Raw genomic sequence first — 46,264 nt, 5'->3', positions numbered from 1 at the left:
CGGCGGGCAGGCGCGCTTTCTGGCCGCTTCATGAAGTTGACTGCGAAGCCGCGCCTGGTGGTGCGATGAAGATCATCGAGGCTCGCCGCGATGAACTGCTCCCAGTCGTGCTGCGTCTGATCCTGCGCAACGTTGAAGATGCCGCTGGCGACCGCGTAGTCGGCCGTCCGGGGGCTGCTATGGCCGATGGCGAACGAGGTGTCGCCGCGGTTCCGCCAAAGCCGCCGCGCCCGCCGAACCATCGGCTCCGAGACGTCGATACCGAGATAGTCCACCGCGCAGCCGCCATGCCGGCGGCCGAGATAGGCGATCAGCGCGCCATAGCCGCAACCGAGATCGTTCAGCGAGAAGGGCGATGCGAAGTCGCACAATTTCAGGAGCTGGACGAAGCGCATCTCCTGCGTGGCCTGGCAGGTCCAGTCGACGCCGTTCGGCGTCGCGCCGAAGCGTGCGACCTTCGCCGAATAATAGGCGGCGATGCCGCTGTAAATCTGGCTCAGGTCTCCGGCGCGGGGAGAGGCAAGCTCGCTCGCGACAACGGCGGCGCGCATCAGCCCGCCTATTTCTTCGACTTCTTCTTGCCCTTGCCTCCAGGCGGGACCTTGGGCGCCATCGGCACCGAGATCGTGAGGTACGTTCGCTCGATGTAGAAGACCGGCTTGTCCTCGCGAACCACGACCCGCAGGCCGTAGCCGCCGGTATCGCGGGAATCATGGGCCTTCATGAAGCAAGGCAGCGGCGACTTGCGCGCAAAGTTCTTGATCAATGCGTTCACGATGCGCTGGTCGCCCGTTTCGCCGTCCTGGTCAGAGGGGACCTTGGCCAGCCAGGCCAGCACACTGTACCATCGGTTCTTTGCACGGTTGTTGTTGAGGCCGCCCAATCCGAGGAGCTTTGCGCTCTCGAGGAACGGCCGTCCTTCCTGGAAGATTTCGAATTCATCCTGCAGGGCCTTGATTTCGGACACGCCCCCGGCAGTCAGTTCGATATCTTTCTGCTCGGGACCAAATCTCAAATTGAACAGATCGAACAGCGGGCCGATATAGATATCGTCCTCGGCCATCAATGCGCCCATATCACTCTCCCTGCAATTACAGTTGGGTTATTGGATCGGGAAGCCAGCAATCGGGACATTGAACCTTGGTCCCGGACAAATTGCAAGGAAAGCGGGACGCTCGTGAGCCCACTTCTTCCGCTCAGTGCGCTTTCTGCCTCTCCAGTATCAACCCATCAACAGCGGCGCGCCACGCGGTCTGCATCAAGCGGCAGACCTCCTCGGGCGACCGCGGCGGGCGCAGGGCCGCAAACGTCTTGGGGTGGCGACGATCGCGGTGGTGACCGGAGCCATCTCGGCCATCTCGCCCACGCCGGCAGCTTCGGCAAGACCGAGCAGGTCCTCGCGGTCGGCGCGATCTGCGCGTTGATCGCGGTCGGCGTTCAGGCCGCAATTGGCCCCGGCACGACGACGCTCTGCATGGGTGCGGCGCGATACATTTGAAGACGAGCTACGTCGCCTGCTTCCGTGACGCCACGAACACGCCGGCCAGCACCAGCGCGAAGCCGATGCAGTGGAACGCCTGCGGGTGCTCGCCCAAAAACGCCATTGCCATGATCGAGCCGAACACCGGCACGACATGGAAGAACGGTGCGGCGCGGTTGGCGCCGATCAGCTGGACACCGCGATTGAAGCAGAGATAGGCGAGCGTCGAGGGGAACACCGCGACATAGAACAGGGTCAGGAGGTTCGGCCCGTCGAGCTTCATCACGGGACGCGCGGACAACTCCCAGATCTCCAGCGGAATGAGACAGGCAGCACCGCAGCCGAACGTGAAGGCGAGGAACGACAGGCCGTGCATCGGCGGCCGCTTCAAGGTCAGCACCGAATAGAGCGCGAAGATGATCAGCGCGACGACGAAGATGAGGTCGCCCTTGTTGAAATCGATGTTCGACAGCGTGGTGAGATCGCCATGCAGCAGGATGATCAGCACGCCGCACATCGACAGCAGCACGCCGAAGGCCTGCCCTGCGGTGAGGCGCACGCCGAGGATGGCGAGCGACCACAGCGCCACGACGAGCGGCGCGGCGGATTGCAACAGGAGAGTGTTGAGCGCCTGCGTATGCTCCAGCGCCCAATATTGCAGCGTGTTGAAGGCGCCGATGCCGGTGATCGAGAGCGTGACCATCAGGCCGAGCTTGCCGCGGATCGCGGGCCAGTCCTGCGCCAGGTGTTTCCAGGCGAACGGCAGCACCAGCAGGAAGGCGAAGAACCAGCGCAGGAACGACAGCGTCACCGGCGGGATGTGACCGGCGGCCAGCCGCCCGACGATGGCATTGCCGGCCCAGCACAGCGCGGTGATGCTGAGCAGCAGATAAGGCTGGTTGGCGATCCAGTTCTGGCCGGACCTGGCGGCGCCGGTGGTCTCGTCGGTGGCGGACATTGGATTGTTGTGGCCCCGCGTCATGCGCCAAGCCTCCAGCCCGGCGGCACCCGGGCCGGTTCGGACCCGGCCCGTTCAAAGACACGGAAATCGAGGTTGCATCAACGGGGGCCGGATGCATCGCGACCATGCAGCGGCGGAAGCAGCCTCTCACGCTTTGGCCGAAGCATTGCACCCGCCGCGAAGGTTTCTGGATTTTCAGGGGATATCAAAGGCTTGGAGTACGCTCGCGGCCTCGAAAAAGTCCCGTTCTTGCTTGCCTAGAGGGGCTGCATCCTTTATCCGGTTGGCTGCCTCGCGTTCGAGCGGCCCCGGCCGTGAATGGGCTGGGCGCATCTAACAGATTGCATAGGGATTACCCGCGAATGGCCAATGTTGTCGTCGTCGGCGCCCAGTGGGGCGACGAAGGAAAGGGCAAGATCGTCGACTGGTTGTCGGAGCAGGCGGACATCGTCGTCCGTTTCCAGGGCGGCCATAACGCCGGCCACACGCTGGTGATCAACAGCAAGACCTACAAGCTGGCGCTGCTGCCCTCGGGCGTGCTGCGCGAGCAGAAGCTGTCGGTGATCGGCAACGGCGTGGTGTTCGATCCCGCCGCCTTCCTCGACGAGGTCACCAAGCTGCGTGCACAGGGCGTCGCCATCAGCCCGGAAAACTTGCGGGTCGCCGAGAATGTCACGCTGATCCTGCCGCTGCATCGCGAACTCGACGCGCATCGCGAATCCGCCAATGCGGCAACCGCGATCGGCACCACGCGCCGCGGCATCGGCCCGGCCTACGAGGACAAGGTCGGCCGCCGCGCCATCCGCCTGATGGACCTTGCCGATCTCGATACGCTGCCGCACAAGATCGACCGGCTGCTGGCGCATCACAATGCATTGCGCCGCGGACTGGGCCTGCCGGAGTTCGACGGCAAGGAGATCCTGAAGGAATTGACCGCGCTGGCGCCGCAGCTCTTGCCCTATGCCGAGACGGTGTGGCGGCTGCTCGACATCAAGCGGCGCGAGGGCAAGCGCATGCTGTTCGAGGGCGCGCAAGGCGCGCTGCTCGACGTCGATCACGGCACGTACCCTTACGTCACCTCGTCCAACACGGTGGCGGCGCAGGCCGCGACCGGTTCGGGCCTCGGCCCCGCCGCGGTCGGCTATGTGCTCGGCCTCTGCAAAGCCTATACGACCCGCGTCGGCCAGGGCCCGTTCCCGACCGAGCAGGACAACGAGACCGGCCGCAAGATCGGCGAGCGCGGCCGCGAGTTTGGCACCAATACCGGACGGCCCCGCCGCTGCGGCTGGTTCGATGCGGTTCTGGTTCGCCAGGCGGTCCGGACCTGCGGCATCAACGGTCTGGCGCTGACCAAGCTCGACATTCTCGACGGCTTCGACACGATCGAGGTCTGCACCGGCTACAAGCTCGACGGCAAGGAGATCGATCATTTCCCGGCGGGCGAGGGCGCCCAGGCCCGGGTCGAGCCGATCTACGAGACCATCGAAGGCTGGAAGGAGCCGACCGCCAATGCGCGGTCCTGGGCCCAGCTGCCGGCCCAGGCGATCAAATATGTCCGCCGGATCGAGGAATTGGTGGGGTGCCCGGTCGCACTGCTTTCCACCAGCCCCGAACGCGAGGATACTATCCTGGTACAAAATCCGTTTGAGGCTTAACGATCTCTTACCGGGACGCGCGTATAATTGAGTAGAAATGGCTGATTACTATCCGCTGATCGCCCGCGCTATTGCCGCCCTGGACCCCAACGCTCCCGGCGAGAGCCGTCGCGCGCTCTACGAGCGGGCGCGCACGGCGCTGATCGCGCAGCTCCGCAGCGTGCAGCCGCCGCTCTCCGAATCCGAGATCACCCGCGAGCGGCTCTCGCTGGAAGAGGCCGTCCGCAAGGTCGAATCAGAGGCCGCCCAGCGTGCCCGCGAGGCCTCGCGCCCCGGTGGCGGCGCGCGCAGCAGCGGCAGCGGCGATGCCTTCCGCCGCGCCAGCACCCGCGCCACCGAGGGCAACGCGCCCGCGCCCCAAACTTCTGCCCCGCCACGCGCCCGTCCGGCTCCGCCGCCGCCGCGCGCCGACCGGCCCTCCTTCAACGTCGATGACCAGGGCGACGCCCCACGTGCGCCGCGGGCTCCGCGTTTCGACGCGCCGCGGCCGCAGGGTCCGTCGGCACCGCCGTCGATGCCGGAGCCGCCGCCGGCCGGACGTGATCGCGCCGGTGGGCGCCGCCCGCCGGACATGGGACCCCCGCCGCCGCTGCCGCCGGCACCGGGCGTGCGCGGCTTCCGCGACATCACGGCCGACGCCAACGATCTCGGCGGCGCCGCCGCGCAGGCCAACCGCGCCGCGCGCCGCACCTACGCCAACGTGCCTTCGCCCTCGCCGGAATTCGACCGACTCGAGCCGAGCCTGGAAAATCGCGCTGCCGGGACGGACGCGCCCTACTCCTACGACGAATCGATCGAGGAGGCCGAGCGCTACGCGCCGCAGTCGCAGCCGCCGTCGCAACGTCCGCACATCCCCGTTCTCGACCGTGACACGAAGAAGAAGCGCGCCCGCACCGGCCGCGCCTTTCCGTTCAAGAGCGCAATCGCCGTCGGCATCGTGCTGATCCTGGTCGGTGCCGGCATCCTCTGGGGCAAGCAGCTGGTTCAGACCGCGACCAACCTGTTGAAGTCTTCGCCGACGCAGGTGGTGGAGGCGCCCAGGGATTCGTCGCAGCCGCAGAGCAAGCCCAAGATTCCGGATCGCGTCGGCCAGCCCTCGGCCAGCGACCAGCCGGTCGCGCCGGTGGCGCAGAAGGTCGTGCTCTATGACGAGGATCCGTCCGATCCAAAGGGCAAGCAATATGTCGGCTCGGTGGTGTGGCGGCTCGAGCCGATCAAGGCGTCGGGCAACCAGAAGGCCGACGTCGCCGTGCGCGCCGACATCGAGATCCCCGACCGCAAGTTCAAGATGACGATGTCGTTCCGCCGCAACACCGACTCCTCGCTGCCGGCGAGCCACACCGCGGAGTTGACCTTCGTCCTGCCGGCGGACTTTTCGGGCGGCGGCGTCGCCAATGTGCCGGGCATCCTGATGAAGTCGAACGAGCAGGCACGCGGCACGCCGCTGGCAGGCCTCGCGGTCAAGGTCACCGACGGCTTCTTCCTGGTCGGCCTCTCCAACGTCGACGCCGACCGCAGCCGCAACGTCCAGCTCCTCAAGGAGCGCTCCTGGTTCGACGTGCCCCTGGTCTACGCCAACCAGCGCCGCGCCATCATCGCCATCGAGAAGGGCGCTCCCGGCGAGCGCGCCTTCAACGACGCCTTCGCGCAGTGGGGCGACTAGATCTCTGCTCCGTGAGACCTCGGCCTGCATGGTTCGAGACGCCCGCCTTGGCGGGCTCCTGACCATGAAGGTTTGATATCTCGCCGCGAAACGAGACCTCATCCTGAGGGCCCGCCCCTTGGGCGGGCGTCTCGAAGGATGGCCGCAGCTACGCTCTCTCTATTGCGCCGTCGCTTCCCGCTTGCGCGATGTCGCGGCGGCGTGCTCGCGGTCCATCACGGCGCGACAGCCCGGGCTGACCTGAGCTTTCTTCTGCACCATGCAGGCCCTGATCCTGGGGATGTCCGGGATCTCACTGGAGCACAGCCGCATGGCATCGCCGGAGCACATCTGCTGCGCTTCGGACGAGAAGGAAAGGCCGGGCGATGTCTGGAATGCGATGGCTGCGGTTGTGACGGCGAAGAGAGTTGCGATGGTCTGGTAGCGTGTCATGCGGAATGCGTCCCCGAGTTCCGTGGGTTGAGCCACTTGGTTTTGGGGCGCCGCACGCGGCTTGACCTGCCGCATGTCACAGCCTTCACGCCGGGACCTCAATCCCGCATGTGGTCGCTCGATCTCTCGTGATGTTCGAATCGAAAAGTGCTGCGCCGCCCGAATCAAGTATGCTCCATTGTCACGCGGCCGCAATGGCAGGCAAAAAGGAATTCGCAATTGTTGCGCGCACGTCACGCACAATGCGACTCGCGTGCGATCAGATCAACCGATCGGAGGTACGCTCGCTTGTTCCGCATCGCTTGCGCCAAGCGCCGCGTGCTCCTCGACCGCCGTAACGCCCTTTGCCGTGAGCTCGAACAGGTCGCCGTCCTTCATCACGTAACCGTCGGCGATCAGCTCGCCTATCTTGCCGTGCCGGTCGTCGGCAAAGGCGATGGATTGGCTGATGTCCCTCAGGATCGAGAGCTGTTCGTCGCGCAACATGGCTTCACTCTCCGTTCGCCGGGGATGGTTCCGGTCCTCACATGCCGTGGCTCTGAAACACCTTGCTGCAAGAGCGCGACAGCTTGGCCCTGTTGGCTTGCAAGCAGCCTTGCACCGCCATGTCGTTGCCGAGGTCCTTGCGGCAGAAGCGGGAGGCGTCCCGCGAACAGGCCTGCTGCTCCTGCGGCGAACCCATATGGCCTTGTGCGAGAGCGGGCCCGTTTGACAGGCCGCTCACGGCCATCAGCGCGATCGTCGCCAGGAAGAACAGTTTGCGGGACATCGGCGGCTCCAAATCTGACAGGTGAGTTTCAGGTCCTGTCTGAACTCGTCGCTATGCCGCTTGTTCCCAGCGCAGAGCCGCACCCCCCGCTATTCAAGGTTCCCGCGGCGCTGCTATAACGGGGCGAAGGATGAGGGTGCCTGATGAAACGCTATCTCGTGTTTGCGCTGGTCGGCCCGTTCGTGGGCGGGTTCCTGCTGCTGCTGACGACGACCTATCAGTCCGGCTATTGGACCCAGACCAGTCTCGCTGAGGTCGGCAAGCTGTTCGCGGTGTTCTTCAAATCCCTGCAATACAGTTATCTGTTCGGCTTCCTGCCCTCGCTGATGATCGGTGCAGTCGACGATATCCTGGTCCACATCCGCCGGATCGGCCCGGTGCTGCGGATGCTGCTGGTCGGCGTGTTCGCCTTCATCCTGGCCTCGCTGACCTACAGCTCGCGCGGTCCGGACTCGGGCGCAGTGCAGTTCATCCTGTACGGCCTCGTCGGGTTCGTGCCGGCGGTGATTTCATCCTGGCTCGTGCATAGATATGTCGCGGAGCCGCAGCCGGCGGCAGCACAGACTTGAGGGCGCGACCTTCGATCACGCTGCAGCAACCTCCGCCGCGCTGGCGCGTTCCCTACAGGCCATGACCATGTCCGATGACGATATTCTTGCTCCGCGTCGCTCCCGTTCGGGAAGCCGCCCGGGTGCGGCCTCTTCGGGCACCGACGGGCGTGGGCCGATCATCGATCAGGACGGTCACGAGATCCGGCCCGAAACGCTTGAGCAGGGCTTTCGCGAATTTCGTTTCGAATTCGGGAAGGACAGTCCCTTCGCCGGCAACCTGTTCGGCAATCTGACGCGCGAGCAGCGGATCGCGCGGATCGAGGCGATCGCAAAGCTGCTCGACGTCGCCTTCGTGCTGCCCGGAACGAATATCCGCTATGGCATCGACGGCTTGATCGGACTGATCCCCGTCGTCGGCGACATCATCACCACCGCGATCTCGCTCTGGCTGGTGCGAGAGGCGAGGGCGCTCGGGGCGCCCTGGTACATCACCGCGCGCATGCTCGGCAATGTCGCCCTCGACGGCGTCGTCGGCATCGTGCCGTTCGCGGGCGACGCCTTTGACGTGATGTTCCGTGCCAACATGCGCAACGTGCGCCTGCTCCGCCGCTGGCTCGACAAGCAGCCGCGCATCTGACACGCCCCAAAACGCAAAAAGCGCGACAGCCTTTCGGCCGTCGCGCTTTCAGCGCACATCGGAGCGCGTTACGAAAACTTACGCCGCGTCGGCAGCGTCGGTGCTGGCTTCCACCGGCTTGCGGTGACGGGGCAGCGGGAAGGCTTCGCTCTCATAGAGCGAGCGGATACCGTTCTGGTCGAAGCGCGCTTCCTCGACCTGGAGATAGGCGCCGTTCAGCGAATCCGTCGGCAACTGCTCCATCGCGAACTGCACGGCTTCGGCCGCGGTGCCGAACCGGCGATAGGTGAAGCCTGCACGCTTCTTCTTGCGGATCGCAGCGGGGAAGAGTTCGGCGGAAGTGTTGAAGTTGAACGGACGCAGTGGACGCATGGTCAAAGACCTCGTGATCTCTCTGGGGCTTTAAGCGCGTGGGGTTGGGACGGGCAGAGGCCACGATTGAGTGGGCGCCGCACATGTCATTTTCGTCCTCTAATATAGCCCGTTTTGACAAAATTGCGACCCCCGCGATGCGAGATGATGAATCCGCGCATGGCAGCTCCGCAGGGCCGAAAATGGCAACAATGTCAGTGGCTTGAATGGTTTACAGCTTGCCAAGGAGCAGCAGCACGAGCAGCACCACCAAGACAAGGCCGCCGATCCCCATGCCGGAATGACCCATTCCGTAGCCGTAGCCACCAACGCGGCCCGACAGGCCGCCGACGAGATAAATGATCACCAGGATGATCAGGATGGTCCCAAGCGTCATGGCATCCTCCCTGGCGGCCGCGGCAACGCCATGGCCGGCCGCACCACGAGGTAAGAAAAGCACATCGTGCCGCCGCCGGGTTCCATGACGGAACCCGGCGGCGCGCAAGGTTTATTTGGGTTCGAGCTTCAGCGCCGCGGAATTGATGCAGTAACGCAAGCCCGTCGGCCCCGGGCCGTCGGGGAAGACATGGCCGAGATGGCCGCTGCACTTGGCGCACAGCACCTCGGTACGGACCATGCCGTGGCTGACGTCCCGCTCCTCGTCGATATGGCCCTCGACGGCGGGCTGGGTGAAGCTCGGCCAGCCGCAGCCGGAATCGAACTTCGCGTCGGACTCGAACAGCACATTGCCGCAGCCGGCGCAGGTATAGGTGCCGGCGCGGTGGTCGTGCTCATATTCGCCGGAGAAGGGACGCTCGGTCGCCTTCTCGCGCAGCACTGCGTATTGCATCGGCGACAACTCGCTGCGCCATTGCTGTTCGCTCTTGATGACCTTGTCGTCCGTGGTTTTCGTCTTGGTGTCGGGCATGGGTCTCCCGCTTTTTCGATGATCTTGTTTTCGGTGATCTTGTTCAGTGATCTTGCGATCAGTTGGTGGCCTTGCTGGCGCTCACCAGCGTCGGCTTTTCGATATAGTTATCCGCGAACAGCTTTTTCAGGTTCTCGACCTTCGGAAGGTCGTTGTAGGCGATGTAGGGCTGGTTCGGGTGCAGCGTCAGATAATCCTGGTGATAGGCCTCCGCCGGATAGAACGCCTCCAGCGCGCCGACCTTGGTCGCGATCGGCTTATTGAAGACCTTGGCGCCGTTGAGCTGGGTGATATAGGCCTCGGCCACCTTCTTCTGCTCGTCGGAGGTGGTGAAGATCGCCGAGCGATATTGCGTGCCGGAGTCGGGGCCCTGCCGGTTGAGCTGGGTCGGGTCGTGCGCCACCGAGAAGTAGATCTGCAGGATCTTGCCGTAGGAGATCTTCTTCGGGTCGTATTTGATCTCGACCGATTCCGCGTGGCCGGTCCGGCCGCTCGAGACGGTCTGGTAGTCGGCCGTCGCCTTGGTGCCGCCGGCATAGCCGGAGACCGCGTTGACGACGCCTGCGGTGTGCTGGAACACGCCCTGCACGCCCCAGAAGCAGCCGCCGGCGATCACGGCGGTCTGGATCCCGCTTGCGGGCGCCGCGTCAACGGCGGGAGCGGGGATCACGACCGCATCCTCTGCGGCCCGGGTCGGCGCGGCAAAGGCCAGCGTCAGGGCGGTGGTTGCGGCGAGCAGGGACAGGATGGCAGGTCGGCGCATGGCGATCCTCTTTCGGAAGGTCTGACAGTCTAGGGCGGTTGGGGCCGGGCGAACAGCCTGCCCGGCATTTTCGGACATTCGAGATACGGGCCGGCCGGGCGATTGTTACGGCCGGACGGACACGAGTCTGTGAAACGCGCCGCCTGGAGCGGCCCGGCTTGGCGAGGACAGGAACTCCGCGCTAGATGAACCGGCGCGATCGGTGATCGACCTAAAGAATGATGGCTGGAGCTGACCTGACAACATGCTGCGCGTCGTATCCCTGACCCTCGTCGCCGTGCTCGCCATCCTGGCCGGCTGGAGCTTGATCGCGGCGGCCGAACCAAAACCCGGCGACGACCTCGCCATTTGCCGCGACCGCCAGGCGGATGCGCAGGCGAGGGCGCAGGCCTGCGACAATTTGCTCAACGCCGACCGGCTCAGCGGCAAGGACAAGGCCGTCGCGCTTTCCGTGCGCGGCAATACGCTGATCAACAAGCGCGACTACGTCCATGCCATCGAGACCTTGTCCATGGCCGTCGACCTCGATCCCGACAACGTCGTCACGCTCAATTTGCGCGGCCTCGCCTATGAGCGGACGGGCCAGGACGACCATGCGATGACGGACTACAACCTCGCGCTCCAGAAGCGCCCGACCTACGGTGTCCCCTACAACAACCGCGGCATCATCCAGTTGCGCCGGGGGGCGCTGCAAAGCGCGCTCGACGATTTTAACCTGTCGATCAAATACGCGCCAAAATTCCTGCTCGGCTACACCAACCGCGCCCGCGTGCGCACGCTGATGCAGGATTTTGACGGCGCGATCGCCGATTTCGCGGAGGCCGAGAAGATCGAACCGGGCGCGCAGCAGATCACCGCCAACCGCTGCATCACCTACGGCATGATGGGCGAGTACGGCCAGGCCTTCGCCGACTGCAACGGCCTGATCGAGAAGCAGCCGAAGAACGTGTACGCGATCAACAATCGCGCCGACGTCAACATGCTGAAAGGCGATCTCGACGCTGCGCTGAAGGACTACAACATTGCGATCCAGATCAACCCGAACAATGTCCGGGCACATTCGGGTCGCGGCCAGATCTACGAGCGCAAGAAGGACCTCGCCCAGGCCCGTGCCGACTATCGTGCGGCGGCTTATTCGCTGACGAAGTTCGACGAGCTCGACGTCGCGCGTGCCCGCGCGATCGCGCAGGAGCGATTGGCGGCGCTGACCCCGCAGACGCCGGCCGGATCAACGGGGCGCCGTGTGGCGCTTGTGATCGGGAACGGCGCTTACAAGAACGTCCACGCCTTGCCCAATCCGCCACGCGACTCGAAAATGATCGCAGCCGCGCTGCGCGATGTCGGCTTCCAGACCGTGATATCCGTCAGCGACCTCACCCGCGACAAGTTCTTCGAAGCGTTGCAGACGTTTGCGGCCGAGGCAGAGAAGGCCGATTGGGCGGTGGTCTATTACGCCGGCCACGGTTTCGAGATCGGCGGCGTCAATTATCTCGTTCCCGTCGATGCCAAGCTCGCCGCCGACAAGGACGCCGAGACCCAGGCGGTTGCGCTGGAGCAGGTGATCGCGGCGGTGGGCGCTGCGCGAAAAGTGCGTCTGGTCATGCTGGACGCCTGCCGCGACAATCCGTTCGCGCCGACCATGCAGCGCACGCTGTCGCTCAAGCTGGTGGACAAGGGCTTTTCCAACATCGAGCCCGGCGCCGGCTTCATGGTGGTCTACGCCGCCAAGCACGGCGAGACCGCGATGGACGGCGACGGCGGCGCCGACAGTCCGTTCGCCACTGCGCTCGCCCGCGAAATCAAGATGCCGCGCGTCGAGATCCGAAAACTGTTCGACATCGTCCGCGACGACGTCTGGCTTGTGACCAAGCACGTGCAGCAGCCGTTTTCCTACGGCTCGCCGCCGGGAAGAGAGGATTTTTATTTCGTCGCGGGGAAGTGAAGGCTGCTTATGGGGCGCACCTTCGTCCCCTCACATTAGGTGTCGTCCCGGCAGAGGCCGGGATCCATAGCCACAGGGCGTGGTTTGGCGAAGACTGACAGTGATCGAACCTTCCTCGGTACCAAGACCGCCGAATACGGATAGATGACGGGGTATGGGTCCCGGCCTTCGCCGGGACGACGGCTAAACCACAATGCTCAGCCGCTTCGCCGCCCGCGTGATGCCCGTGTACAGCCACCGCGCGCGGCTCTCCTGAAACGCAAAGCTCTCGTCGAACAGCACGACGTCGTCCCATTGCGAGCCCTGCGACTTGTGCACGGTCAGCACGTAGCCGTAGTCGAACTCGTCATAGGGCTTGCGCTGCTCCCAGGCGATCGACTCGACGCCGCCCTCGAAGCAATCGGCGCGCACCGAGACCTTCGTCACCTTGTGGCCGAGATCCTCGTCCGGCGACAGCCTCATGCTGAGAATGCGGGATTTCGAGCGCGAGGTGTTGCGCGACTTCACGCGCCACAGCCCGCCGTTGAACAGGCCCTTCTTGCGATTGTTGCGCAGGCAGACCAGCTTGTCGCCGGCGACGGGGAAGACGTCCTCGATGTTCTGGCGCTGACGCACCCGCATATTGTACGCGCGCCGCGTGTTGTTGCGTCCGACCAGGACCTGGTCGGCGGCCATGACGCGATCAGGATCGAGCTCCTTGCGCGACACCACCTCGCTCTCGCCGTAGCGGCCTATGTCGAGCTCGCGTCCCTCGCGGACGTCCATCGACATCCGCACGATCGGATCGTCCTGGGCCTGGCGGTGCACCTCGGTCAGCATCGCGTCCGGCTCGGTATTGGTGAAGAAGCCGCCGCCCTGGATCGGCGGCAACTGCGCGGGATCGCCCAGCACCAGCAGCGGGCAGTCGAACGACATCAGGTCGCGGCCCAATTCGGCATCGACCATCGAGCATTCGTCGATCACGATCAGCTTGGCTTTGGACGCCGGGGCGTCGTCCCACAGCTCGAAGCTCGGCTGCTCCTCGCCGGATTCGCGGGTGCGGTAGATCAGCGAATGGATGGTGGAGGCTTCGTCGCAGCCCTTGTTGCGCATGACCAGCGCCGCCTTGCCGGTGAAGGCGGCGAACTTCACCTCGCCGTCGACGCCGTCGGCGATGTGCCGCGCCAGCGTGGTCTTGCCGGTGCCGGCATAGCCGAACAGGCGGAACACCGGCGGCGTGCCGTTGCGGCCGGGCTTGGCCTTGAGCCAATCGCCAACGGCCTTGAGCGCGGCATCCTGATGCGGGGTGAATGTGGCCATGTCTGTCTTGAGGAGGGGGCGAAACGGAGCGATTCGCCAGCCCCAAAACTAACCATTCGCACCGCCGGTTCAAGCCGGGCGGGGCGCCCTATTGCCAGCCGGGAACGCCGCGCATGTCGGGCAGATGGTGAGCGATGCCCTTGTGGCAGTCGATGCAGGTCTTTTCCTTGGTGAAGAGGAAGCGCTGGTGCGCGACCGAGGCCCGCGGCGACTGCTTGGTGATGTCCATGGAATCGGCGCTGTGGCAGTTGCGGCATTCCAGCGAATCGTTGGACTTGAAGCGTGCCCATTCATGCGCCGCCAGCTCGAGCCGGTGATCCTGGAATTTCTCGCGGGTGTCGATCGTGCCGAAGATCTTGCCCCAGACCTCCTTGGAGGCCTGCATCTTGCGGGCGATCTTGTCGGTCCAGTTGTGCGGCACGTGGCAGTCCGGACAGGTCGCGCGCACGCCGGAGCGATTGGCGAAGTGGATGGTCGACTTCAGCTCGGCATAGACGTTGTCCTTCATCTCGTGGCAGCCGGTGCAAAATTTTTCGGTGTTGGTCAATTCCAGCGCGGTGTTGAAGCCGCCCCAGAAGATCACGCCGGCCATGAAGCCCGCCAGCACCAGCACGCCGAGCCCGAACACCGAGCTCGGACGGATCAGCACCTGCCAGAGCTCGCGCGCAAAGTCCAAGCTTCGCGCGACGAAGCCGTGTTTGGCCTTCATTCCCTCGTCGGGCTCATCAGCGGTCGTCGTCATCGGCGGCCACCGGGGCTTGCGCGCGACAGCAGCGTGTCGATGTCGGTGAAGTCGTTGCTGACGGGCGGATTGGCGGTGTTCTGCGGCACGTGGCATTCCGTGCAGAAGAAGCGGCGCGGCGAGATCGAAGCCAGGAACTGGCCGTCGCGATCCATGAAGTGGGTGATCGAGACCATCGGCGCCTGCGATTCCGCGATGCGCGCCCGCGCATGGCAGGACAGGCACTTGTTGCCGTTGAGATCGACCTGATAGCCGTCGATCGCATGCGGGATCACCGGCGGCTGCTCCGGATAGTTGCGCACTTCCCTTTCGGAGGTGTTGCGGTTCGGCAGCATCGGCGGCGCCGGACCTTCGTCGTTGAGCGGGGTCGGGCCGCGCAGGCCTGACGTCACCGTCTGCGCGGTCAGCGAGCTCGCGCCAGCCGCGATCACGACCGCGAGCAGCGCTACTCCAAATCGTTTCATCATGACACGTTCACCCGCTCGATGCGCACGGCGCACTTCTTGTAATCGGTTTGCAGCGAGATCGGATCGGTGGCGTCCAGCGTCACCTTGTTGATCAGCTTGGATTCGTCGAACCACGGCACGAATACGAGGCCACGCGGCGGCCGATCGCGGCCGCGGGTCTCGACGCGGACACGGATGAAGCCGCGGCGGGAGACCACTTTCACTTCGTCGCCGCGGCGGATCTTCGCCTCCTGCGCGTCGTCAGGATGCATGAAGCACACGGCCTCGGGGAAGGCCTTGTAGAGCTCGGGGACCCGGCGCGTCATGGTGCCGGAATGCCAGTGCTCCAGCACGCGGCCGGTGGAGAGCCAGTAGGGATATTCGTTGTCGGGCGATTCCGCCGGCGGCTCGTAAGGAAGGGCGAAGATGCGCGCCTTGCCGTCCGGATAGCCGTAGAACTGCACGTCGGTGCCCTGCTTGACATAGGGGTCGCTGCCCTCGCGGAAACGCCATTTCGTCTCCTGGCCGTTGACAACGGGCCAGCGCAGGCCGCGCTCGCGGTGATAGGCGTCGAACGGCGCGAGGTCGTGGCCGTGGCCGCGGCCGAACGCGGCGTATTCCTCGAACAGGCCCTTCTGCACGTAGAAGCCGAACGCCTTGGACTCCTCGTTGGCGTAGCCTTCCTCGATCTCCGACGTCGGGAATTTATCGACCTGGCCGTTCTTGTAGAGCACGTCAAACAGCGTCTTGCCGCGAACGTCCGGCTTCTTGGCGATCAGCTCCTCCGGCCAGACCTCTTCGATCTTGAAGCGCTTGGAGAACTCCATGAGCTGCCAGAGGTCGGACTTGGACTCGCCGGGTGCAGGGACGAGCTGGTGCCAGAACTGCGTGCGCCGCTCGGCGTTGCCGTAGGCGCCTTCCTTCTCCACCCACATCGCGGTCGGCAGGATCAAATCGGCGGCGAGCGCCGTCACCGATGGATAGGCGTCCGAGACTACGATGAAATTGTCGGGGTTGCGGAAGCCCGGATAGGTCTCCTCGTTGGCGTTGGGACCAGCCTGGAGGTTGTTGTTGACCTGCACCCAATAGGCGTTGATCAGGCCGTCCTTCAGCATCCGGCTTTGCAGCACGGCGTGCGCGCCGGGCTTGTCGGGAATGGTGCCCTCGGGCAGCAGCCAGATGTGCTCGGCCTTGGTGCGGTGCTCCTTGTTGGTGACGACCATGTCGGCCGGCAGGCGGTGCGAGAAGGTGCCGACCTCGCGCGCGGTGCCGCAGGCCGAGGGCTGGCCGGTCAGCGAGAACGGGCTGTTGCCGGGCGAGGAAATCTTTCCGGTCAACAGATGGATGTTGTAGACGAGGTTGTTGCACCAGACGCCGCGAGTGTGCTGGTTGAAGCCCATGGTCCAGAACGAGACCACCTTGGTCTTGGGGTCGGCATAGAGCTCGGCCAGCGCCTCCAGCCGGTTGAGCGGCACGCCCGACATCTCGGCCGCCTTCTCCAGCGTGTACTCCGAGACGAACTTGACGTACTCGTCATAGCTCATCTCGGTGGAATCATTGGCCTTCGCCGCGCCCGTCGCCTTCTTCTGCAGCGGATGCTCGGGCCGCAAGCCATAACCAATGTCGGTCTGGCCGCGCCTGAAGATGGTATGCGCGGCAACGAAGTCCTTGTTGACCCGGCCCGTCTTGATGATGTGGTTGGCGATGGCGTTGAGGATGTAGAGGTCGGTCTGCGGCTTGAACACCATGCCGATGTCGGCGAGGTCGAACGAGCGGTGCTCGAAGGTCGAGAGCACGGCGACGCGAACATGCGGCGCGGAGAGCCGGCGGTCGGCAAGGCGCGTCCACAGGATCGGATGCATCTCCGCCATGTTGGAGCCCCACAGCACGAAAGCATCGGTGGCCTCGATGTCGTCATAGCAGCCGGCCGGCTCGTCGATGCCGAAGGTGCGCATCATGCCGGCCACGGCGGAGGCCATGCAGTGGCGCGCATTGGGATCGATGTTGTTGGTGCGGAAGCCGGCCTTGAACAGCTTCACGGCCGCATAGCCCTCCCAGACCGTCCACTGGCCGGAGCCGAACATGGCGACGCCGTTGGGCCCGCGCTTCTTGATCGCCTCCTTCCACTTCACCTCCATGATGTCGAAGGCTTCGGTCCAGGAGATGGGCGTGAATTCGCCGTTCTTGTCGTATTTGCCGGCCGTCTTGCGCAGCATCGGCTGGGTCAGGCGGTCGTGGCCGTACATGATCTTGGAGAGGAAGTAGCCCTTGACGCAGTTGAGGCCGCGGTTGACCTCGGCCTTGATGTCGCCGTGGGTGGCGACGACGCGATTGTTCTTGGTCGCAACCATCACGGAGCAGCCGGTACCGCAGAAGCGGCAGGCGGCCTTGTCCCATTTCAGTTCGGCGACGTCGCGCTCGGCGACGAGATTCGCGGCGAGCGCCGGTGCCGGCATGCCCGCAGCGGCGGCCGCGATGGCGGCGGCCTCGAGCTTCAGCATCTGGCGGCGGTCGAGCTTTGGCGATGTCATGACGACTCTCCCGGCCCTAAGCCGTTTCGATGGCGTGAAAGACCAGCGCCGCGGAATAGACGTCGGGCAGCGACTGGATGGTGTTGAGCAGGGTGCCGAGGCTGCCGGAATCAGGCGCCTCGGTCACGACGATGAGCTTGCCGCGCGGGTCGCGGCCGTGAATCTCGCAGCCGGCAAGGGCGGTGATCGCGGCCTCGAGTGCGGCGAGCCGCTCGGGGCGCGCCTGCACGATGATGCTGGCGATTTCGCAACCGGGCGGCGAGATGACGCGCTCGGCGCTGAGTACCCGGCCGGTGATCAGTGCGCGGCGGTTGAGTTTGGATTCGGCCATGATGCCTGTCTTTCGCTTTTCGGGGGATCAATGCGGGGAGGGCGGCGGGCCGGGAGGGCCGGCGAACATCTGGTAGATCCAGACGCCGAGCCCGTAGGAGCCGACCGTTCCGACCGCGAGGACGGGCATCACGATCGCGGTCAGGAACAGGAAAGCGAAAATCTCCATGCGCTTACGGCGCACGCGCGAAGTCGCGTCGTCAGGGGCCGACATATTCGGTCTCGTCTGAAATGTGGGGATTGGGACGGCATCCGGGCCGTTGCCTTGCCGCACTTTAGATGCATCAGGGCTGCTGACGCCTTGATCTGTATCAATCCGTCCAGTCGCGATGCTGACTGCCGCCAGACCCACAAGCACAAGTTTGGGTTGTACCCGTGCGAAGGCGATGCGACAATTTGGCATCGAACGGGGATACGAGCTGTGACTGCGACAGGGCTGTCGGCGATCGATCTCGGACTTCGCGGCGCAGCGAGCGGCGTGTTCCTGTTGATCGTTCTCGTGGCCTTGCTGCGTCGTGCGATCGGCCAACAGGCTTTGCTGGGCATCGCGATGTGCGCAGGCGGCATGTTCTATGCGATCGCGACGGCGCCCAACCTCCCCAAAACGGCTTGGTGGTGGGTATTACCGATCCTGTCCGCGCAGCCTGCGGTCTTCTGGCTGTGGGCGCGCGCGGCGTTCGACGACGATTTCGTGCTGAGGCGTTGGCACGGCGCCCTGTGGCTGAGCATCGTGGCTTTCGGGTTTGCGATCACGCTGGGCTGGGCGAACTGGCCCGCTTTAGCCGGCGCAGGCGGGCGAGTCCTGGCTTTGGCCACCCTGGTGTTGGCCCTCGCTGCCGCGGTTCAGACGGTCAAGACCTGGCGCGCCGATCTGGTCGCGCGGCGACGCCGACTGCGGCTGGCGATGCTTGCGATCAATGTCGTGCTCATCGCGACCGTCGGCGTCGCCGGCTTCGCCGCAATTCCCGTCGCGGTTCCCGGTGCGCCCGGCAGTCTCCCGACCGCGCTCGGGCTGTTCGTGGTGGCCATGCTTGCCGGCCTCGGCCTGTTCAGCGCGCCGGCGATGGCCGTCGATGACGCCACGGCCGCGATCGCATCCGGCGAGGCGGGGAGGCAAGCCCCGGCCGCCGACCGCGCCGCCGCGGGGCGGGTCGTCGTCGACCCGATCCTGCTGCGGCGCCTCGACCATCTGATGACGGTGGAGCGAAGCTACCGCCAGGAAGGCCTCGCGATCGGAGCGCTTGCGGCGCGGCTCGATGTTCCCGAGCATCGGCTGCGCCAGGCGATCAACGAAGGGCTGGGCCATCGCAACTTCAATGCGTTCCTCAACCGCTACCGTATCGAGGACGCCAGGCTGGCGCTGTCCGACGTGACGCAGCGGGATGTCCCGGTGCTGACCATCGCCATGGATGCGGGCTTCCAGTCGATCGGACCTTTCAATCGCGCGTTCAAGGCCGAAACCGGCATGACCCCGACCGAATTCCGGCGCGAGGCGCTGAGCCGGCCCGAGAGCGCTGAACTCAGCCAACCGCGCCGCGAAATCGGCTAGCCGATTTTTGGATCAGGCGAGAACACCCTGCGCCGATTGGTTAGACGGTCCAAGCATAAACTCCCATCCAGCGGAATGAGCCTGTCCATGTCCCACTCGACCGCCGCCGCCCCTGTGTCGGAGAGGCTCCATGCTCTGGACGCAGTCAGGGGTGGCGCGCTGCTGCTCGGCATCGTCCTGCACGCGACATTGTCGTTTGTGCCGGCCTCGCCCCGGTTCTGGATCATTCAGGATACCCATCCAAGCGTTACTCTGGGTCTGCTGTCCTTTACCATCCACGTCTTCCGGATGACGACCTTCTTCCTGATGGCCGGCTTCTTTGCCCGCATGAGCTTTCACCGCCGGGGGAGCTGGGGCTTCGTCAGGGACAGGCTGCAGCGGATCGGCCTGCCGTTGGTGATCGGCTGGCCGCTCGTGTTCATGCCGATAGCTCTGATCGTGATCTGGGCATCTCACTTTCCAAATGGCGGTCCGATCCACCCCACGTCCGGCTGGCTGCCGGCATTGCCTAAGTTCCCCCTGACCCACCTCTGGTTTCTGTATGTGCTGCTGGAGCTCTATGTCGCGACGCTGCTGCTGCGCAGTGCAATGGTCTGGCTTGATGTATCAGGGACGCTGCGCATGGTGTTTGACCGTGTCTTCGCGCGGATCATGCGAAATCCGCTGGCTCCCCTGGTTCTGGCAATACCGATCGGCATCGCCTTCTGCCTCGATCCACGATGGATCAACGTGATGGGCGTGAGGACGCCGGATCAATCGCTCGTCACCAACGCGCAGGCCTGGATCGGCTTCGGCACCGCATTCGGCATCGGCTGGCTCCTGCATCGGCAGGTCGATCTGCTGCGGCTCATCGAGCGACGCTGGCTGACGCATGTCCTGCTCGCGCTCTTCCTGATCCTGGTCAGCTTCGCGGTGTCAGGCGTGATGCTGTCGTTGCCTGTCGCGCCGAAACTGCCGGTCAGCTTCGCCACGCTCAGGCTGATCTCCGCCATCCTCTATGCATCGGCGATTTGGGTTTCCACATTCGCGGTCCTCGGCCTCGCCCTCCGCTTCATGTCAGGCTTCAGTCGGACGTGGCGCTACCTCGCCGATGCATCCTACTGGCTCTATCTGATCCACCTGCCGATCGTGATGGCGCTGCAGGTCGCGCTGTCGCAGCTCGACTGGCCCGGGCTGACCAAGTTCGCGATCATTCTCCTTGTCGCGCTTCCTCCGATGCTTGCGAGCTATCATCTGCTGGTGCGCTTCACCTTTATCGGTGTGGTCCTGAATGGCCGCCGCGCCGAAAAGCGGCTTCTCCCGCAAGGCGGAATTGCGACTGCGTAGACAGCGCCGCCCCACCCATTAAGATGCCCGCAACAAAAATATGAGCGGCAAGAATACTCAAGAAAACTTGGGAGAGGCGTCATGAAGTTCGGCATCTTCTATGAGCTGCAACTGCCACGTCCGTGGGTCGCCGGCGACGAGCTCAGCCTCTACCAGAACGCGCTCTCGCAGATGGAACTGGCCGACCAGCTCGGCTACGACCACGCCTGGGTCGTCGAGCATCACTTCCTCGAAGAGTACTCGCACTCGCCCTCGCCGGAATCGTTTCTCGCAGCCGCAAGCCAGCGCACCAGGAACATCCGGCTCGGCCACGGCATCCTCCAGCTCACCACCAACCATCCGGCGCGGGTCGCCGAGCGCGTCGCGGTGCTCGACCTGCTCTCGAACGGGCGCTGCGAATTCGGCATGGGCGAGAGCGCATCCATCACCGAGCTCACACCGTTCGGCCGCGACATGGAGACCAAGAAAGAGGTGTTCGAGGAGGCCGTCGCCGCGATCTTCCCGATGTTCAAGGACGCGGGCAGCGAGCATCACGGCAAGTATTTCGACATCCCCTTGCGCAACGTCGTGCCGAAACCGGTGCAGAAGCCGCATCCGCCATTGTGGATGGCCTGCTCGCAACTACAGACCATCGAGCGCGCCGGCCGCCACGGCTTTGGCGCGCTCGGCTTCCAGTTCGTCAGCGCGGATGCCGCGCATGCCTGGGTGCACGCCTATTACAACGCCATGACCAAGCGTCTCGCCAAGCTCGCCGACTACGAGATCAACCCGAACATGGCGCTGGTGTCGTTCTTCATGTGCGCGAAGACGGACGAGGAGGCCCGCGCCCGCGCCGACGGCGCCACCTTCTTCCAGTTCGCGTTGCGCTTCTACGGCGCCTCACAGAACCGCCAGCGTCCGGCGCCCTACACCGTCAACATGTGGGACGAGTACAACAAGTGGAAACGCGACAACCCGGAGGCGCAGGAGGCGGCGCTGCGCGGCGGCCTGATCGGCTCGCCCGAGACCATCCGCAAGAAGCTGAAGCGTTTCCAGGGCTCGCATATCGACCAGGTCATTTTGCTCAACCAAGCGGGCAAGAACAGCCACGAGCACATCTGCGAATCGCTGGAGCTGTTCGGCCGCGAGGTGATGCCGGAATTCCAGAATGATCCGGCGCAGGCGGCCTGGAAGCAGGGCGTCATGAGCGGCGAGATCAAGCTCGAGGAAATCGACACCGAGGCCTTCACCGACCGCTACGGCAAGCTCGCGGTCAGCGTGGGGCCGGCGAAGGCGGCGGCGGGGTAGGGCAGCGTGTTGCGGCACCGCGGTAGGGACGACCACGAAGTCGAGTGCGCCTCCGCACCATCAACCTGCCGGCGCACGAGCTTTCGGCGGCGATTTTCTCAAGACGCTGTCCGCATCCTTCTACAGCCATGGTGTCTTAAACATAAAGCCGTGTTGGTGTTCGCCTAATCGTCGATCACCATCTCAACCAGCTTCGCTATTTTGTCCCGCGTCCGATCACCCGAGTTTGAAATGTAGGGCTCGACATCCGGCGCATACACAAAGGGGACACCCTTCTTAGTTCCGCTGCCGCCGATGCGAGTCACAACGATGTTGCCAAATGCAGTTGAGATGCTCGTTGGAGCACCATTGCCCACGGTAAAAGTAACTCCGACGGGACGGTGATCATGCCGCTCGATCTGAGGAGAAAAGGAGAATTGGTCTTCGCCGAAATGATGCTTCAGCTCCTCCAGGAAAGGTATTACCTCGCGCTCCATCGCCTGCTTGCAGTACTCGATGTCGGCGGTTCGCTTGTCCTTGTTCTCCGCGGCGATAGTCGTCTGCCTCTCCTTTTCGACGACGGCTGCGGATAATTTCTGTCGGAACTTCTCGGCGAGCTGCTCGGCGTCCATTTTCGTTCCAATCAAACCTGGCCCCAATGATGTTGGAGCTCATAAGACATTGTTAAGGCTTATCGTCAGCCTTTTGTTTCAATGGATTCATCAGAGCGAATGGCGATGCTTCTTTCACTGCGGGTTGGCAACGTGTGCCACCAAACACTCCCGCGTATTCTGTGAGCGGAAAGCGAAGCTTTGAGACGGCTTGCGCGCGGTTGACACGGCCGCTGGGGGGTTCCTTCCAAAGCCTCGAAACCGCCATCGAGTCATTTCGAGCTGATTGCTCCGGGGGAACAAAGAACCGCTTGCGGCGTTGTAGGAATTGGTCGGCGCTTCTTCAAGCCACCGCGTATCGCCGCGCTTCTGCGAAAGACGCAATCCAGAATTGGCGGTTTAATGCCCTCCGAACCGAGGCTGGTTTCAGGAATGGCCTCCGATGCCTCCCTCGATCGCCAGGATGAGCTTCCATACCGTCGCCGCCAACAGGCTCTCCTCAGGGAGTTCGGTACGGCTGCACTGCAAACCCGTGACTTCAGGCAAATTCTTCAGCATGCGGCAGAACTCAGTGCTCGCGGTCTGGGATGCTCATACGCCAAGGTTCTGGAATATCTTCCCGACGAGAAGCGTTTGATCGTGCGTGCCGGGATCGGCTGGCCCGCGAGGACAGTAGATCACGTAACGCTCGGTGCTGATATCGAATCGCCCGCGGGCTTTGCCTACCAGACCGGCCAATCGGTCATCTCCAATCACTTGCAGGAAGAGACACGTTTCCGGACGCCGGCGCTTCTGGCCAAGCATGGCATCAAACGTGCGATCAACGTGCTTATCAGGCGAGGTGGCGAGGGCGACGTGCCGTTCGGTGTTCTCGAGGCCGATAGTCACGATCCCGGACAATTCGACGACGCTGATGCGGATTTCCTGGCTGGTTTCGCAGGCCTGCTCGGCATCGCGATTGAGCGCCAACACGCCGACGCCAAGCTTCAGGAAGCTCTTGAGCACGAAGCATTGCTCACGCGTGAGATGAGTCATCGCGTCAAGAACAGCCTCACCTCAGTCGTTGGCCTGCTACGTGTGCAAGCACGTGGGTCGGATTCCGTCGATGTGAAGCACGCATTGGAAAACGCCGCCATGCGCGTCGCTTCGATCGCGGAAGTGCATGATCATCTCTGGCGCGGCAGCAAGGTCGGATTCGTCGATCTTGCCGATTTCGTCGAGCATCTTTGCAGAAATCTTCAGAGTTCGGCGCCGGAACACAGGCTTCAATATCGTTCGGATCCCATCGTCATATCCGCGGACAAGGCCATTCCTCTGGGCTTGCTGGTGAACGAGCTCGTCACAAACGCGATTAAATATGCCTATGTCGATGGGCCGGGTGTCATCGCTGTAGACGCCCGCGAGATCGACGGACATCTGCTGGTCGAAATCTCCGATCAGGGCGCAGGGCTACCCGACGGGTTTGACATCAACCAGCCGCGGAAGAGTCTCGGATTCCGGGTCGTCAGCGGCCTGGTCAGGCAGTTGATGGGCGAGCTTACGATCTCAACAAATATACCGAGGGGAGCGCTATTCACAATCCGGCTCCCTCTTGACCTGCCCGAACAATCGCTCAATGCGAGCTGAATCCTATCCTGGGTTTCGGCATTTGAAGTCTTGAGAGTTATTTACATGGCGTTGGCTACTTCAACCATCCGAGTCCTTGTTGTCGAAGATGAAACATTCATTCGTATGGACGTAGTTGACGTGCTCCGCGCGGCCGGATTTGAAGTGCTAGAGGCACCCGGCGCCGACGAGGCCATTCAGATGCTCGAACGCAACTCTGATGTCCGCCTTGTATTCACGGACATCGATATGCCGGGTTCAATGAACGGTTTGAAATTGGCGGCGGCTGTCAGGGACCGCTGGCCGCCAGTCAGGATCGTTGCAACCTCGGGCCACGTCAAAATACGAGCCGGTGATCTTCCGGCGGACGCCCGGTTTATCCCCAAGCCCTACCAGCCGGTGCAAATCATCGACGCGATCCGCGAGCTGACCAGCGCGGCGTAATGAACTACCCCAGTTGCCAAGAAGGTAAGTTGCAATGAAGACCATGCGGACCTTGTTCATGGCTGCGCTGATCGTTGCCGGGGGTGTCACCCAGGCGCTGGCTGAGTGCCAAATTGCTGACGCAAGGCTGGAGGAGGCCATTCAGCAAAATCCCCGGTTTCGAGGACCAGCCAACAGTCAGGCCGTGCGCGACCTTCGGAGTCTAAGAGATGCCGCTTTCACGCTTCGATCTTATGGACGGCATGACGACTGTGAGCGTCTCCTCGCCAACATTCGCGAACTCATCGCGGGGCCGCCGATGGGGTCGTTGGGAGACAACGATGAGGAAGAGGCCGATAAGCAAATTGCTGCTCGTGAACCGAAAATCAGACGCGGAGCGACTTTAGGCAGCCGTGACAAGAAAGACGCCAAACCGTTGATAAGGATCGACCAACTTACGCCCGGTTTGAGGACCGACGAGATGATTGGGGCGGAGGTCCGCAGTTCCGATGACAAGATCGTCGGCGAGGTGCGTAACATCGTCTTTGGCACAAAAGATGGAAGGGACTACGCGATCGTCGCCTCGGGCGGATTTTTCACCACTGGAAAGGATAGCATCGTGGTGCCGATCCGATCTCTGAAGGTTACGCAGGATCGATCAAGCTTCTTTCTTCCCATTGGGAAGGAAGTCATGAAAACGGTGCCTGTGATGCCTGACCAGGAATACAAGTGGCTCTCCGACCCGGCTTGGCGCGCCAATAACGATGCCTTGTTTGAAAAGCCGTAGCCGACCGGCGGCGCGTTTTTACGCAACGGCGCATCACTAGCTAGCCCAGAGCTTCGTTCACTTCCACATGCAGAGCGTTGCGTCGGTGAGGGCGAAAGCGGACAGGTTGAGACCACCGCCCGTCCCGTAGAGAACCATGTGACCTGAACTGGCGGCGTCGACAGCGATCGTGGCACGGGGAAGTTTTGCAGCATTTTCGTTCCACGGACTTTCCAGTCAGAGCTTCTACAGGCAAACTCCATCGATGGCAGGTCTCTGTCGGCCACCGTCGGCGGATGTGGTGGCGAAGGATTACGGTATAGTCTCAAGCCTCTACGTTCCTGATGAGCGATGCCCTGGAGCGGTCATGGCAAAACATCGGATCTATACGACGAGCTTCGCAAGCGTTTACCCGCTCTACGTTGCGAAGGCGGAGAAGAAAGGACGCACCAAAGCAGAGGTCGATCAGGTCATCTCCTGGTTGACTGGCTATGGTCAGAAGGAGCTGGAAGCTCAACTGGAACAGCGGACGGACTTTGAGACCTTCTTTGCGAAGGCCCCCACACTCAATCCTTCGCGAGCCCTGATCAAGGGCGTGGTTTGCGGCGTCCGGGTCGAGGATGTCAAAGAGCCGACGATGCGAGAGATCCGCTACCTGGACAAGCTGATCGATGAGCTGGCCAAGGGAAAAGCGATGGACAAGATTTTGCGCAAAAGTGCTGACTAAGGGGGCATCCTTCGTCCGCCTGGCTTGGCGACGTTACGGCAGATATCCGGCGACACCCGCCTTTCGCTGCGCGGCCATTGCTGATAAATTTCGTCAAAAGGCGATGGGGAGAAAACGATGCGCCCTCGCGGGACGCCCGCAAATCCGGCAGTTGGGGATGTCACGCCCGCGGTGCTTGCCATCGGTCGTCCGGATTTCCCTGATATCCTGATCGATACACTGCGCCGGCAGGCCGGGGTCGGGCATTGCATGGTGTTCGCGCTGAGCCGCGCGGGCGCCGCACACTGCCTGCTCGATGCCGGCAACATCCCGATCGGCGGCGATCTCGGCGCCGCCTATGCCGGGCAGTTCCACCAATCCGATCCCAACCGCGATGCGTTGTTCGAAGGCGAGGCCCGCGCGACGCTCGTGCTGCCCGCCTTCGCGCCGCGCATGTACGGCGCCCGCTACCGCAAAATGTTCTTTGTGGATTCCGGCATCGTCGACAAATGCGCGACCGCGATCTGGGTCGACGACACCTGCTTCTACGTCAACTTCTATCGCATCGCTGTCCAGGGCCGCTTCAGCGACGCCCAGCGTTCGCGGCTTGAGGCCGTCGCACCCGCCATCAGTGCGAGCGTGGCGCGCCATTTCCAGCACGGCTCGGCGGCGACGACCGAGCAGTCTCTCGCCGCGCTATTCGCGACGCGCGCGCCGCTCGCCAGCCTCACCCCGCGCGAGCAGGACGTTTGCCGGCGCATCCTCTCCGGCTTCAGCTCCGAGGCGATCTCGCAGGCGCTCGGCATCAGCCTGCATTCGACCCTGACCTATCGCAAACGCGCCTATGAGCGGCTCGGCATCTCGTCACAGAGCGAGCTGTTTGCGATCGTGCTGCGCCTGCTCGCCGGCCCGCGCGGCCTGAACTGAAGCTGTCCCAATCGCTGGGGACAGACGGCGCCTCCTGAAGCCGCTAACCTTGGCGGCGAACAGCAATGGAGCGAAGCTTGAGTACCGCGCCGCGCATCGACATCGACCCGGTCGCGTTCTGGGCCGACCCGTACCCGATGCTCGCGACAATGCGCAAGGAGGCGCCAATCGCCTTCGTGCCGCAGCTCGGCTCGACGCTGCTGACGAGCCGCGACGATATCTCGATCTCCGAGAAGCAGATCGACGTGTTCTCCTCGCACCAGCCCGCGGGCCTGATGAACCGGCTGATGGGCCACAACATGATGCGCAAGGACGGCGAGGCGCATCAGGTCGAGCGCCGCGCGATGTTTCCGACGGTGTCGCCGAAGACGGTGAAGGCGCACTGGGCCGCGCTGTTCCAGGCCCATGCCGATCGCATCATCGACGCGATCGAACCCGGGCGGATCGATTTCATGCGCGACTTCGCGTTGCCGTTCTCCGGCGAATGCCTGAAGTCGATTACCGGCCTCACCAATATCGGCTTTGCGGATATGGACGCCTGGTCACAGGGCATGATCGAGGGCATCGCCAATTACAGCGGCGACGCAGCCGTCGAGGCGCGTTGCCATGCGGCGACGTCGGGCATCGATGCCGCCATCGACGACATCCTGCCTGTGATGCGCAAGCATCCCGACCAGAGCATCCTCGGCGTGCTGCTCGCGTCGGGCATGGCGATGGAGAGCGTGCGCGCCAACGTCAAACTCGCGATCTCGGGCGGTCAGAACGAGCCGCGCAAGGCGATCGCCGGCACGGTATGGGCGCTGCTGAGCCATCCAGACCAGCTCGATCTCGTGCGCAAGGGCGAGGTGACGTGGCTCCAGGCCTTCGAGGAATATGCCCGCTGGATCTCGCCGATCGGCATGTCGCCGCGGCGCATCGCAAAGCCGTGGACGATCCGCGACGTCGCGTTCGAAACCGATGAACGCGTATTCCTCATGTTCGGCTCCGCCAACCGCGACGAGAAGCATTTTGAGCGCGCCGACCAGTTCGACGTGCGGCGTGATACGGCCAAGAGCGTCGCGTTCGGCGCCGGTCCGCATTTCTGCGCCGGTGCCTGGGCCTCGCGCGCCATGATTGCCGACGTCGCACTGCCGACCTTGTTCGCCCGTGCCGGCCGGCTCGAGATCGCCGTCGACGAACCGGTGCGGATCGGCGGCTGGGCCTTTCGCGGGCTGCAAAATCTGCCCGTGAGATGGCTGCATTAGTCCGGCAGGGACCGGTCCATCCGCAACGCCGCCATGATGCCATCCTGCTCCTGTTTTGCCCGACGAGTCAAAGCAATTTCGGATAAGGCGTAAGTCATTGTTTTCGCACGCCCCGGCTACTGTGCATGGGGTTGTTTTCGCGATTTTTTGAATCTTGGCCGGGCGCGTGCGTTTTTCACATTCGCGTGCGGAAAAATATCCCCTGCATTCGCTCCGCCGATTGAAAGATTAATCATGCGCTCCGCCATGCGCGCAGTGCTTGCATCGCTATTTTTCCGCGCGTCTCGACACCTTCGATCAGCCGCACCATCATTCCCGAGCACGAATGAAGGACGGCCGCACGCGGCCGGGAGTGTCGGATGCAACGTCGGGACTTTCTCAAACTATCCGTTGGAACTGCGGCAGCCGCCGCATTCGCTTCGAGTGCCAAAGCACAAGGAACGTCACAAGGCGCGGTAAAGGAAATTCGTGTCGGCTACCAGAAGACCGGCGTGCTGGTTATCACGCGTCAGCAGGCCGCCCTGGAAAAATATTTCGCGCCCTTGGGCGTCGACGTGAAATGGGTCGAGTTCTCGTCGGGGCCTCCGATGATGGAGGCGATGAATGTCGGCAGCGTCGATTTCGGCGCGGTCGGCGATTCCCCGCCGGTGTTCGCCCAGGCGGCGGGCGCCGCGATCGTCTATGCCGCCGGCCAGCCCATCACCAACGGGCAGGGCATCCTGGTGCCGAAGGACTCGCCGATCCGCGGCATCGCCGACCTGAAGGGCAAGCGCGTCGGCTTCACCAAGGGCTCCAGCGCCCACAACATCGTGGTGCAGACGCTGGAGAAAGCCGGCCTCACCTATGCCGACATCACGCCGGTCTATCTGACGCCGCCGGATGCCGGGCCCGCCTTTGCCAATGGCAGCATCGATGCCTGGGCGATATGGGACCCGTATTTTGCGATCGGCGAGACCAAGCAGGGCGGCCGCATCCTGGTCAATGCGCGCGACGTCACCAAGACCAATTCCTTCTTCATCGCCAATCGCGATTTCGCCAGGAATCACGGCGCCGTCCTGCAACAGATCATCGATGTGACGACCGCGGCCGGTCAATGGGCCGAGCAGCACCGCGACGAGGTCGCCAAATCGCTCGCCGCGATCACCGGCGTCCCGCTGGACATCCAGACCCTCGCCGCCAATCGCGCGAATTTCGTGGTCGGGCCGGTCACCGACGACATCGTCACGACGCAGCAGGGCGTCGCGGACCGCTTCCACAAGCTCGGCCTGATCCCGAAGCCGATCGTGATCCGCGACATCGTCTGGCGCAACCCGGCAGCCTGATCGTGCCCACCAATCTCCCCACCTCCAAGGGTTTGAACATGAGGCGTATCATCCAGCGTCTGATCGCGGCCATCGTGCTGTCGATCGGCATCGTCGCCGCCGCGGTCGGCACCTCCTACGGACAGGACAAGGTGGTCCGCATCGGCTACCAGAAATACGGCAAGCTGGTGCTGCTCAAGAGCAAGGGCACGCTGGAGCCGAAGTTAGCTGCCGACGGCTACAAGGTGGTGTGGACCGAATTCCCCTCCGGCCCGCCGCTGCTGGAGGCGCTCAATGTCGGCGCGATCGATTTCGGCAACACCGGCGAAGCCCCGCCGATCTTCGCGCAAGCCGCCGGCGCGCCGATCCAGTATGTCGCCTACGAGCCGCCGGCGCCGAAGGGCGAGGCGATCCTGGTGCCGAAGGAGAGCCCGCTGAAATCGGTCGCCGACCTCAAAGGCAAGAAGGTCGCGCTCAACAAGGGTTCCAATGTCCATTACCTCCTGGTCAAGGCGCTGGAGAAAGCCGGCGTCAAATATTCCGAGATCGAGCCGGTGTTTCTCGCGCCAGCCGATGCGCGCGCCGCCTTCGAGCGCGGCGCGGTCGATGCCTGGGTGATCTGGGATCCGTTCCAGGCCGCTGCGGAAGCGGCGACCGGCGCCCGCACGCTCGCTGACGGCACGAACATTGTCGCGAACTACCAGTTCTATTTCTCCTCGAAGAAATTCCTCGAAGCCCATCCTGAGATCGTCGACGCCGTGCTGGCCGAGCTGAGCGCGGTCGACGATTGGGCCAAGGGTGATATCCACGCGGTTGCCGAGCAGCTGGCGCCGTCGATCGGCCTGTCAGTGCCGGTGGTCGAGGTCGCGCTGAAGCGGCAATCCTACGGCATCAAGCCGCTGACCGATGCCGTCATCGCCGATCAGCAGCAGGTTGCGGACGCGTTCTTCGCGCTCAACCTGATCCCCAAATCCATCAAGATTTCCGACGTGGCGCGGAGGCCAGGATCATGAGCACGCACAGCAAGCAAGCGAACGCCAACATCCTCTGGTTCCTGCCGACCCACGGCGACGGCCGCTATCTCGGCACCGGCATCGGCGGCCGCGAGGTCAATTTCAACTATCTGCGCCAGATCGCGCAGGCTGCCGACCAGCTCGGCTATTTCGGCGTGCTGCTGCCGACCGGGCGGTCTTGCGAAGATTCATGGATCGTCGCCTCCTCGGTCGCGCCGTTCACCGAGCGGCTGCGGTATCTCGTGGCGGTCAGGCCCGGCCTGCAATCGCCGAGCGTGGCCGCGCGCATGACCGCGACGCTCGACCGCATCACCAACGGCCGGCTCCTGGTCAACGTCGTCACCGGCGGCGATCCCGTCGAGAACAAGGGCGACGGCATCTTCCTCGCCCATGACGAGCGCTACGAGGTCACCCGCGAGTTCCTCAGCGTCTATAGCGAGCTGCTCGCCGGCAAGACCGTCAATGTCGAGGGCAAGCACATCCACGTCGAAGGGGGCAAGCTGCTGTTTCCTCCGGTGCAGTCGCCGCGTCCGCCGCTCTATTTCGGCGGCTCGTCGGATGCCGGCATCGACGTCGCCGTCGATACCGTCGACAAATATCTGACCTGGGGCGAGCCGCCGGCCTTGGTCGCGGAGAAGATCGCGAAGGTGAGGGAGGTCGCAGCGGCTCGCGGTCGAAAACTATCCTTCGGCATCCGGCTCCACGTGATTGTCCGCGAGACCAGCGACGCGGCTTGGCGTGCGGCGAATGAGCTGATCAAGCATGTCAGCGACGAGACCATCGCGACCGCGCAGAAGAACTTTGAGCGGATGGATTCGGTCGGCCAGCAGCGCATGGCGCAGCTCCATGGCGGCAAGCGCGACAAGCTCGAGATCGCTCCGAATCTGTGGGCCGGTGTCGGTCTCGTGCGCGGCGGCGCCGGCACGGCGCTGGTCGGCGACGCCCAGACCGTCGCGGCCCGTATCAAGGAGTATCAGGACATCGGCATCGACACCTTCATCATGTCGGGCTACCCGCATCTGGAGGAAGCCTATCGTTTCGCCGAGCTGGTGTTCCCGCTGCTCTCGATGGAGCAGCCCAGCAACGTGACCAGGCTTCACTTCAACGGTGGCCCCTTCGGCGAAACGGTCGGAAGCGATTATCGTCCGCAGCAGCAGGTGTCGCAATCATGAGCCTGATCGACAGCGTTTCGCTTCCCCGCGGCTTGCGCCTGCCGCGCGCGGACGGCCTGATCCAGTGGATCGTGCCGCTCGCCATCATCGCGATCTGGCAGGTCGCCAGCGTCACCGGCTTCGTGCCGACGCGGGTGCTGCCGGCGCCGAGCGACGTGTTGCTTGCGGGCTGGAAGCTGCTGCTCTCCGGCGAGCTCGTTCGCAACATCTGGGTCTCGTTCTGGCGCGCCTCGATCGGCTTCCTGATCGGCGGCAGCATCGGTTTTGCCTTCGGCCTCGCCAACGGCCTGTCGCAACTGTCGTCAAAGCTCACCGATACCACGCTGCAGATGGTGCGCAACGTGCCGCATCTGGCGCTGATCCCGCTTGTCATTTTGTGGTTCGGCATCGACGAGAGCGCGAAGCTGTTTTTGGTCGCGCTCGGCGTGTTCTTCCCGATCTACCTCAACACGCTGCACGGCATCCGCACCGTCGACCCGCAGCTGATCGAGATGGGCCGCATTTACGGCATGACCGACGGCGAGCTGTTCCGCCGGGTGATCTTTCCGGGCGCGCTGCCCTCGATCTTCGTCGGCATCCGTTTTGCGCTCGGCATCATGTGGCTGACCTTGATCGTCGCCGAGACCATCGCGGCGTCCTCGGGCCTCGGTTACATGGCGATGCAGGCGCGCGAGTTCATGCTGATCGACGTCGTGGTGCTCTCGATCCTGATCTACGCGCTGCTCGGCAAGCTCGCCGACAGCGCCTCCCGCGTGCTGGAGCGCCTGACGCTCTCCTGGCACCCCGCTTATTGGAAACGCTGAGCAGACATACTGGGAATCACATGCAGACAGCCCTTCGTACCTCCCTTCCGGATACCGAACTCGCCAGCCGCGCCCATTTCGCGCCTCACGCCCGCGTCGTGCGCGAGGAGCGCCCGGTGCAGACATCTGGCCTGCCGCTCAGCATCCGCGGCTTGCGCAAATCCTACGGCGACAACGAGGTGCTGCGCGGCATCGACCTGCACATCCCCGCCGGCCAGTTCGTCGCGATTGTGGGCAAGAGCGGCTGCGGCAAGAGCACGCTGCTGCGCCTCATCGCGGGCCTGGAGAAGTTCGACGCCGGTAGCATCTCGCTCGGCGACGCCGTGAAGCCCGAGGATATCCGCGTGATGTTCCAGGAGCCGCGGCTGTTGCCTTGGGCCCGCGTTCTCTCCAATGTCGAGGTCGGCCTCGGTCGCGATCGTTCATCCAGTGATGCGCATACACGCGCCGATAAGGCGTTGACCGAAGTCGGACTGACCGACAAGCGCGACCAGTGGCCCTCGGTACTGTCGGGCGGCCAGAAGCAGCGCGTAGCTCTTGCCCGCGCGCTGGTCTCGCGTCCCCGTGTGCTCGCCTTCGACGAGCCGCTTGGCGCGCTGGACGCGTTGACCCGCATCTCGATGCAGCGGTTGCTGGAGCGCGTCTGGCGCGACCAGGGCTTTACCGCGATCCTGGTAACCCACGATGTCGCCGAGGCGGTCGCGCTGGCCGACCGGGTGCTGGTGATCGAGGAAGGGCGGATCGCCCATGACGTCGTGGTTAACACGGCCCGGCCCCGCCAACGCGGCTCGGCCGAGCTCGCGGGTCTCGAAGGCTCGATCCTGAGCCACCTTTTGTCGGCGGACGATCGTACCTAAATAGAGGGAACCCCAGTTCGGGGAGTATGCCATGAATGTAGTGCCCCGCGATCTCATGACTGAAATCCCCGTCTCCTCCGCCGATTTCCGCGGCGCCATGCGCCATCTCACCGGCGGCGTCAGCGTCATCACCGCCGGACGGGGCAAGGACATCACCGGCATGACCGTCACCTCGGTCAGCTCGTTCTCGGTCGATCCGCCGACGCTGATCGTCAGCATCAACCGCGACGCCTCCTCCTTCCCGCTGATCCGTCGCCACGGCGCTTTCGGCGTGAACATCCTCGCGGCCGATCAGCTCGACATCGCCGAGCGCTTTGCCGGCAAGGGCGGGATCAAGGGTGCCGATCGTTTCGCGGGCGCCAGATGGGTGACGGCGGTCTCGGGTGTTCCGCTGCTGGTCGGCGCATTGTCCGCCGTCGATTGCGAAGTCGAGGAGATCTTCGAGCGCCATTCGCACGGCATCGTCATCGGGCGGGTGCGAGACGTCAGGAATTCGACCCGCAATGCTGCGCTGGCCTATTGGCACGGCCAGTACGTGGCGGTGGATCAGGACGAAGACGCACTCCGGCTTGCGGACGTCAGCGTTCCCACCCAGGTCCGGCGCGGCGTTTGATCGCCGCGGCCACAGGCCGTGCAGGCTGGCCTTTTCCCCGTCATCGCTCTAGAAGCGCTGCCTGAGCCTCCCGCCGGGACAGCAATGGAGCGCAATGATGAAACGCGTCGCGACCTGGTCTTTCTATGCGGTCGGCGCGCTCGCGATCGCCTATCTCGCGCTCTATGCCTATGCGATGTTCAGCGGCCATCCGATCGTGCCGGGCGACCCCATCCAGATATTCCGCAGGCCGGATGCGCCGAGCTATTCGTGAGGTTTTCGCGGGCGGGCGCGGCACCTGTTTTCACCCCCGCAGGATCGCCAGCGCCAGCGCCTGCGCGCGCGGCACGATGCTGTCGAGCTCGAGATATTCCTCCGGCGTGTGCGCGAGCCCGCCGACCGGGCCTAGTCCGCAGATGGTCGGCGTTCCGACCGCGGCGGTGAAGCCGGAATCGGCGCAGCCGCCGGAGAACTCGCCTTCGAGCGTGGTGAGGCCGGCCTGCTTTGCGGCGGCCTGATAGTTCTCGAACAACGCCTTTGAATCGGCGCTCTGCACCACCGGCACGAACTCGCCCTTGACCGTCAGCGTCGCGCTGGTGCCGGGCACGTAAGGTGTCGCGATGATGGTCTCGATCGCGGCCATCACCCTCGCGCGGTCCGCCGGATCGACGTAGCGCAGGTCGATCTGCCCTTCAGCGTAAGGCGCGGTCGTGTTGACGGATTGCCCGCCCGAGACAAGGCCGACATTGAGCGTGATGCCCTTGTCGAGATCAGTCAGCGCGTGGATATGCACGATCTTGTGCGCGAGCTCGCCGATTGCGCTGACGCCGGCGGCGAAATTGGCGCCGGAATGCGCGGCTTTGCCGATGATGGCGAAATGCATGAAGATGCCGCCCTTGCGGCCGGTGACGATATTGCCGGTCGGACGGCCCGGCTCGGAATTGAACACGGCGCGCGCGGCGCGTCCTTCGCGCTCGATCACCGGCCGTGAGGAGGGCGAGCCGATCTCCTCGTCCGAGGTGATCAGCAGCTTGATCGGGTGCGGATTGCCGCCGAATTTGTGGAAGGCAGTTGCCACGAATATGTTCATGACGACGCCGGACTTCATGTCCGCAACACCAGGACCATAGGCGCGCTTGTCTTGAATCGTGAACGGACGCCGCGCGGCCTCGCCTTTGCCGAACACGGTGTCGCGATGTCCCATCAACAGCACCGGCTTCTCGTTGCTGCCGGGCTTTGCCACCTCGGCGTGGATCGCATCGCCGAAAGTGCCGTGGCTTTCGCGCCGGAACGGAATGCCATGCTCGGCAAAATGCCGCTCGAACCGCGCCCCGACCGCATCGACGCCTTCCTTGTCATAGGATCCGGAATCGATGTTCACGACATCGCGCAGCAGGTCGATCATCGCCTGCCGCTGCGTCGCCAGCCAGTCCGTGATTTGATCTTGAGACATGTTGATCCTCGCGTGGTTCTCACGCGGGTTTATAGGGCCTTGCGGGGGCCTGACCTAGTCGCCGGATGCGGTGCGGCCATGCTGCGGTTCAAGGCGGGATATCTCTCCACCTTCGCCGGGACGACACTGGGGCGTGGCGCGCGGTGACGTTCTATCTCAAACAAAAATGCCCGGGACTGGGCCCGGGCATTCGCATTCTCTCAATCGGCGTGGATCTTACGCCCCCACCATCGGCATGCGCGGATACTCGCCCGGGGTGCCGGCTGGCGTGATCGGAATGCCGCCGTCGGAATATTCGTTGAGCTTGTTGCGCAGCGTCCGGATCGAGATGCCCAGGATATTGGCGGCATGGGTCCGGTTGCCGAGGCAGTGCTTCAGCGTCTCCAGGATCAGGTCGCGCTCCACATCGGCGACGGTGCGGCCGACCAGAGCCCGCGTCACCTGCTCGGCGGCCATGGTGGCATGCGCCACGGCCGGCACGGTCTTGGCGAGGTCGAGGCGGTCGCCGTCGGGCGTGAGGATCGCATCGGCGCCGATCTCGTCGCCCTGCGCCATCAGGACCGAGCGGTGCATGGTGTTTTCGAGCTCGCGGACGTTGCCCTGCCAGCGGTTGGTGGAGAGCACGCGGCGCGCTTCCGCCGAGATCGGGCGCATCGGCACGCCGTTCGCTTCGGCGTATTTCTTCACGAAGTGCTGGGCGAGCTCGAGAATGTCGAGGGGACGCTCGCGCAGCGGCGGGATCTTCAGATTCACGACGTTGAGCCGGAACAAGAGGTCCTCGCGGAACGTGCCCTCGCGCACGGCCTCGACCAGGTTGCGGTTCGAGGTCGCGATGATGCGGATGTCCACCGGGACCGGCTTGGTGCCGCCGACGCGGTCGATCACGCGCTCCTGGATGGCGCGGAGCAGTTTCGATTGCAGGCGGACGTCCATCTCCGAGATTTCGTCGAGCAGCAGCGTGCCGCCGGTCGCCTCCTCGAACTTGCCGATGCGGCGGGCGATCGCCCCGGTGAAGGCGCCCTTCTCGTGGCCGAACAGCTCGGACTCCAGCAGATGCTCGGGGATCGCGGCGCAGTTGATCGAGATGAACGGGCGCTTGGCGCGTCCCGAGCGGGTGTGGACGTAGCGAGCCAGCACTTCCTTGCCTGTCCCGGATTCGCCGGTGATCATCACCGAGGCGTCCGAGCCCGCGATCTGCTGCGCGAGCTTGATCACCTTGGCCATTGCCTCGTCGCGATAGACCAGCTCGCGGGAATCGTTGGCGACGGCAGCCAGCACCGCTGCGATTAGTTCCGGGTCCGGCGGCAGCGGGATGTATTCCTTGGCGCCGGCATGGATCGCGGCAACCGCGGCGCGGGCGTCGTTGGTGATGCCGCAGGCGACGATCGGGGCGTGGATGTGCTCGGCCTCCAGACGCATCACGAGGTCGCGGATGTCGAGGGCGACGTCCACCAGCAGCAGGTCGGCGCCCTTGCCGCCGCGCAGCACGCGCATCGCCTGTTCGTTATCCTCGGCGTGGGTCACGGTGGCGCCGTTCGCCATCGCGATCTTGGTGGCGGTGGTGAGCTGGCCCTTCAATGTGCCAACGATGAGAAGCCGCATGTCAGTCTCCTGTCCGTCGTCGCTTTAGGCGCGTTCAGTCTTGATGATTTCAGTCATGGTCACGCCGAGCTTGTCCTCCACCAGGACGACTTCGCCGCGGGCGACCAGCTTGTTGTTGACGTAGATGTCGATGGCCTCGCCGACGCGCCGGTCGAGCTCGAGCACGGTCCCCGGTCCGAGCTTCAACAGCTCGCTGACGTCCATCTTGGAGCGGCCGAGCACGGCCGAGACCTGCACCGGCACGTCGAATACGGCCTCGAGGTCGGCGGCGGCGCGCGTCGCGTATTCGTCTTCGTTGTAGCCGACGTCGGTGCCGGTAGGCGGCATCGGGCCGTTGAGATCGGGCAGCGGGACCTGTCCGTCAGTGTCGCTCATGATTTAACTCCCCCTGCGGGACGCAACGTAGCGCCCCACCATTTCGTCGATCTTGGCCGCGATGGCGGCGCGCTCCAGCACGACGCCGCCATCGGCCCATTCGATCCGGCAGTCGCCGGTGGCAATCTCGGGCTCGGCCAGAATCACCAGCCGGCCTTCAAAGCCGTTCTGCTTGGCCAGCCGCTCGATGTTCTCGCGCGCGGCGTCGTAGAGTGCGTCGTTGATGCGGACGACGAGATGCGGCGTCGCGACCAGATGCGAGAAGCAGTCCTTGACCAGCGCGACGATCTCGCCGAGCGGCTCGGCGGCGACCAGATCGGCGCACAGCTTGCGCGCCACCGCGACCGCGACGTCGACCGCCTCGGTCTCCATCTTGGATTCGATGTTGCCGATGCCCGAGGCGATGCCCCGGATGGCGATGTTGATCTCTTCCATGGCAAGCGCGACACGGCGGTCGCTCTCGGCTTTGGCCTCGTGCTGGCCAGCGGCGAAGCCGTCCTGATAGGCGCGCGCCTCGGCTTCCGCGACCTTCTGGGCGATCTCGGCCGCGGTTGCGGCCTTCTCGCGCGTCCGGTCGGGCGCTGCGAAGTCGTTGTCGAACAGGAATTTTGCCGGAGCGGCCATCAGTACACCAGCTCGTCGTCGGCGCGGTTCTTGGTCAGCATGATCTCGCCCTTGGCGGCGAGGTCCTTGGCGAGGTTGACCAGCAACGCCTGGGCCTCGTCGACGTCGCGCAGGCGGACCGGACCCATCGCCGCCATGTCGTCCTGGAGCATTTTGGCCGCACGAGAAGACATGTTGCCGAAGAAGAAGTTGCGGACGTCCTCGTTGGCGCTCTTGAGCGCGACGCCGAGCTTGTCCTTGTCGACGTTGCGCATGAGGGTCTGGGCGGAGCCGGAATCCAGCTTCACGAGGTCGTCGAAGGTGAACATCAGCGCCTTGATGCGCTCGGCCGATTCGCGGTTGTCTTCTTCCAGCGAGGTGATGAAGCGGGTTTCGGTCTGGCGGTCGAAATTGTTGAAGATTTCCGCCATCACCTCGTGCGCGTCGCGTCGGCGGGTCTGGGACAGATTGGACATGAATTCGGTCCGCAGCGTCTTCTCCACGCTCTCGATCACCTCCTTCTGCACCGCCTCCATCTTCAGCATGCGGTTGACGACGTCGAGCGCCAGATCCTCGGGGAAGATGCCGAGCACGCGGGCGGCGTGTTCCGGCTTCAGCTTCGACAGCACCACCGCGATGGTCTGCGGATATTCGTTCTTGAGATAGTTGGCGAGCACCTCTTCCTGCACGTTGGAGAGCTTCTCCCACATGTTACGGCCGGCGGGGCCGCGGATTTCGTCCATGATGCCGTTGACGCGCTCGGGGGCCAGGTATTGCTGGAGCAGCCGCTCGGTGGCATCGAAATTGCCCATCAGCGCGCCGGAGGCCGACATCCGCGAGACGAACTCGAGCAGCATGTCCTCCACCGTGTCGACCTCGACGGTGCCGAGCGTCGACATCTCCAGGGAGAGCTGGCGCACCTCGTCGTCGTCGAGCAAGCCCCAGATCTTGCCGCCATATTGCTCGCCGAGCGCCAGCATCAGGATCGCGGCGCGCTTCGGCCCCGGTACTGCTTCGGTCTTGGCACCCGCGCGGCCGACGGCACGCTGACCGAGCGTGGAGATCACGCTGGTGATGTCGTTGGAATTGGCGTTTTGCAGGGCAGCGGCCATGTCAGATCACTTCTCGATTATTTCGCGGGTTCGGTCAGCCATTGGCGGATGATGGCGACCGTCTCGTTGGGATTGCGCTCGGCGAGTTCGCCGACGCGATGGACGGATTGGGCATGGACCTGGCCCTGGACGGTGGCGACGTCGATCGCGCTCGCAGCGCCGCTCGGCAGGAGCGGCTGGTTGGCGGGGGCGGCCTCGTCGCTCGCCGGACCGGTGAGGACGCCGGAGATGGCGGCTGCGACTTCGTCCGATGCCAGGATGCGCTTGACCAGCGGCCGGATCACCAGGAACAGCACGACCAGGCCGAGCAGCATCATCACGCCAAGCTCGACGAAGTACATGACGTCGTCCTTGGTAAACTGGAGCATGCCGAGCAAGCCGCTCGGCTCCGCGATCGGGGTGGTGGAGGGGGCGTCGGCAAAGCGCAGATTGACGACCTCGACCTGGTCGCCGCGCTTCTGGTCGAAGCCGATCGCCGAGCGCACCAGCGTGGCGATGCGGTCGAGCTGCTCCTTGGTGCGATCCTGGTAGGCCAGATCGCCCTTGTCGTTCTTGGAGTAGATGCCGTCGACCAGCACCGCGACCGAGATGCGGTTGACCCGGCCGGCCTCGGTCACCTCGGTCTTGGTGGTGCGGGAGATCTCGTAATTGTTGGTCTCTTCGCTCTTCTTGCTCTGGTCCTTGGCCGCGACGCCGCCGTTCTGCTGGTTGCCGGGCAACTCGTTGTTGACGGTGACCTGGCCGTTGTTGTCGGCGGTCATGCTCTGCTCTTCGCGGGTCTGGCTCGAGCGCAGCACGCGGCCTTCGGGGTCGTACTTGTCCGAGGTCTGGGTGATCTTGTTGAAGTCGAAATCGGCGGAGAGCTGGACCCGGGCGCGTCCCGTCCCCACCACGGAGGAGACGATGTCCTCGACCTGCTTGCGCATCCGCTTCTCGAAGGCGGTGCGGCGCTCGTCGCCAATCTGCTGGTCCGGATCGGTCTGGGCGCCGTCGGCGAGCAGCTGCCCGGTCTCGTCGACGATCGAGACCCGCTGCGGCTTCAGCCCGTTCACGGCCGAGGCCACGAGGTGGCGGATGGCGCGGATCTGCTGGGCTTCCAGCGCACCGCGGACCCGAACCACGATCGAGGCCGACGGCTCCGGCGCCTCGCGCGAGAACAGCGGGCGCTCGGGCAGCACCAAATGGACGCGGGCGGCCTGGATGCGGTCGATGGCGCGGATGGTGCGGGCGAGCTCGCCTTCCAGCGCGCGGAGATGGTTGATGTTCTGGACGAAGGAGGTGGTGCCGAGCGCATCCGACTTGTCGAAGACCTCGTAGCCGACGCCGCCGCCCTTGGGCAGGCCGCCCTCGGCGAGCTTCATCCGCAGGCGGGTGACCTTGTCCTTGGGCACCATGATGATGGTGCCCTCGTTGCGCAGCTCGAACTGGATACCCTGGCGCTCCAGGTCCTTGATGATGCCCGAGGAGTCCTCGACGCTGAGGTCGGTGAACAGCGTCGTCATCTGCGGCGTGGTGACGCGCATGATGACGAACGCAAAGAAGCCGACGAGCGCGGCGGTGACCGCGATCATCGCCCCGAACCGGGCGGCTCCAATACCCTTCAGAAAGTCCGCAAGACCTTGCAAGCAACCGCCCCGACAGATTCGGCTGCTTTCACAGGAAAGGCCGACTGGGCAATTATTGCCTAGGTGATGGTTTCGATATGGTTAACGAAGGTTAAGAGCTGCGACAAAAGTCGCGCCAAAACGCAACATGAAAAAAATCGGCCTCGCAACGCGAGGCCGATTTTCGTCAAAAGCCGCAGATTTCCGGATTGCCTACTGGCGATATTGTTGGATACGGGTGGTGCGAAGTCCCGCCAGACCATGCTGGTCGATCGAAAACTGCCAGGAGAGGAATTCGTCAACCGTCAGGGTATAACGGCTGCAGGCCTCCTCAAGGGAGAGAAGACCGCCACGGACTGCGGCGACGACCTCGGCCTTGCGGCGGATGACCCAGCGTTTGGTGCCGGGTGCAGGCAGATCCGCAATCGTCAACGGACTACCGTCCGGCCCGATGACGTATTTTACCCTCGGGCGATGGGGTTCTGTCATGGCGTACTCACAAACTCTCAACCACTGAACTCACTCAGGAACCCTACGCGCGCCGGCTTAAAAATCCGCTAAGCCTAAGGCTTCAATACAATTCTCGTTGAAAATGGCTGGAACGCAGCCGTCTCGACCGACGGGACGGTGCGTCCAGGCGGGCCGAGGGGGGTGTTCGTAAATACTTTACTAACGAACGAGGCCTGCGCGCGACGCTGCAAGGCCCCAATTGTCGTCCTGGCGAACGCCAGGACCCATTACCCCAGGGAGGAGTTGCTACGACGACTCGAGGTCAGGTCCTCGCGTCAAAACGACTTGCGGTGGTTATGGGTCCTGGCTTTCGCCGGACGACACCGAATATTCAGTCGCGACATTCCGCCTTTAATTGCTGGCCGTCGCGATGATGCTCTTGACCTGGCTCAGGGTGTAGCTGGAGCCGTCGATGGTCAGCAGCGGCGGCGACTGGGTCAGGTCGACGGACGACACCGTGCCCTGCACCTGCGCGGCGATGCCGACATTGTTGTTGGCGACATCCTTGCCCGTGGCCGAGATCGTGTACTTGCCGTCGGGCCATTGCGTGCCGTCATTGCCCATTCCGTTCCAGGTGAACGGAACGTCGGTGCCCGCGCCGGCGGTGTATTTGCCGGTGAACACGGTCTGGCCGCTGGCATTGGCGATGGTGATGTCGACGGTGGCGTCGCTCGGCACGTTGAGATGCCAGGTCGCTGACGAATTCGTCATGGTCCCGGTGGTGCCGTCGACCAGGGCGGTCTTGCCGACGAAGCCGAGCGCCTGGGTCGCCTGCGTGGTCTGTTGCAGGGTGACGAGCTGGGACAGCGAGTCGTTGGTCTTGAGCTGCTGCTCGACGCCGGCGAACTGCACCAGCTGCTGGGTGAACTGGTTGGTGTCGAGTGGATCGAGCGGGTTCTGGTTCTGCAGCTGCGTCGTCAGCAGCGTCAGGAAGGTCTGGAAGTTGCCAGCGAGCGTCGCGCCGGTGGTCGAGCCCAGGCCGGGGTTCGACGAGGATTTCGGCAGGTCCGTCGTGCCCGAGACGACGGATGGGGCAGTGGCGGCATTCGTGGTGGTCATGATCGAATACTCCTCACACTCTGATGTCGACGCCGCTGCTCGATCCGAGCATGCGGCCGTAGCTGCGCCCGACCGGGGCCGCGGGAACTGCGTCCTCGTCGCTGACGATCAGCCGGCGGGCATTGCCGCCATTGTCGTTGTTCTGGCCGGAGTGCTGGCCCGATGAATTCTGGTCGCGCAGGCTGAAGGACAGCCCGTTGCTGCCGGTCTTGAGGCCGGCATCGTCGAGCGCGCGCTGCAATTGCGGCGCGTCCTGCCGCAGCATCTGCAGCGTCTCCGGCTTCTCGACGGTGAGATGCGAGGTGACCTGGCCGTTGCGGTCGACATTGATGCGGACGTCGATGCGGCCGAGGTCGAGCGGATCGAGGCTGATGTCGAACCGGGTCTTGCCCGCGCGTGCGGCGGCGGCAATTTCGATCGGCACGCCGCTGATCGGTATGGCATTGGCATTCGCCGCGGTCGCCGTGAGCGTCGCGGTCGAAGCGGTCGCGGCCGAAGTGGTATTGGTCAGCGGCGCTTGGATGGCGGAGGCCGCCTGCGCGCTGGCGTCGGTGGTGGGGATAGCGGCCTGCGTGCCCGCATGGGCATGCGGTGTTGCCGTCGCCGGTGCGGCATCGGCGGTGCGGTCGGAAGTCCCAGCCTTGGTGTCGGCCGCGTTCGCGTCGATCGGTGGCTTGTCGGCTTGCGGATGCGCCGTGGTGGCGGACGCTGCCGTCGCCGAGGTCTGCGCGGCGTTCGCCTTGCCGGTGTCCTGGCCGATATTGGAGACGTCGCTCGCGCCTTGCGCAGTGGCTGCGGCCTTGAACGAGGTTTTTGGCGTGCCCTGGTCGACGGCGGCGATCAGGCCGCCATTGGTCTTGGCATCGGTCGCGGTCGAATCGGTCGTGCCGGTCGCGGCATCGGCCAGCGTCGCCGAAGTGTCGGCATCGACCTTGGCGCTTGCGGTCTTGGCGCTCTTGTCGCCCGGCGTCGCGGTATCGGTCTTGGTGCCGGCGATCTGCGCTGCGATGGATGCGCTGGCGGCGATGCCGGCGGCGGCAATCGTCAGCGGCGAGGAGGCGGGGCCGGCGGCCTGGTTCGCGGTCGCGTTGGGATCGACCGGCACGGCCACCACGAGTGCATTCGGATCGGGCACGGCGGCCTGCGTCGCGTCAATCTGCGCGGCGGCGGCGGTATCGACGGCAGCGGCGAGGCCATCGGTGCCGTCGGCCTTGTCCGCTTTGGTCTCGTCGGACTTGTCGGCAGACTTGTCGGCCGATTTGGCGTCGGACGCCTTTGGCTTTTCCTTGGTCTTGCTATCAGCCTTGGCCGCATCGGCCGTCGAGTCGTTCTTGGCGTCGCTCTTGGCGTCGCTCTTGGCGTCGTTTTTGGCGGACGCGGAATTGTCGGCGTCGTCGCTGGCCTTGCTCTGCGAGGACTGGTCGCTCGCCGCGCGATCGCGCGGGCTCTTGTCCGAGGCGGAGGACGATGAATCGGGCCGCCGCGGGGTGTCCTGTGCGGAGGACGCCGCGCTGTCGTTGATCGCCTGGGTGTTGCTGTCCACCAGCGAGCCGAAGGAATCGTTGGCGGAGCTGTCTTTCGGGGCTTGCGACCGGGCAGGCTTTTGCTGCGCGCTCTGCACTTGCACGCTTGCCGCTACATCTGACGTACGACCGACCACAGGCATCCCCTTGGAAACATCTTCGCCATGAAAGGTAGCAAGGAGCGGGCCATCCTTGCGCGATGACGTTTTATCGATACAAATCAATATCTTGGCGAATTGGCGCCTCCGCCGCGAGGCCTCTCGAAGCCCCGCCATTTCTGCCTCCCCGGCAAGAATTGCCGTAAACCATGCGGGGTCCGTGATTGCTTCACCGGAAGGCCGCCTATATTAAAGAGACAGCTCTCAGCCGCTTTCGACCGGGCAGGCCGCGCCATTCGGGAACTCTCAGTTCCCGCGGGTCGCCGTTGTCCCGCCGGAAGCACCCAGCGGATCGCCCAACGCCGCCGTCCACAACGCTTTAAGGCCCATGCTCAACAGTCTGGATCTCGAAGGCCGTCCTGAGGATACCAGGGTCGTCGTTGCCATGTCGGGCGGCGTCGATTCATCGACGACGGCTGCGCTCTTGAAGGCGGAGGGCTACGACGTCGTCGGCATCACGCTGCAGCTCTACGACCACGGCGCGGCCACCCATCGCAAGGGCGCCTGCTGCGCCGGCCAGGACATCCACGACGCCCGCGACGTTGCCGCCAAGCTGGGCATTCCCCATTACGTGCTCGACTACGAGGACCGCTTTCGCGAGTCCGTCATCGACAATTTCGCCGACAGCTACGCGCTCGGCGAGACGCCGGTGCCGTGCATCGAGTGCAACCGCTCGGTCAAGTTTCGCGACCTCTTGAAGACCGCGCGCGAACTCGGCGCCACCGCGCTCGCCACCGGCCATTACGTCGCCTCGCGCCGCCGCGCCGACGGCTCGCGCGCGCTGGTGTGTGCCGCCGACGCCGATCGCGACCAGAGCTACTTCCTGTTCGCGACCACGCAGGAGCAGCTCGATTATCTGCGCTTTCCGCTCGGCGACATGACCAAGCCCGAGACGCGAGAGCTGGCGCGGCGCTTCGGTCTCGCGGTTGCCGACAAGCACGACAGCCAGGACATCTGCTTCGTGCCCACCGGCCGCTACACCGACATCATCACCCGCCTGCGGCCGAACGCGATGGACCCCGGCGACATCGTCGATCTCGACGGCCGCGTGCTCGGCCGGCACAACGGCATCGCCAATTTCACCATCGGCCAGCGCCGCGGCCTCGGCATCGCAGCCGCCGCGCCGCTGTTCGTGGTGCGGCTGGAGGCCGCCAACCGCCGCGTCGTCGTCGGCCCGCGCGAGGCGCTGAAGATGCACCGCATCGTGTTGCGCGACGTCAACTGGATCGGCGATGGCGACATCGACCGCGCCATCGGCAATGGCCTCGAAATGTTCGTGCGCGTGCGTTCGACCCGCGCGCCCCAGCCGGCGTGGCTGCGCGGCGCGAACGGCCATTACGAGGTCGAGCTCGTCGCCGGCGAAGAGGGCGTTTCGCCGGGACAGGCCTGCGTGTTTTACGACGCAGCCAGTGGTCAGGCCCGCGTGCTCGGCGGCGGCTTCATTCAAAGCGCCGCCGCGAAGGCCGCAAGCAGCACGACGAGGCCGCTCGCAGAAGCGGTCCGCGGCTAAAAAAATATATAGGGCAGGGGCATGGCAGCAGACATCTCGCGGGCCGGGGTCGAGAAGGCCTATGGCCGCTGGGCGCCGGTCTATGATCTCGTGTTCGGCAAGGTGTTCGACGCCGGAAGGCAGTCGACCATCGCCGAGGCCGACCGCATCGGCGGCCGCATCCTCGACGTCGGCGTCGGCACCGGCCTCTCGCTGTCGGATTACGCGCGCACCACAAAAATCTGCGGCGTCGACATCTCCGAGCCGATGCTGCGCAAGGCGCAATCGCGCGTGCGGAGCTTGCGGCTGTCCAATGTCGAGGTGCTCTCGGTGATGGACGCGAAGAACCTCGCCTTCCCCGAAAACTTCTTCGACGCGGTGGTCGCGCAATACGTCATCACCGCGGTGCCCGATCCCGAAGGCACGCTCGACGAGTTCGTGCGCGTCTTGAAGCCCGGCGGCGAGCTGATCCTGGTCAACCACATCGGCGCGGAAAAGGGTTTTCGCAAACTCTCCGAGCTCGCGTTTGCGCCCCTGGCTCGCCGTCTCGGCTGGCGCCCGGAGTTTCCGTGGGCCCGCCTGGTCGACTGGGCCGCAAAACACGGCGGCGTCACGCTGGCCGAGCGCCGCCCGATGCCGCCGATGGGGCATTTTTCGCTGATCCGCTACCTCAAATCGTAATGTTCGGGGGTGGGAACAGGGCGTACGCCCCGCGCGTTTCCCTCCCATGCGCACCACATCAAACATCATTCTGGCCAGCCTCCTGATCGCCGCCTCCGGCAGCGCGATCGCGCAGGCCCCGCCCGCCCCGGCGACGCCGCCGCAACAAACCGCGCCGCCATCCCCGCAGCACGCCACCGGTTGTACGCCGCAGGACCGGCCGAACCGCTCAACCGACGGCACCACCACCGGCCAGTCCCGGGAACCGCTCGGCGACAAATTGGCAAAATCGGACGGCGTGCTCTGCCCGCCCTCAGGCGTCGACCCCGAGATGCACGCCCCGGCGCCCAGCACGAACGGCGCCATGCCGGTCATCCCGCCGCCCGGCAGCCCCGGCGGCGACCCGACGGTACGGCCGAAATAGCTGTCGCGCCGAAGCCTTGGCGTAGGCGGAGCCTGTTCCGCATCCCAATCT

Annotated in this window: 50 protein-coding genes; 24 read left to right on the top strand and 26 right to left on the bottom strand. The window is 64.4% G+C overall.

Annotation, left to right across the window (positions count from 1 at the left end):
* From IVB47_RS24250 to IVB47_RS24240, 3 genes are all read right to left on the bottom strand, one after another.
* A partial coding sequence (locus tag IVB47_RS24250; RefSeq protein WP_247464987.1) for a class I SAM-dependent methyltransferase occupies positions 1 to 551 on the bottom strand: 551 nt, incomplete at its 3' end.
* 8 nt (positions 552 to 559) lie between these two features.
* Complete coding sequence (locus IVB47_RS24245) at positions 560 to 1,075, bottom strand: hypothetical protein (RefSeq protein WP_247431614.1); 516 nt, start codon at positions 1,073 to 1,075, stop codon at positions 560 to 562.
* 430 nt (positions 1,076 to 1,505) lie between these two features.
* Positions 1,506 to 2,438 (bottom strand): DMT family transporter, encoded by a 933-nt coding sequence (locus IVB47_RS24240; protein ID WP_247465299.1) that lies wholly within the window; start codon positions 2,436 to 2,438, stop codon positions 1,506 to 1,508.
* A 365-nt stretch (positions 2,439 to 2,803) separates the two neighbouring features.
* Here IVB47_RS24240 and IVB47_RS24235 point away from each other — a divergent pair, with 365 nt between their 5' ends.
* Positions 2,804 to 4,096: an adenylosuccinate synthase gene (locus IVB47_RS24235; protein ID WP_247464985.1), complete on the top strand. Its 1,293-nt coding sequence runs from the start codon at positions 2,804 to 2,806 to the stop codon at positions 4,094 to 4,096.
* Between the two features lie 37 nt (positions 4,097 to 4,133).
* Positions 4,134 to 5,759 (top strand): hypothetical protein, encoded by a 1,626-nt coding sequence (locus IVB47_RS24230; protein ID WP_247464982.1) that lies wholly within the window; start codon positions 4,134 to 4,136, stop codon positions 5,757 to 5,759.
* 159 nt (positions 5,760 to 5,918) lie between these two features.
* Here the strand turns inward: IVB47_RS24230 and IVB47_RS24225 are convergent, their stop codons facing one another.
* The 3 genes from IVB47_RS24225 to IVB47_RS24215 all read right to left on the bottom strand — a co-directional run bounded on the left by IVB47_RS24225 (position 5,919) and on the right by IVB47_RS24215 (position 6,960).
* On the bottom strand, positions 5,919 to 6,191 hold the full coding sequence (locus IVB47_RS24225; RefSeq protein ID WP_027519942.1) for a hypothetical protein: 273 nt from the start codon (positions 6,189 to 6,191) through the stop codon (positions 5,919 to 5,921).
* Positions 6,192 to 6,455: 264 nt separating this feature from the next.
* Positions 6,456 to 6,677, bottom strand: coding sequence for a hypothetical protein (locus IVB47_RS24220; protein ID WP_247464979.1), 222 nt, complete (start codon positions 6,675 to 6,677; stop codon positions 6,456 to 6,458).
* Between the two features lie 37 nt (positions 6,678 to 6,714).
* Positions 6,715 to 6,960, bottom strand: a complete 246-nt coding sequence (locus tag IVB47_RS24215) for a hypothetical protein (RefSeq protein ID WP_247464976.1) — start codon at positions 6,958 to 6,960, stop codon at positions 6,715 to 6,717.
* Positions 6,961 to 7,103: 143 nt separating this feature from the next.
* Between IVB47_RS24215 and IVB47_RS24210 the strand changes: the two genes are divergently transcribed.
* Together IVB47_RS24210 and IVB47_RS24205 are read left to right on the top strand one after the other, a co-directional pair.
* Positions 7,104 to 7,529: a DUF5413 family protein gene (locus IVB47_RS24210; RefSeq protein ID WP_027519939.1), complete on the top strand. Its 426-nt coding sequence runs from the start codon at positions 7,104 to 7,106 to the stop codon at positions 7,527 to 7,529.
* A 61-nt stretch (positions 7,530 to 7,590) separates the two neighbouring features.
* The gene (locus IVB47_RS24205; RefSeq protein ID WP_247464973.1) at positions 7,591 to 8,148 is read left to right on the top strand and encodes a DUF4112 domain-containing protein; all 558 of its coding nucleotides are present in this window, start codon (positions 7,591 to 7,593) and stop codon (positions 8,146 to 8,148) included.
* 78 nt (positions 8,149 to 8,226) lie between these two features.
* On the opposite strand, the gene IVB47_RS24200 is transcribed toward IVB47_RS24205, so the two are convergent.
* From IVB47_RS24200 to msrA, 4 genes are all read right to left on the bottom strand, one after another.
* Positions 8,227 to 8,520, bottom strand: a complete 294-nt coding sequence (locus IVB47_RS24200) for a hypothetical protein (protein ID WP_007596188.1) — start codon at positions 8,518 to 8,520, stop codon at positions 8,227 to 8,229.
* A 211-nt stretch (positions 8,521 to 8,731) separates the two neighbouring features.
* On the bottom strand, positions 8,732 to 8,896 hold the full coding sequence (locus tag IVB47_RS24195) for a DUF3309 family protein (protein WP_081747975.1): 165 nt from the start codon (positions 8,894 to 8,896) through the stop codon (positions 8,732 to 8,734).
* A 111-nt stretch (positions 8,897 to 9,007) separates the two neighbouring features.
* Positions 9,008 to 9,427: a peptide-methionine (R)-S-oxide reductase MsrB gene (gene msrB, locus IVB47_RS24190; protein ID WP_027519936.1), complete on the bottom strand. Its 420-nt coding sequence runs from the start codon at positions 9,425 to 9,427 to the stop codon at positions 9,008 to 9,010.
* A gap of 58 nt (positions 9,428 to 9,485) precedes the next feature.
* Positions 9,486 to 10,190 carry a peptide-methionine (S)-S-oxide reductase MsrA gene (gene msrA, locus IVB47_RS24185; RefSeq protein WP_247287667.1) on the bottom strand — a complete coding sequence of 235 codons (705 nt, stop codon included), beginning with the start codon at positions 10,188 to 10,190 and terminating at the stop codon, positions 9,486 to 9,488.
* A gap of 244 nt (positions 10,191 to 10,434) precedes the next feature.
* Between msrA and IVB47_RS24180 the strand changes: the two genes are divergently transcribed.
* The gene (locus tag IVB47_RS24180) at positions 10,435 to 12,132 is read left to right on the top strand and encodes a caspase family protein (RefSeq protein ID WP_247464970.1); all 1,698 of its coding nucleotides are present in this window, start codon (positions 10,435 to 10,437) and stop codon (positions 12,130 to 12,132) included.
* Between the two features lie 183 nt (positions 12,133 to 12,315).
* On the opposite strand, the gene IVB47_RS24175 is transcribed toward IVB47_RS24180, so the two are convergent.
* From IVB47_RS24175 to napE, 6 genes are all read right to left on the bottom strand, one after another.
* The gene (locus IVB47_RS24175) at positions 12,316 to 13,431 is read right to left on the bottom strand and encodes an ATP-dependent RecD-like DNA helicase (RefSeq protein WP_027570411.1); all 1,116 of its coding nucleotides are present in this window, start codon (positions 13,429 to 13,431) and stop codon (positions 12,316 to 12,318) included.
* Between the two features lie 88 nt (positions 13,432 to 13,519).
* Positions 13,520 to 14,173 (bottom strand): NapC/NirT family cytochrome c, encoded by a 654-nt coding sequence (locus IVB47_RS24170; RefSeq protein ID WP_247358312.1) that lies wholly within the window; start codon positions 14,171 to 14,173, stop codon positions 13,520 to 13,522.
* A complete protein-coding gene (locus tag IVB47_RS24165) occupies positions 14,170 to 14,640 on the bottom strand; it encodes a nitrate reductase cytochrome c-type subunit (RefSeq protein ID WP_027570413.1) in 471 nt (156 codons plus the stop codon). The genes IVB47_RS24170 and IVB47_RS24165 overlap by 4 nt, the downstream gene beginning before the upstream one ends.
* Positions 14,637 to 17,150, bottom strand: coding sequence for a nitrate reductase catalytic subunit NapA (napA, locus tag IVB47_RS24160; protein WP_027570414.1), 2,514 nt, complete (start codon positions 17,148 to 17,150; stop codon positions 14,637 to 14,639). The genes IVB47_RS24165 and napA overlap by 4 nt, the downstream gene beginning before the upstream one ends.
* Before the next feature lie 16 nt (positions 17,151 to 17,166).
* A complete protein-coding gene (locus IVB47_RS24155) occupies positions 17,167 to 17,481 on the bottom strand; it encodes a chaperone NapD (RefSeq protein WP_247358313.1) in 315 nt (104 codons plus the stop codon).
* 27 nt (positions 17,482 to 17,508) lie between these two features.
* Complete coding sequence (gene napE, locus IVB47_RS24150; protein WP_007596178.1) at positions 17,509 to 17,694, bottom strand: periplasmic nitrate reductase, NapE protein; 186 nt, start codon at positions 17,692 to 17,694, stop codon at positions 17,509 to 17,511.
* Positions 17,695 to 17,901: 207 nt separating this feature from the next.
* Here napE and IVB47_RS24145 point away from each other — a divergent pair, with 207 nt between their 5' ends.
* From IVB47_RS24145 to IVB47_RS24135, 3 genes are all read left to right on the top strand, one after another.
* Positions 17,902 to 19,029: a helix-turn-helix domain-containing protein gene (locus tag IVB47_RS24145; protein WP_247358314.1), complete on the top strand. Its 1,128-nt coding sequence runs from the start codon at positions 17,902 to 17,904 to the stop codon at positions 19,027 to 19,029.
* An 87-nt stretch (positions 19,030 to 19,116) separates the two neighbouring features.
* Positions 19,117 to 20,355, top strand: coding sequence for an acyltransferase family protein (locus tag IVB47_RS24140; RefSeq protein ID WP_247464967.1), 1,239 nt, complete (start codon positions 19,117 to 19,119; stop codon positions 20,353 to 20,355).
* 81 nt (positions 20,356 to 20,436) lie between these two features.
* A complete protein-coding gene (locus IVB47_RS24135) occupies positions 20,437 to 21,642 on the top strand; it encodes an LLM class flavin-dependent oxidoreductase (RefSeq protein WP_247358316.1) in 1,206 nt (401 codons plus the stop codon).
* A gap of 164 nt (positions 21,643 to 21,806) precedes the next feature.
* Here the strand turns inward: IVB47_RS24135 and IVB47_RS24130 are convergent, their stop codons facing one another.
* The gene (locus IVB47_RS24130; RefSeq protein ID WP_247464964.1) at positions 21,807 to 22,253 is read right to left on the bottom strand and encodes a hypothetical protein; all 447 of its coding nucleotides are present in this window, start codon (positions 22,251 to 22,253) and stop codon (positions 21,807 to 21,809) included.
* A 381-nt stretch (positions 22,254 to 22,634) separates the two neighbouring features.
* On the opposite strand from IVB47_RS24130, the gene IVB47_RS24125 reads away from it, so the two are divergent.
* The 13 genes from IVB47_RS24125 to IVB47_RS24065 all read left to right on the top strand — a co-directional run bounded on the left by IVB47_RS24125 (position 22,635) and on the right by IVB47_RS24065 (position 33,915).
* A complete protein-coding gene (locus IVB47_RS24125; RefSeq protein WP_247358318.1) occupies positions 22,635 to 23,858 on the top strand; it encodes a histidine kinase dimerization/phosphoacceptor domain -containing protein in 1,224 nt (407 codons plus the stop codon).
* Positions 23,859 to 23,903: 45 nt separating this feature from the next.
* Positions 23,904 to 24,281, top strand: a complete 378-nt coding sequence (locus tag IVB47_RS24120; protein WP_247358319.1) for a response regulator — start codon at positions 23,904 to 23,906, stop codon at positions 24,279 to 24,281.
* Positions 24,282 to 24,339: 58 nt separating this feature from the next.
* On the top strand, positions 24,340 to 25,047 hold the full coding sequence (locus IVB47_RS24115) for a PRC-barrel domain-containing protein (protein ID WP_247358320.1): 708 nt from the start codon (positions 24,340 to 24,342) through the stop codon (positions 25,045 to 25,047).
* 346 nt (positions 25,048 to 25,393) lie between these two features.
* Positions 25,394 to 25,753 (top strand): DUF2200 domain-containing protein, encoded by a 360-nt coding sequence (locus tag IVB47_RS24110; protein WP_247358321.1) that lies wholly within the window; start codon positions 25,394 to 25,396, stop codon positions 25,751 to 25,753.
* Positions 25,754 to 25,870: 117 nt separating this feature from the next.
* Positions 25,871 to 26,659, top strand: a complete 789-nt coding sequence (locus IVB47_RS24105) for a helix-turn-helix transcriptional regulator (protein WP_247464962.1) — start codon at positions 25,871 to 25,873, stop codon at positions 26,657 to 26,659.
* Positions 26,660 to 26,736: 77 nt separating this feature from the next.
* Entirely contained in the window at positions 26,737 to 27,903 is a 1,167-nt protein-coding gene (locus IVB47_RS24100; RefSeq protein ID WP_247464960.1) for a cytochrome P450, read from the top strand.
* Between the two features lie 359 nt (positions 27,904 to 28,262).
* Positions 28,263 to 29,225: a sulfonate ABC transporter substrate-binding protein gene (locus IVB47_RS24095; RefSeq protein ID WP_247464957.1), complete on the top strand. Its 963-nt coding sequence runs from the start codon at positions 28,263 to 28,265 to the stop codon at positions 29,223 to 29,225.
* A 38-nt stretch (positions 29,226 to 29,263) separates the two neighbouring features.
* Positions 29,264 to 30,217 (top strand): sulfonate ABC transporter substrate-binding protein, encoded by a 954-nt coding sequence (locus IVB47_RS24090; RefSeq protein WP_247464954.1) that lies wholly within the window; start codon positions 29,264 to 29,266, stop codon positions 30,215 to 30,217.
* Positions 30,214 to 31,389: an FMNH2-dependent alkanesulfonate monooxygenase gene (gene ssuD / locus IVB47_RS24085; RefSeq protein WP_247358325.1), complete on the top strand. Its 1,176-nt coding sequence runs from the start codon at positions 30,214 to 30,216 to the stop codon at positions 31,387 to 31,389. The genes IVB47_RS24090 and ssuD overlap by 4 nt, the downstream gene beginning before the upstream one ends.
* Positions 31,386 to 32,192 carry an aliphatic sulfonate ABC transporter permease SsuC gene (gene ssuC, locus IVB47_RS24080; RefSeq protein WP_247287687.1) on the top strand — a complete coding sequence of 269 codons (807 nt, stop codon included), beginning with the start codon at positions 31,386 to 31,388 and terminating at the stop codon, positions 32,190 to 32,192. The genes ssuD and ssuC overlap by 4 nt, the downstream gene beginning before the upstream one ends.
* Before the next feature lie 20 nt (positions 32,193 to 32,212).
* On the top strand, positions 32,213 to 33,049 hold the full coding sequence (locus tag IVB47_RS24075; RefSeq protein ID WP_247287690.1) for an ATP-binding cassette domain-containing protein: 837 nt from the start codon (positions 32,213 to 32,215) through the stop codon (positions 33,047 to 33,049).
* Between the two features lie 31 nt (positions 33,050 to 33,080).
* Positions 33,081 to 33,662, top strand: a complete 582-nt coding sequence (locus IVB47_RS24070; protein ID WP_247287692.1) for a flavin reductase family protein — start codon at positions 33,081 to 33,083, stop codon at positions 33,660 to 33,662.
* Between the two features lie 94 nt (positions 33,663 to 33,756).
* On the top strand, positions 33,757 to 33,915 hold the full coding sequence (locus IVB47_RS24065; RefSeq protein WP_247465314.1) for a hypothetical protein: 159 nt from the start codon (positions 33,757 to 33,759) through the stop codon (positions 33,913 to 33,915).
* Positions 33,916 to 33,945: 30 nt separating this feature from the next.
* Here IVB47_RS24065 and IVB47_RS24060 read toward each other — a convergent pair whose 3' ends face one another.
* From IVB47_RS24060 to IVB47_RS24020, 9 genes are all read right to left on the bottom strand, one after another.
* On the bottom strand, positions 33,946 to 35,094 hold the full coding sequence (locus tag IVB47_RS24060; protein ID WP_247464952.1) for a M20 family metallopeptidase: 1,149 nt from the start codon (positions 35,092 to 35,094) through the stop codon (positions 33,946 to 33,948).
* Between the two features lie 216 nt (positions 35,095 to 35,310).
* Positions 35,311 to 36,696, bottom strand: a complete 1,386-nt coding sequence (locus tag IVB47_RS24055; protein ID WP_027570432.1) for a sigma-54 dependent transcriptional regulator — start codon at positions 36,694 to 36,696, stop codon at positions 35,311 to 35,313.
* Between the two features lie 24 nt (positions 36,697 to 36,720).
* Positions 36,721 to 37,071, bottom strand: a complete 351-nt coding sequence (gene fliN / locus IVB47_RS24050) for a flagellar motor switch protein FliN (RefSeq protein WP_007596160.1) — start codon at positions 37,069 to 37,071, stop codon at positions 36,721 to 36,723.
* A 3-nt stretch (positions 37,072 to 37,074) separates the two neighbouring features.
* Positions 37,075 to 37,695, bottom strand: a complete 621-nt coding sequence (locus IVB47_RS24045) for a FliH/SctL family protein (RefSeq protein ID WP_247464949.1) — start codon at positions 37,693 to 37,695, stop codon at positions 37,075 to 37,077.
* Positions 37,695 to 38,786 (bottom strand): flagellar motor switch protein FliG, encoded by a 1,092-nt coding sequence (gene fliG, locus IVB47_RS24040; RefSeq protein ID WP_007614076.1) that lies wholly within the window; start codon positions 38,784 to 38,786, stop codon positions 37,695 to 37,697. Before fliG ends, IVB47_RS24045 begins: the two co-directional genes overlap by 1 nt.
* A 17-nt stretch (positions 38,787 to 38,803) precedes the next feature.
* Positions 38,804 to 40,411 carry a flagellar basal-body MS-ring/collar protein FliF gene (gene fliF / locus IVB47_RS24035; RefSeq protein WP_247464947.1) on the bottom strand — a complete coding sequence of 536 codons (1,608 nt, stop codon included), beginning with the start codon at positions 40,409 to 40,411 and terminating at the stop codon, positions 38,804 to 38,806.
* Between the two features lie 192 nt (positions 40,412 to 40,603).
* Positions 40,604 to 40,879, bottom strand: coding sequence for a DUF1153 domain-containing protein (locus tag IVB47_RS24030; protein ID WP_002714638.1), 276 nt, complete (start codon positions 40,877 to 40,879; stop codon positions 40,604 to 40,606).
* 372 nt (positions 40,880 to 41,251) lie between these two features.
* Positions 41,252 to 41,959 carry a flagellar hook capping FlgD N-terminal domain-containing protein gene (locus IVB47_RS24025; protein WP_027570434.1) on the bottom strand — a complete coding sequence of 236 codons (708 nt, stop codon included), beginning with the start codon at positions 41,957 to 41,959 and terminating at the stop codon, positions 41,252 to 41,254.
* Positions 41,960 to 41,972: 13 nt separating this feature from the next.
* Complete coding sequence (locus tag IVB47_RS24020) at positions 41,973 to 43,757, bottom strand: flagellar hook-length control protein FliK (RefSeq protein ID WP_247464943.1); 1,785 nt, start codon at positions 43,755 to 43,757, stop codon at positions 41,973 to 41,975.
* Between the two features lie 211 nt (positions 43,758 to 43,968).
* Between IVB47_RS24020 and mnmA the strand changes: the two genes are divergently transcribed.
* Genes mnmA through IVB47_RS24005 form a run of 3 tightly spaced genes read left to right on the top strand, consistent with a single transcriptional unit; the run spans position 43,969 to position 46,213 of the window.
* Positions 43,969 to 45,150: a tRNA 2-thiouridine(34) synthase MnmA gene (gene mnmA / locus IVB47_RS24015; RefSeq protein WP_247464941.1), complete on the top strand. Its 1,182-nt coding sequence runs from the start codon at positions 43,969 to 43,971 to the stop codon at positions 45,148 to 45,150.
* Positions 45,151 to 45,171: 21 nt separating this feature from the next.
* Positions 45,172 to 45,810: a class I SAM-dependent methyltransferase gene (locus tag IVB47_RS24010; RefSeq protein WP_247287700.1), complete on the top strand. Its 639-nt coding sequence runs from the start codon at positions 45,172 to 45,174 to the stop codon at positions 45,808 to 45,810.
* Between the two features lie 46 nt (positions 45,811 to 45,856).
* Positions 45,857 to 46,213 (top strand): hypothetical protein, encoded by a 357-nt coding sequence (locus tag IVB47_RS24005; protein ID WP_027570437.1) that lies wholly within the window; start codon positions 45,857 to 45,859, stop codon positions 46,211 to 46,213.
* Positions 46,214 to 46,264: the final 51 nt, after the last annotated feature.

It is taken from the genome of Bradyrhizobium sp. 62 (genome assembly GCF_023073035.1).
Lineage (GTDB): Bacteria > Pseudomonadota > Alphaproteobacteria > Rhizobiales > Xanthobacteraceae > Bradyrhizobium.
This window is presented reverse-complemented; position numbering and strand designations above follow the sequence as displayed.

Bases quoted from the DNA above. Each gene is read 5' to 3' on its own strand.
- IVB47_RS24245 (WP_247431614.1), bottom strand. From the start codon at position 1,075: ATGGGCGCATTGATGGCCGAGGACGATATCTATATCGGCCCGCTGTTC.
- IVB47_RS24240 (WP_247465299.1), bottom strand. From the start codon at position 2,438: ATGTCCGCCACCGACGAGACCACCGGCGCCGCCAGGTCCGGCCAGAAC.
- IVB47_RS24235 (WP_247464985.1), top strand. From the start codon at position 2,804: ATGGCCAATGTTGTCGTCGTCGGCGCCCAGTGGGGCGACGAAGGAAAG.
- IVB47_RS24230 (WP_247464982.1), top strand. From the start codon at position 4,134: ATGGCTGATTACTATCCGCTGATCGCCCGCGCTATTGCCGCCCTGGAC.
- IVB47_RS24225 (WP_027519942.1), bottom strand. From the start codon at position 6,191: ATGACACGCTACCAGACCATCGCAACTCTCTTCGCCGTCACAACCGCA.
- IVB47_RS24220 (WP_247464979.1), bottom strand. From the start codon at position 6,677: ATGTTGCGCGACGAACAGCTCTCGATCCTGAGGGACATCAGCCAATCC.
- IVB47_RS24215 (WP_247464976.1), bottom strand. From the start codon at position 6,960: ATGTCCCGCAAACTGTTCTTCCTGGCGACGATCGCGCTGATGGCCGTG.
- IVB47_RS24210 (WP_027519939.1), top strand. From the start codon at position 7,104: ATGAAACGCTATCTCGTGTTTGCGCTGGTCGGCCCGTTCGTGGGCGGG.
- IVB47_RS24205 (WP_247464973.1), top strand. From the start codon at position 7,591: ATGACCATGTCCGATGACGATATTCTTGCTCCGCGTCGCTCCCGTTCG.
- IVB47_RS24200 (WP_007596188.1), bottom strand. From the start codon at position 8,520: ATGCGTCCACTGCGTCCGTTCAACTTCAACACTTCCGCCGAACTCTTC.
- IVB47_RS24195 (WP_081747975.1), bottom strand. From the start codon at position 8,896: ATGACGCTTGGGACCATCCTGATCATCCTGGTGATCATTTATCTCGTC.
- msrB (WP_027519936.1), bottom strand. From the start codon at position 9,427: ATGCCCGACACCAAGACGAAAACCACGGACGACAAGGTCATCAAGAGC.
- msrA (WP_247287667.1), bottom strand. From the start codon at position 10,190: ATGCGCCGACCTGCCATCCTGTCCCTGCTCGCCGCAACCACCGCCCTG.
- IVB47_RS24180 (WP_247464970.1), top strand. From the start codon at position 10,435: ATGCTGCGCGTCGTATCCCTGACCCTCGTCGCCGTGCTCGCCATCCTG.
- IVB47_RS24175 (WP_027570411.1), bottom strand. From the start codon at position 13,431: ATGGCCACATTCACCCCGCATCAGGATGCCGCGCTCAAGGCCGTTGGC.
- IVB47_RS24170 (WP_247358312.1), bottom strand. From the start codon at position 14,173: ATGACGACGACCGCTGATGAGCCCGACGAGGGAATGAAGGCCAAACAC.
- IVB47_RS24165 (WP_027570413.1), bottom strand. From the start codon at position 14,640: ATGATGAAACGATTTGGAGTAGCGCTGCTCGCGGTCGTGATCGCGGCT.
- napA (WP_027570414.1), bottom strand. From the start codon at position 17,150: ATGACATCGCCAAAGCTCGACCGCCGCCAGATGCTGAAGCTCGAGGCC.
- IVB47_RS24155 (WP_247358313.1), bottom strand. From the start codon at position 17,481: ATGGCCGAATCCAAACTCAACCGCCGCGCACTGATCACCGGCCGGGTA.
- napE (WP_007596178.1), bottom strand. From the start codon at position 17,694: ATGTCGGCCCCTGACGACGCGACTTCGCGCGTGCGCCGTAAGCGCATG.
- IVB47_RS24140 (WP_247464967.1), top strand. From the start codon at position 19,117: ATGTCCCACTCGACCGCCGCCGCCCCTGTGTCGGAGAGGCTCCATGCT.
- IVB47_RS24135 (WP_247358316.1), top strand. From the start codon at position 20,437: ATGAAGTTCGGCATCTTCTATGAGCTGCAACTGCCACGTCCGTGGGTC.
- IVB47_RS24130 (WP_247464964.1), bottom strand. From the start codon at position 22,253: ATGGACGCCGAGCAGCTCGCCGAGAAGTTCCGACAGAAATTATCCGCA.
- IVB47_RS24125 (WP_247358318.1), top strand. From the start codon at position 22,635: ATGCCCTCCGAACCGAGGCTGGTTTCAGGAATGGCCTCCGATGCCTCC.
- IVB47_RS24120 (WP_247358319.1), top strand. From the start codon at position 23,904: ATGGCGTTGGCTACTTCAACCATCCGAGTCCTTGTTGTCGAAGATGAA.
- IVB47_RS24115 (WP_247358320.1), top strand. From the start codon at position 24,340: ATGGCTGCGCTGATCGTTGCCGGGGGTGTCACCCAGGCGCTGGCTGAG.
- IVB47_RS24110 (WP_247358321.1), top strand. From the start codon at position 25,394: ATGGCAAAACATCGGATCTATACGACGAGCTTCGCAAGCGTTTACCCG.
- IVB47_RS24105 (WP_247464962.1), top strand. From the start codon at position 25,871: ATGCGCCCTCGCGGGACGCCCGCAAATCCGGCAGTTGGGGATGTCACG.
- IVB47_RS24095 (WP_247464957.1), top strand. From the start codon at position 28,263: ATGCAACGTCGGGACTTTCTCAAACTATCCGTTGGAACTGCGGCAGCC.
- IVB47_RS24090 (WP_247464954.1), top strand. From the start codon at position 29,264: ATGAGGCGTATCATCCAGCGTCTGATCGCGGCCATCGTGCTGTCGATC.
- ssuD (WP_247358325.1), top strand. From the start codon at position 30,214: ATGAGCACGCACAGCAAGCAAGCGAACGCCAACATCCTCTGGTTCCTG.
- ssuC (WP_247287687.1), top strand. From the start codon at position 31,386: ATGAGCCTGATCGACAGCGTTTCGCTTCCCCGCGGCTTGCGCCTGCCG.
- IVB47_RS24075 (WP_247287690.1), top strand. From the start codon at position 32,213: ATGCAGACAGCCCTTCGTACCTCCCTTCCGGATACCGAACTCGCCAGC.
- IVB47_RS24070 (WP_247287692.1), top strand. From the start codon at position 33,081: ATGAATGTAGTGCCCCGCGATCTCATGACTGAAATCCCCGTCTCCTCC.
- IVB47_RS24065 (WP_247465314.1), top strand. From the start codon at position 33,757: ATGATGAAACGCGTCGCGACCTGGTCTTTCTATGCGGTCGGCGCGCTC.
- IVB47_RS24060 (WP_247464952.1), bottom strand. From the start codon at position 35,094: ATGTCTCAAGATCAAATCACGGACTGGCTGGCGACGCAGCGGCAGGCG.
- IVB47_RS24055 (WP_027570432.1), bottom strand. From the start codon at position 36,696: ATGCGGCTTCTCATCGTTGGCACATTGAAGGGCCAGCTCACCACCGCC.
- fliN (WP_007596160.1), bottom strand. From the start codon at position 37,071: ATGAGCGACACTGACGGACAGGTCCCGCTGCCCGATCTCAACGGCCCG.
- IVB47_RS24045 (WP_247464949.1), bottom strand. From the start codon at position 37,695: ATGGCCGCTCCGGCAAAATTCCTGTTCGACAACGACTTCGCAGCGCCC.
- fliG (WP_007614076.1), bottom strand. From the start codon at position 38,786: ATGGCCGCTGCCCTGCAAAACGCCAATTCCAACGACATCACCAGCGTG.
- IVB47_RS24030 (WP_002714638.1), bottom strand. From the start codon at position 40,879: ATGACAGAACCCCATCGCCCGAGGGTAAAATACGTCATCGGGCCGGAC.
- IVB47_RS24025 (WP_027570434.1), bottom strand. From the start codon at position 41,959: ATGACCACCACGAATGCCGCCACTGCCCCATCCGTCGTCTCGGGCACG.
- IVB47_RS24020 (WP_247464943.1), bottom strand. From the start codon at position 43,757: ATGGCGGGGCTTCGAGAGGCCTCGCGGCGGAGGCGCCAATTCGCCAAG.
- mnmA (WP_247464941.1), top strand. From the start codon at position 43,969: ATGCTCAACAGTCTGGATCTCGAAGGCCGTCCTGAGGATACCAGGGTC.
- IVB47_RS24010 (WP_247287700.1), top strand. From the start codon at position 45,172: ATGGCAGCAGACATCTCGCGGGCCGGGGTCGAGAAGGCCTATGGCCGC.
- IVB47_RS24005 (WP_027570437.1), top strand. From the start codon at position 45,857: ATGCGCACCACATCAAACATCATTCTGGCCAGCCTCCTGATCGCCGCC.